The organism is Longimycelium tulufanense (genome assembly GCF_014645795.1).
GTDB classification, from domain to species: Bacteria; Actinomycetota; Actinomycetes; order Mycobacteriales; family Pseudonocardiaceae; genus Longimycelium; species Longimycelium tulufanense.
This window is the reverse complement of record NZ_BMMK01000004.1, coordinates 171350-228842: the sequence shown is the minus strand read 5'-3', so window position 1 is coordinate 228842 and position 57493 is coordinate 171350. Positions and strand designations below refer to the sequence as shown.

55 protein-coding genes and 1 tRNA gene (2 of these 56 cut by a window edge) are annotated in these 57493 nt (G+C 70.7%); 31 read left to right on the top strand and 25 right to left on the bottom strand.

Features of this window, described 5'->3' with window-relative positions; all coding sequences use genetic code 11:
- The 4 genes from folB to IEY55_RS07185 form a co-directional block, all read left to right on the top strand.
- A protein-coding gene (gene folB / locus IEY55_RS07200; RefSeq protein ID WP_189055207.1) for a dihydroneopterin aldolase crosses the window boundary here: on the top strand, positions 1–164 show its 3' portion. It extends 232 nt beyond the left edge of the window; only the last 164 of its 396 coding nucleotides appear in the window; the start codon falls outside the window, past its left edge; it ends in the stop codon at positions 162–164.
- Between the two features lie 53 nt (positions 165–217).
- The gene (gene folK, locus IEY55_RS07195; RefSeq protein ID WP_189055205.1) at positions 218–709 is read left to right on the top strand and encodes a 2-amino-4-hydroxy-6-hydroxymethyldihydropteridine diphosphokinase; all 492 of its coding nucleotides are present in this window, start codon (positions 218–220) and stop codon (positions 707–709) included.
- Between the two features lie 341 nt (positions 710–1050).
- The gene (locus IEY55_RS07190) at positions 1051–1521 is read left to right on the top strand and encodes a DUF3180 domain-containing protein (protein WP_189055203.1); all 471 of its coding nucleotides are present in this window, start codon (positions 1051–1053) and stop codon (positions 1519–1521) included.
- Between the two features lie 36 nt (positions 1522–1557).
- Positions 1558–3030, top strand: a complete 1473-nt coding sequence (locus tag IEY55_RS07185) for a DUF6779 domain-containing protein (RefSeq protein ID WP_189055201.1) — start codon at positions 1558–1560, stop codon at positions 3028–3030.
- A gap of 698 nt (positions 3031–3728) precedes the next feature.
- Here IEY55_RS07185 and IEY55_RS07180 read toward each other — a convergent pair.
- Both IEY55_RS07180 and IEY55_RS07175 read right to left on the bottom strand, forming a co-directional pair.
- A complete protein-coding gene (locus tag IEY55_RS07180) occupies positions 3729–4883 on the bottom strand; it encodes an NADH-quinone oxidoreductase subunit D (RefSeq protein ID WP_229686139.1) in 1155 nt (384 codons plus the stop codon).
- Positions 4884–4935: 52 nt separating this feature from the next.
- Positions 4936–5943, bottom strand: a complete 1008-nt coding sequence (locus IEY55_RS07175; protein WP_189055197.1) for an SAM-dependent methyltransferase — start codon at positions 5941–5943, stop codon at positions 4936–4938.
- Positions 5944–6039: 96 nt separating this feature from the next.
- Here IEY55_RS07175 and IEY55_RS07170 point away from each other — a divergent pair, with 96 nt between their 5' ends.
- From IEY55_RS07170 to IEY55_RS07150, 5 genes are all read left to right on the top strand, one after another.
- Positions 6040–7227, top strand: coding sequence for a PrsW family intramembrane metalloprotease (locus IEY55_RS07170; RefSeq protein ID WP_229686154.1), 1188 nt, complete (start codon positions 6040–6042; stop codon positions 7225–7227).
- A 105-nt stretch (positions 7228–7332) separates the two neighbouring features.
- Complete coding sequence (locus IEY55_RS07165; RefSeq protein ID WP_189055193.1) at positions 7333–8229, top strand: Rossmann-like and DUF2520 domain-containing protein; 897 nt, start codon at positions 7333–7335, stop codon at positions 8227–8229.
- A gap of 9 nt (positions 8230–8238) precedes the next feature.
- Complete coding sequence (gene panC / locus IEY55_RS07160) at positions 8239–9213, top strand: pantoate--beta-alanine ligase (protein ID WP_189055191.1); 975 nt, start codon at positions 8239–8241, stop codon at positions 9211–9213.
- Between the two features lie 12 nt (positions 9214–9225).
- Positions 9226–9723, top strand: coding sequence for an aspartate 1-decarboxylase (panD, locus tag IEY55_RS07155; RefSeq protein ID WP_189055189.1), 498 nt, complete (start codon positions 9226–9228; stop codon positions 9721–9723).
- Positions 9724–9795: 72 nt separating this feature from the next.
- A complete protein-coding gene (locus IEY55_RS07150) occupies positions 9796–10581 on the top strand; it encodes a type III pantothenate kinase (RefSeq protein ID WP_189055187.1) in 786 nt (261 codons plus the stop codon).
- 405 nt (positions 10582–10986) lie between these two features.
- On the opposite strand, the gene IEY55_RS07145 is transcribed toward IEY55_RS07150, so the two are convergent.
- Positions 10987–11793: a class I SAM-dependent methyltransferase gene (locus tag IEY55_RS07145; protein ID WP_189055185.1), complete on the bottom strand. Its 807-nt coding sequence runs from the start codon at positions 11791–11793 to the stop codon at positions 10987–10989.
- Between the two features lie 102 nt (positions 11794–11895).
- Here IEY55_RS07145 and lysS point away from each other — a divergent pair, with 102 nt between their 5' ends.
- The 7 genes from lysS (at position 11896) to IEY55_RS07110 (ending at position 19386) form a co-directional block, all read left to right on the top strand.
- Positions 11896–13350 (top strand): lysine--tRNA ligase, encoded by a 1455-nt coding sequence (gene lysS, locus IEY55_RS07140; protein WP_189055371.1) that lies wholly within the window; start codon positions 11896–11898, stop codon positions 13348–13350.
- 127 nt (positions 13351–13477) lie between these two features.
- Positions 13478–13828, top strand: a complete 351-nt coding sequence (locus IEY55_RS07135) for a histone-like nucleoid-structuring protein Lsr2 (protein WP_189055183.1) — start codon at positions 13478–13480, stop codon at positions 13826–13828.
- Between the two features lie 965 nt (positions 13829–14793).
- Positions 14794–15798 (top strand): FecCD family ABC transporter permease, encoded by a 1005-nt coding sequence (locus tag IEY55_RS07130; RefSeq protein ID WP_189055369.1) that lies wholly within the window; start codon positions 14794–14796, stop codon positions 15796–15798.
- The gene (locus IEY55_RS07125) at positions 15795–16910 is read left to right on the top strand and encodes a FecCD family ABC transporter permease (RefSeq protein ID WP_229686138.1); all 1116 of its coding nucleotides are present in this window, start codon (positions 15795–15797) and stop codon (positions 16908–16910) included. Before IEY55_RS07130 ends, IEY55_RS07125 begins: the two co-directional genes overlap by 4 nt.
- Positions 16907–17752, top strand: coding sequence for an ABC transporter ATP-binding protein (locus IEY55_RS07120; protein ID WP_189055181.1), 846 nt, complete (start codon positions 16907–16909; stop codon positions 17750–17752). The genes IEY55_RS07125 and IEY55_RS07120 overlap by 4 nt, the downstream gene beginning before the upstream one ends.
- A gap of 272 nt (positions 17753–18024) precedes the next feature.
- Complete coding sequence (locus tag IEY55_RS07115) at positions 18025–18219, top strand: hypothetical protein (protein ID WP_189055179.1); 195 nt, start codon at positions 18025–18027, stop codon at positions 18217–18219.
- A 312-nt stretch (positions 18220–18531) separates the two neighbouring features.
- The gene (locus IEY55_RS07110) at positions 18532–19386 is read left to right on the top strand and encodes a class IV adenylate cyclase (protein ID WP_229686137.1); all 855 of its coding nucleotides are present in this window, start codon (positions 18532–18534) and stop codon (positions 19384–19386) included.
- A gap of 54 nt (positions 19387–19440) precedes the next feature.
- Here the strand turns inward: IEY55_RS07110 and IEY55_RS07105 are convergent, their stop codons facing one another.
- Positions 19441–20313 carry a (2Fe-2S)-binding protein gene (locus IEY55_RS07105; RefSeq protein WP_373289973.1) on the bottom strand — a complete coding sequence of 291 codons (873 nt, stop codon included), beginning with the start codon at positions 20311–20313 and terminating at the stop codon, positions 19441–19443.
- Positions 20314–20713: 400 nt separating this feature from the next.
- Between IEY55_RS07105 and IEY55_RS07100 the strand changes: the two genes are divergently transcribed.
- Positions 20714–23248, top strand: a complete 2535-nt coding sequence (locus IEY55_RS07100; RefSeq protein ID WP_189055177.1) for an ATP-dependent Clp protease ATP-binding subunit — start codon at positions 20714–20716, stop codon at positions 23246–23248.
- 140 nt (positions 23249–23388) lie between these two features.
- Positions 23389–24390 (top strand): endonuclease/exonuclease/phosphatase family protein, encoded by a 1002-nt coding sequence (locus IEY55_RS07095; RefSeq protein ID WP_229686136.1) that lies wholly within the window; start codon positions 23389–23391, stop codon positions 24388–24390.
- A 151-nt stretch (positions 24391–24541) separates the two neighbouring features.
- Here IEY55_RS07095 and IEY55_RS07090 read toward each other — a convergent pair whose 3' ends face one another.
- The 3 genes from IEY55_RS07090 to IEY55_RS07080 all read right to left on the bottom strand — a co-directional run bounded on the left by IEY55_RS07090 (position 24542) and on the right by IEY55_RS07080 (position 26466).
- A complete protein-coding gene (locus IEY55_RS07090) occupies positions 24542–25363 on the bottom strand; it encodes an SIR2 family NAD-dependent protein deacylase (RefSeq protein WP_229686135.1) in 822 nt (273 codons plus the stop codon).
- A gap of 197 nt (positions 25364–25560) precedes the next feature.
- Positions 25561–25875, bottom strand: a complete 315-nt coding sequence (locus IEY55_RS07085) for an antibiotic biosynthesis monooxygenase family protein (protein WP_189055175.1) — start codon at positions 25873–25875, stop codon at positions 25561–25563.
- Positions 25876–26073: 198 nt separating this feature from the next.
- Positions 26074–26466, bottom strand: coding sequence for a peptidoglycan-binding domain-containing protein (locus IEY55_RS07080; RefSeq protein WP_189055173.1), 393 nt, complete (start codon positions 26464–26466; stop codon positions 26074–26076).
- A 147-nt stretch (positions 26467–26613) separates the two neighbouring features.
- Between IEY55_RS07080 and IEY55_RS07075 the strand changes: the two genes are divergently transcribed.
- Positions 26614–27378 (top strand): alpha/beta fold hydrolase, encoded by a 765-nt coding sequence (locus IEY55_RS07075; protein ID WP_189055171.1) that lies wholly within the window; start codon positions 26614–26616, stop codon positions 27376–27378.
- On the opposite strand, the gene IEY55_RS07070 is transcribed toward IEY55_RS07075, so the two are convergent.
- The 3 genes from IEY55_RS07070 to IEY55_RS07060 form a co-directional block, all read right to left on the bottom strand.
- Entirely contained in the window at positions 27346–27894 is a 549-nt protein-coding gene (locus IEY55_RS07070; RefSeq protein ID WP_189055169.1) for a 2'-5' RNA ligase family protein, read from the bottom strand. The two genes, IEY55_RS07075 and IEY55_RS07070, sit on opposite strands and share 33 nt — an antisense overlap.
- Positions 27895–28066: 172 nt before the next feature.
- On the bottom strand, positions 28067–28984 hold the full coding sequence (locus tag IEY55_RS07065) for an iron-sulfur binding domain-containing protein (RefSeq protein WP_189055167.1): 918 nt from the start codon (positions 28982–28984) through the stop codon (positions 28067–28069).
- 117 nt (positions 28985–29101) lie between these two features.
- On the bottom strand, positions 29102–29593 hold the full coding sequence (locus tag IEY55_RS07060) for a beta-class carbonic anhydrase (protein WP_189055165.1): 492 nt from the start codon (positions 29591–29593) through the stop codon (positions 29102–29104).
- Between the two features lie 255 nt (positions 29594–29848).
- On the opposite strand from IEY55_RS07060, the gene IEY55_RS07055 reads away from it, so the two are divergent.
- Positions 29849–30577, top strand: coding sequence for a hypothetical protein (locus IEY55_RS07055; protein WP_189055163.1), 729 nt, complete (start codon positions 29849–29851; stop codon positions 30575–30577).
- Positions 30578–30783: 206 nt separating this feature from the next.
- Here IEY55_RS07055 and disA read toward each other — a convergent pair whose 3' ends face one another.
- From disA to IEY55_RS07040, 3 genes are all read right to left on the bottom strand, one after another.
- The gene (disA, locus tag IEY55_RS07050; protein ID WP_229686134.1) at positions 30784–31863 is read right to left on the bottom strand and encodes a DNA integrity scanning diadenylate cyclase DisA; all 1080 of its coding nucleotides are present in this window, start codon (positions 31861–31863) and stop codon (positions 30784–30786) included.
- A gap of 455 nt (positions 31864–32318) precedes the next feature.
- Entirely contained in the window at positions 32319–33710 is a 1392-nt protein-coding gene (radA, locus tag IEY55_RS07045) for a DNA repair protein RadA (RefSeq protein ID WP_189055159.1), read from the bottom strand.
- A gap of 190 nt (positions 33711–33900) precedes the next feature.
- Positions 33901–34563, bottom strand: coding sequence for a copper chaperone PCu(A)C domain-containing protein (locus tag IEY55_RS07040; RefSeq protein ID WP_189055157.1), 663 nt, complete (start codon positions 34561–34563; stop codon positions 33901–33903).
- Between the two features lie 286 nt (positions 34564–34849).
- Between IEY55_RS07040 and IEY55_RS07035 the strand changes: the two genes are divergently transcribed.
- The 8 genes from IEY55_RS07035 to rlmB all read left to right on the top strand — a co-directional run bounded on the left by IEY55_RS07035 (position 34850) and on the right by rlmB (position 40767).
- A complete protein-coding gene (locus tag IEY55_RS07035; protein WP_189055155.1) occupies positions 34850–35338 on the top strand; it encodes a CarD family transcriptional regulator in 489 nt (162 codons plus the stop codon).
- A gap of 122 nt (positions 35339–35460) precedes the next feature.
- On the top strand, positions 35461–36162 hold the full coding sequence (ispD, locus tag IEY55_RS07030) for a 2-C-methyl-D-erythritol 4-phosphate cytidylyltransferase (RefSeq protein ID WP_189055154.1): 702 nt from the start codon (positions 35461–35463) through the stop codon (positions 36160–36162).
- A complete protein-coding gene (ispF, locus tag IEY55_RS07025) occupies positions 36159–36644 on the top strand; it encodes a 2-C-methyl-D-erythritol 2,4-cyclodiphosphate synthase (RefSeq protein WP_189055152.1) in 486 nt (161 codons plus the stop codon). The genes ispD and ispF overlap by 4 nt, the downstream gene beginning before the upstream one ends.
- Positions 36645–36706: 62 nt before the next feature.
- The gene (locus IEY55_RS07020; protein WP_189055150.1) at positions 36707–37096 is read left to right on the top strand and encodes a PPOX class F420-dependent oxidoreductase; all 390 of its coding nucleotides are present in this window, start codon (positions 36707–36709) and stop codon (positions 37094–37096) included.
- Between the two features lie 4 nt (positions 37097–37100).
- Complete coding sequence (locus tag IEY55_RS07015) at positions 37101–37580, top strand: HIT family protein (protein ID WP_189055148.1); 480 nt, start codon at positions 37101–37103, stop codon at positions 37578–37580.
- Positions 37581–37589: 9 nt separating this feature from the next.
- On the top strand, positions 37590–38267 hold the full coding sequence (locus IEY55_RS07010; protein ID WP_189055146.1) for an HAD family hydrolase: 678 nt from the start codon (positions 37590–37592) through the stop codon (positions 38265–38267).
- A gap of 140 nt (positions 38268–38407) precedes the next feature.
- On the top strand, positions 38408–39799 hold the full coding sequence (cysS, locus tag IEY55_RS07005) for a cysteine--tRNA ligase (RefSeq protein WP_189055144.1): 1392 nt from the start codon (positions 38408–38410) through the stop codon (positions 39797–39799).
- A complete protein-coding gene (rlmB, locus tag IEY55_RS07000; protein WP_189055142.1) occupies positions 39799–40767 on the top strand; it encodes a 23S rRNA (guanosine(2251)-2'-O)-methyltransferase RlmB in 969 nt (322 codons plus the stop codon). Before cysS ends, rlmB begins: the two co-directional genes overlap by 1 nt.
- Positions 40768–41365: 598 nt before the next feature.
- Here the strand turns inward: rlmB and IEY55_RS06995 are convergent.
- The 11 genes from IEY55_RS06995 to IEY55_RS06945 all read right to left on the bottom strand — a co-directional run bounded on the left by IEY55_RS06995 (position 41366) and on the right by IEY55_RS06945 (position 51373).
- Positions 41366–41521, bottom strand: a complete 156-nt coding sequence (locus IEY55_RS06995; protein WP_189055140.1) for a hypothetical protein — start codon at positions 41519–41521, stop codon at positions 41366–41368.
- Between the two features lie 459 nt (positions 41522–41980).
- A tRNA-Glu gene (locus IEY55_RS06990) sits at positions 41981–42053 on the bottom strand.
- 85 nt (positions 42054–42138) lie between these two features.
- The gene (locus IEY55_RS06985; protein ID WP_189055138.1) at positions 42139–42807 is read right to left on the bottom strand and encodes a lysophospholipid acyltransferase family protein; all 669 of its coding nucleotides are present in this window, start codon (positions 42805–42807) and stop codon (positions 42139–42141) included.
- Between the two features lie 231 nt (positions 42808–43038).
- Positions 43039–43893: a phosphotransferase enzyme family protein gene (locus IEY55_RS06980; RefSeq protein WP_189055136.1), complete on the bottom strand. Its 855-nt coding sequence runs from the start codon at positions 43891–43893 to the stop codon at positions 43039–43041.
- Between the two features lie 154 nt (positions 43894–44047).
- Positions 44048–44890 (bottom strand): metal ABC transporter permease, encoded by an 843-nt coding sequence (locus IEY55_RS06975; RefSeq protein ID WP_189055134.1) that lies wholly within the window; start codon positions 44888–44890, stop codon positions 44048–44050.
- 67 nt (positions 44891–44957) lie between these two features.
- The gene (locus tag IEY55_RS06970) at positions 44958–45809 is read right to left on the bottom strand and encodes a metal ABC transporter ATP-binding protein (RefSeq protein ID WP_189055132.1); all 852 of its coding nucleotides are present in this window, start codon (positions 45807–45809) and stop codon (positions 44958–44960) included.
- The gene (locus IEY55_RS06965) at positions 45806–46840 is read right to left on the bottom strand and encodes a metal ABC transporter solute-binding protein, Zn/Mn family (protein ID WP_189055130.1); all 1035 of its coding nucleotides are present in this window, start codon (positions 46838–46840) and stop codon (positions 45806–45808) included. The genes IEY55_RS06970 and IEY55_RS06965 overlap by 4 nt, the downstream gene beginning before the upstream one ends.
- A gap of 149 nt (positions 46841–46989) precedes the next feature.
- The gene (locus IEY55_RS06960) at positions 46990–48105 is read right to left on the bottom strand and encodes an ABC transporter ATP-binding protein (protein ID WP_189055356.1); all 1116 of its coding nucleotides are present in this window, start codon (positions 48103–48105) and stop codon (positions 46990–46992) included.
- A gap of 118 nt (positions 48106–48223) precedes the next feature.
- A complete protein-coding gene (locus IEY55_RS06955; protein WP_229686153.1) occupies positions 48224–49084 on the bottom strand; it encodes a sugar ABC transporter permease in 861 nt (286 codons plus the stop codon).
- 47 nt (positions 49085–49131) lie between these two features.
- The gene (locus IEY55_RS06950; protein ID WP_189055129.1) at positions 49132–50049 is read right to left on the bottom strand and encodes a carbohydrate ABC transporter permease; all 918 of its coding nucleotides are present in this window, start codon (positions 50047–50049) and stop codon (positions 49132–49134) included.
- A 64-nt stretch (positions 50050–50113) separates the two neighbouring features.
- Positions 50114–51373, bottom strand: a complete 1260-nt coding sequence (locus IEY55_RS06945) for an extracellular solute-binding protein (protein ID WP_189055127.1) — start codon at positions 51371–51373, stop codon at positions 50114–50116.
- 256 nt (positions 51374–51629) lie between these two features.
- Between IEY55_RS06945 and IEY55_RS06940 the strand changes: the two genes are divergently transcribed.
- The 3 genes from IEY55_RS06940 (at position 51630) to IEY55_RS06930 (ending at position 54824) form a co-directional block, all read left to right on the top strand.
- Complete coding sequence (locus IEY55_RS06940; RefSeq protein WP_189055125.1) at positions 51630–52664, top strand: LacI family DNA-binding transcriptional regulator; 1035 nt, start codon at positions 51630–51632, stop codon at positions 52662–52664.
- 342 nt (positions 52665–53006) lie between these two features.
- On the top strand, positions 53007–54107 hold the full coding sequence (locus tag IEY55_RS06935; protein WP_189055123.1) for a LacI family DNA-binding transcriptional regulator: 1101 nt from the start codon (positions 53007–53009) through the stop codon (positions 54105–54107).
- A 192-nt stretch (positions 54108–54299) separates the two neighbouring features.
- Positions 54300–54824 carry a hypothetical protein gene (locus tag IEY55_RS06930; RefSeq protein WP_189055121.1) on the top strand — a complete coding sequence of 175 codons (525 nt, stop codon included), beginning with the start codon at positions 54300–54302 and terminating at the stop codon, positions 54822–54824.
- A gap of 650 nt (positions 54825–55474) precedes the next feature.
- On the opposite strand, the gene otsB is transcribed toward IEY55_RS06930, so the two are convergent.
- Positions 55475–57493 carry the 3' portion of a trehalose-phosphatase gene (otsB, locus tag IEY55_RS06925; protein WP_189055119.1) on the bottom strand. It continues 522 nt past the right edge of the window, so 2019 of the gene's 2541 nt are visible here — the last part of the coding sequence; its start codon lies beyond the right edge, outside the window; its stop codon occupies positions 55475–55477.

Sequence of the window (57493 nt, the reverse complement as noted above, 5' to 3'; positions counted from 1 at the left end):
GCCGGGTGGCCGAGGAGGTGATGACCGACGGCCGGGTGCACGCCGTCGAGGTCACCATCCACAAGCCGTCGGCCCCGATCCCGCTCGACTTCGCCGACGTCGCGGTCACGATCCGCAAGTCGCGGCGCGGGGGGCGCGGTCGCGGCGCCGCGGCCCGGGACTGACGTCACAGGGCGCCCGGCCGACCCGATCAGCTTGCCGGTGCAACTATTGGGGTATGTCCCGTGCGGTGCTGTCCCTCGGCTCGAACCTCGGTGACCGGCTCGGCTACCTCCAGCTCGCCGTCGACGGGCTGGGCGACACCGTGGTGGCGATCTCCGCGGTCTACGAGACGGCGCCCTGGGGCGTCACGGACCAGGACGACTTCCTCAACGCGGTGGTCATCGTCTTCGACGACGCCGTTGACGCATGGGGATGGCTGGAGCGGGCCCAGGAACTGGAACGGGCCGCGGAGCGTCGGCGCACCATCAGGTGGGGGCCGCGCACGCTCGATGTGGATGTCGTGACGGTTGACGGTGTCACCTCGGATCACCCCGACCTGCTGCTGCCGCATCCGGGCACACCGAACCGCGCGACCGTGCTGGTGCCGTGGCACGACATCGAGCCGGACGCCGTTCTACCCGGCCACGGGCCGATCGCGGAGTTGCTGGAGAAGGTCAGCACCGAGGGCGTGCATCGCCGCGACGACCTCGCGCTTCGCGTGCGCTGAACGCGGCGGGTGCCCGGCGGTACTGATGTGGGCGTCACCGGGTTCCTCCCAGCGGAAATTCTGTTTACGAAAGGACTGGCGAACCAGCCCTGCCGACTCGAGTTGGGCTCCGCCTGGCCCGGCGGTGCAGCCCAGGCGCCCATCCGTACGGGGCGTTGTTCGCCGCCGAGCCGCCGACCCTGGGGTCGCCCGTCCGGCATCACTTCCTGATCTCGACCGGTGACACAACGGCACGGCGGCGCAGCGTGCCCCGCCACGTCGGCGAGGATGAGGAACATGGTTGGGGATCGGCGAGATTTTCCAGGAAGGCGGGCGGGGCAGGTCCGCGGACGGGGGCGCGTGTGAGGTTCACCAGGGTGCGGGACCTCGTGGGGGTCGCGCTGGTGGCGGGCATGGTGGTGCACCTGCTGGTACGCCAGTCCTACGGCTCGCTGCCGGCGTTGCCGGCGCTCGCCGGGTTCACCTTGCTCGTGCTCGCCGTTGTCGAGACCGTCCTCGGTTTTGCGTTGCGCGCCCGGATCCACCGGAAGCCGGGGACGCGGCCGGTGCAACCGCTCACGGCCGCCCGCGCGGTGGCGCTGGCGAAGGCGTCGTCCCTGCTGGGCGCGATCATGACCGGGGTCTGGGTCGGTGTGCTCGGCTACGTGCTCCCACAACGGGACGAGCTCGCGGCCGCGGCGAGCGACACCACCGCCGCGATCATCGGTGGGGTGTCGGCATTGTTGCTGGTCGGCGCGGCTTTGTGGCTGGAGTACTGCTGCCGCACACCGGATGGCGGCGCCGAGTCCGAGTCCCCGAACGGACGCGACTAGGTCTCGAACCGATAACCCCCAGGTACGGTAGGGGCCATGAGCGGCCCCGGCTCGACGACCCCTGAGCACAGCGGCCGTGGCGCCGGTTTGGTGTGGCTGGTCGTGTTGGTACTGGCTGTGGGCGCCACGGCCGTTCTAGTCCTGAGTGACGACGCGCGCCTGCTGCGGCTGGGTCTGGTCGCGGCGTTGTGGTCCGGACTGGTCGCCGCGTTCATCGCCGCACGGTATCGCCGTGAGGTGACCGAGCGGGTGGAGAACGAGGCCGAGCTGCGTGAGGTGTACGAGCTCGAGCTGGAACGCGAGGTCGCCGCTCGCCGCGAGTACGAGCTGGAGATCGAGTCCGAGACCCGACGCAAGGTCGAGGAGGAGGCACGCGAGGACCTCGCCGCGCTGCGGGCCGAGCTGCGCACGTTGCGGGAGAACCTGGAGGCCCTGCTCGGCGGCGAGGTGCTGGTGGAGCGGGTCGCGCTGCGCGCGGAGTCGACCCGGATGCGCTCGCTGTCGGACCAGTCCAGGGTGCTCACGGTCGGCGACGACCGGATCGTGCCGGCCAGCGAGCGACGGGGGCTGACGGCCGGCAAGGGCGTGACCGCGGAGGTGAGCCCGGAGGAGGTCACCCAGCTGCTGGTGCCCAACGGCCGGCACCCGCGCCGGACCGAGCCGGTCAAGCGGCCCGAGCCCAAGCGCCCGGAACAGCGCGGCGCCGAGCCGAAGCGGCCGGAACAGGAGCGGCAGCGACAGCAGGTGCGCCGGGAGCCGGTGCGGGCGGCACAGACCACCGCGATGCGGCGGGAGCCACCCAAGCCCGCGGGACCGCCACGCCCGCCGCATGGTCCGGCACCGCAGGGCCCGGCATCGCCGGTACCCAAGCCGCAGGCCAAGGCAAAGCCCGAACAGCGGACCCAGGTGCTGCGGCCGGAACCGGCGCGCACCGAGGTGATCCGGGCCGAGCGGTCCGGCCCGGCGGAGCAGCCGCGGCAGGATGCGCCGCGTCGCGACGCCCCGCGGCGGGAGCCGGTGAGCGTCCGGCCCGGGGGCCCGAACCGGGGCGAGCCCCCGCGCCCGGGGGAGCGTCCGCAGCCCGGGCCACCGCGCGGATCGGCGCAGCGGCGCGAGCCGGGCGAGGCGAACCCGGAGATGCCCCCGGAGAGCGGGCACGGGCCCGAGCCGGGGCGTGCGGCGGTTCGCCGGCCGATGGCCGAGCCGCGGACCGAGATGGTGCCCCAGCCCGGGGAGCCGGCCCGGCCGGCGGGTAGTGAGCAGCCGCACCGCAACACCGCGAACGAGGCCCGGACCCAGTTGCCCGGTCCCGGTGGCGGACGCCGACACCTGCGGGACGACGAGGACGGGAACTGGTCGTCGGGGCCGGACTGGGAGGACCAGGCGGAGCCGGCCGAGCCGGAGGAGGGCTCGGGAGCGCACGCCTCGGGCCTGTCGGTTGCCGAGCTGCTGGCAGCGCACGGGGGTGGCGGCGACTCACCGCGCCGCCGTCGACGCCGCGACGACTGAGAGCGGATCATTCCTTCGTTCGCCCGAACTCCGCTTAGTACGCCGGGTGCTCCCAGCGCGACAGCGGGGAACGTGGTGCGTCTTCGGCGGAACGGTTGCGGTACCGGGGCGTAGGAAGGATGCGATCCGTCCGCTACCTGAGCGGTCGCCGGGCACCGTGATCTTCGGGTGGAGCTGGGTTCGTCTGTGCGGGGAACAACGCGCCGATCGCCCGCGAGCGCTTCTTCATGTCCGGCGGAGCGCCGCTGTTCGGTTCTGGCAGCCGCCGATCGGGGGCTCAGCCGCGCGGATGGCTTGGGGGACGCTCGGACGACAACATCGGTGTGAGCGAAGGATGCCGATGGCAACGATGGGTTGGCAAATCGCCAACCATCCCGCTGGTTGTGCCGATCAGGAACCTGCCGTGCCCTGGGCGGATGCCAAGGCAGGCAACGTACCCGGGACGCGTGGCAGGACCCCGGAAACCGCGGAGCGACAGTCACCGGAGGCAGGACTCGCGGCCCATTCACCAGGAACGCAACAAGAGCACAATATGTGTAAGCAGATCGTGCTCCTTCTCTGCGCGCTGGGAAATCCACCCATCTCTCGAATGATCAAACTGAGGCGCTGAGCCCAGCGCATCCTGAGGCATCTGGGACCCCACTCCGGGCGCTGCCCACAGGGGCCGGGATCCGACCGTCGTTATGTTGCCCTGCTTCCTACTTGTCGATGTCGCCGACCACGAGGGCGAACGAGCCCAGGACCGCCGGCAGGTCGGCCACCGCCGTGCCCGGAAGCAACCGCGCGAGAGCCTGCACGTTGTTGAACGACGCGGTTCGCAACTTGAGCCGCCATGGCGTCTTCTCCCCACGCGACGACAGGTGCACCCCGGCGATGCCCAGCGGTGCCTCGGTCCAGGTGTAAACCGAGCCCTCCGGGGCCTTGACCGACTTGGGCAGGCGCACGTTGACGGGCCCGGACGGCAGGCGCCGCAGGCACTCCCGACTCAGTCGCACCGACTGCTCGACCTCACCGAGCAGGCACTGCACCCGAGCCAGCGCGTCGCCCTCCGCCCGGAGCACCGGGCGCACGTCCAGCTCGGCATAGGCCGGCGTCGGGTCGTCCCGGCGCAGGTCGAGGTCCACTCCACTGGCCCGGGCGGCGGGCCCGGTCACGCCGAGCGTGATGGCATCGTCCGCACCCAGCACCCCGACGCCCCGGTGCCGGCGCCGGAACCCCTCATCATCCACTGTGGACTTCCGGATCACCGGCAGCAGAGACTCCACAGTGGACAACGCGTGGGTCGCACGTTCCGTCCAGCCGGCGGGGACGTCCTCCCGCAGCCCCCCGATCCGGCTGAACATGAAGTGGATCCGTCCGCCGGATGCCTCCTCCATGACCTCCTGCACCACCTCGCGACCCCGCTGTGCCGCCGTGGTGCCGGCGGTTGGCTCGCCGACCAGGGCGCGCGTGAGCGGCGCGAGGAAGACCAGGTGCGCGAGCATGCGGTTCAGCTCGCACAGCAGGGCACGCAGCCACACCGCGCGCGGCGGCACCTCCATGCCGGTCATCCGCTCGACCGCGGTGGCGACGGCGACCTCGTTGCAGAACGCGGCCAGCCAGTCGTGCCGGTTCGCCAGCGCGAGCACCTGCCGGTAGTCGCGCACCTCGAACAGCTTCTCCGCCCCGCGGTGCAGGTGACCGACGAGGGGTTCGGCCGCGGCGATCACCGGCGCCTCGGCCGGCCCCTCCAACGTGAGGCGCAGCCGGTAGGCACCGTGTGCCGACGGATGCAGCGGGCCGAGGTCGATCACCCGGTCCACGCCGAGGTGCTCCGCCCCCGCGCCGACGCCAACGGTCTCCTGCCTGGTCACGGCAGCCATGCTCGCATGCGTCCCGCCGGGTGCCGGCAACCGTCCGCCCGTTTCAGGGACACCACGGGGGTAGGTCGGGCAGCAGCTCGGTGGCCGGGGTGCCCGCGGTGGTCTGCAGCAGCCAGCCGAACCGGCCGAGCCCACTGGGGTCCCGGAGCTCGGTGACGCGGCCGGCACGCGACGCGGCGGTGAGCCAGGTCGCCGGATCCGTCGTGGCCCACAGCGGCGCCGGCGCATCACCGGCAAGGCCGAGCGCACCCAACGCATCCCGCTGGCTCGCCAGCACCGTGCTGGTTGCACCGGCGTGCTCACCGGCAGCAGCGCAGGCGTCGAGCGCGACATGCGCGGTGATGTCGCAACTCCCATCCGGTACGGGGGAGACCGACCGCCCCTCGCGGAAGGCAGCAAGGGTGCCGGCGCGGTAGCGGCGCCCCGCACGATCCGTGCGAAGGTGCCCGTAGTCGATGGCGAGGGCGGCACCGGCGCGGACGCGGCGCACCGCGTCCGCCCACGCGGTGTCGCGTGGCTCGCCGATCTCCGCCCGGTCCCCTTCACGCCGCACCGGCCACCACTCGTGGAGCCAGCGCGACTCCGTTGGCTCGCCGAGGGTTTCGGTGCCAGTCACGTCCACCAGGACCCGCCTGACCTGGCCACTGTGGACGGACGCGACGGGGCAGGGAACGGCATCGAGCCACTCGTGCCCCACGAGCAGTCCGGCCACCTCGGCCGGCAGCCCCGCCCGCCATTCCACCCCGTCCCGGGGCCGCGGTGCGACCAGCTCGACCGCGGTCACCCGCAGCCGGCGGCGTAGTACCGGGCCCGCCAGCTCGGCAACGGCAGCGGCCAATTCTGCGCCCCCGGCCCCGAGATCGACGAAGTCGAGCCTGGCCGGCCGCCCCAGACCGGCGTCGACGCGGTCGAGCAGCACCAGTAGCGCCTCGGCCAGCTCCGGGCCCACCAACGGCGCGGTGCGGAAGTGCGTGGCCGGCCGCTCGCCGCGCCGGAAGAAGCCGCCCGCGCCGTAGAGCGCCTCGTCCCACGCGTCCCGCCAATCCCGCACGACCTCACGGTATGTCGCCGCTGGTGCCCCGTTCGGCGCACATCGGGCGTGAGGCGTGTTTCACGTTGCGGCTGCCCCCGTATGGTGCGGCCCGTGATCGACGCAGCGCCACCCAAGCAGGCCCCGCGCCGTACCCGCCGCCGGAACGTCGTGGTCCTGCCCGTCACCGGCCTGATCATCCTCGGGCTGTGCGGGCTGATCCTGCTCGGCGTGGCCGCCAATCGCGTCGGCCCGGTGGGCGTTCTGGTCGGGGCCGCGGCCGCGTTGCTTCCGGTGTGTCCGGTGGTCGGGGCCTTTCTGTGGATCGACCGCTGGGAACCCGAGCCGCCCAAGCTCATGCTCACCGCGTTCCTCTGGGGTGCCTGCGTGGCGACGATCACCTCGCTGCTACTCAACGACAGCGCCGAGATCCTGGCGGAGACCCTGCTGGGCACCGGTGGGGGAGACACGGTGAAGGCAGTCATCGCCGCGCCACTCGTGGAGGAGGCCACCAAAGGCGCGTTCCTCATCGCCGTGATGTGGCGATGGCGCAACGAGTTCGACGGCTTGGTCGACGGCGTCGTCTACGCCGGCCTGACCGCGGCCGGCTTCGCCTTCACCGAGAACATCTTCTACTTCGGCCGCGCCTTCGCCGAAGGCGGTTTCGGCGGGGTCAGCGAGGGTGTGGTCGCCGTCTTCATCCTGCGTGGAGTTCTCGCCCCGTTCGCCCACCCGCTGTTCACCGTCATGACCGGGCTCGGAGTGGGACGGGCGGCGTTGAGCAACAACGGCGCCACCAGGTGGCTCGCGCCACTGGGCGGCTACCTGCTCGCCGTCACCCTGCACGCCCTGTGGAACGGATCGGCGACGCTGGGCAGCGGTGCCGTCTTCATCAACTTCTACTTCCTGGTCATGGTCCCGATTTTCGGGAGCACCGTGGCGTTGTTGATGTGGCAGCGCCGACGCGAGCAGCGAATCCTCGCCGACCAGCTGCCCAAGTTCGAGGCCGAGGGCTGGATCCCGGCCAGCGAGGTCGAGCCACTGGGCAGCCTGCAGGGCCGCCGCGGCTGGCGGCAGGCGGTGCGCCGGCGTGGCGGGAAGGCAGCGGGCCAGGCGCTGGGCAGCTATCAGGCAACTGTCACCGAACTGGCGTTCCTCCGGCACCGCATGGAACGTGGTACCGCGGGCATGGATGCCGCCGAGCTGCAGGAGGAGTTGCTGGTCGAGCTGCGGGCCACGCGGGGCAGGACCGTCACGCTCACCCGCGAACCGGATGGCGGTGCAGCGCCATCCACCAGCGGGTGAAGCTCATCACCCGAAGCCACCACGCCCGCAACGCGCCGGTTACCCTCGCGCCGCCGTCCGGTACCCGCGAGCGGAGCGGGACTGGAACGCATGGAGGAGTTGAGGATGACCGGGCAACGGCCGGCCCGCCTGGCGGTGGGCGTCGTTTCCGCGGGGCGAGTCGGTGCTGTGCTCGGCGCCGCCCTGGCCCGCGCCGGCCATGTCGTGGTCGCCTCCTCCGGGGTTTCCCGCGACTCGCTGCGCCGGGCCGAGGAACTGTTGCCCGACGTCCCGCTGCTGCCACCCGACGAGGTCGTCGCCCGCGCCGATCTGGTGCTGCTGGCCATCCCCGATGACGTGCTGCCCGGCACCGTGCGCGGGCTGGTGGCCGCGGGCGCGGTGCGCGCGGGGCAGATCGTGGCGCACACCTCCGGCGCGCACGGCGTCGACGTGCTCGCCCCCGCGGCCGAGGTCGGCGCGCTGCCGCTGGCGTTGCATCCCGTGATGACGTTCACCGGCCGCTCCGAGGACCTGGACCGGCTCGCCGCCTGCTGCTTCGGAGTCACCGCGCGCCCCGGTGACGAGGCGGCGTGGAACGTCGCCGAGGCGCTGGTGGTCGAGATGGGTGCCGAACCCGTGCGGGTGCCCGAGCGCTCCCGCCCGCTCTACCACGCGGCCCTCGCGCACGGTGCCAACCACCTGGTCACGCTGGTGACCGAGGCCGCCGACCTGCTACGCGGCGCCGGCGTGGCCGACGCGGAGCAGCTGCTGGGCCCGCTGCTCTCCGCCGCGCTGGACAACGCCCTGCGGCACGGGGACCGCGCGCTGACCGGCCCCGTCGCCCGCGGCGACGTCGGCACCCTGCGCAAGCACCTGGACGTGCTGGGTTCCACCGCACCCGACGTGGTGCCCGCCTACCGGGCGTTGGCGCGACGCACGGTCGAGCGGGCCGTGGTCGCCGGTGTGCTGCGTGCCGACGCCGCCCACGAGATCCGGGCGGCACTGGAAGACGAGCAGGAGTAGGACGTCGAGATGGCGGAAAGAGGCCGGTCCGGCACCGGGTTCACCCCGGGTGAGCTGACGGTGCACAGCGACCCCGCGGAGCTGGCGAAGATCACCCGGGCGTTGCGCGGCGTCGGCCGCAAGATCGCGTTCGTGCCCACCATGGGCGCGCTGCACGACGGCCACTGTGAGCTGATCCGGCGCGCCCGCCGCATCCCGAACACCGTCGTGGTGGTCTCGATCTTCGTCAACCCGTTGCAGTTCGGGCCGAACGAGGACTTCGACCGCTACCCGCGCATGCTCGAGGCGGACGTGGCGGCGTGCCGCAAGGAGGGCGCCGAGCTGGTGTTCGCGCCGCCGGTGGACGCCCTCTACCCGGAGGGCGCCACCACGACCGTCCACGCCGGCCCACTCGGGGACGAGCTGGAGGGTGCGTTCCGGCCGGGTTTCTTCACCGGCGTGCTCACCGTGGTGGGCAAGCTGTTCCACATCGTCCGCCCGGACTTCGCCTTCTTCGGCGAGAAGGACTACCAGCAGCTCGTCCTGGTCCGCCGAATGGTGCGCGACCTGCACATGGACCTCGAGGTCGTCGGCGTGCCCACCGTCCGCGAGGACGACGGCCTGGCCATGTCCTCGCGCAACGCCTACCTCTCCGCACCGGAGCGTCGCCGGGCCCTGGTGCTCTCGGCGGCGCTCTCGGCCGCCCAACACAAGGCCGCGGCCGGTGCCGACGCCGCGCTCACCGCGGCACGCGAGGTGCTGGCCACCGAGCCCGACGTGCACGTGGACTACCTGGAGCTGCGCGACCGTGACCTCGGGCCGGCCCCGGAGTCCGGGGAGGCCCGCCTGCTCGTCGCCGCCCGCGTGGGCGACACGCGCCTGATCGACAACGCCTCGGTACTGCTCGGTTCGGGCGCGGGCGCCGGGGCGGAGGAGGCAACCGAGGCCGCGGGACCAGCGGGAGACCCCACGGTGCTCCACCAGGTGCCGGACTCCGGACGGTAGAGGGAGGGCCTGATGTTCCGCACCATGCTCAAGTCCAAGATCCACCGGGCCACGGTGACCCAGGCCGAGCTGCACTACGTCGGCTCGCTCACCGTCGACGAGGACCTGATGGACGCCGCCGACCTGCTGCCCGGCGAGCAGGTGGCCATCGTCGACGTCACCAACGGTGCCCGGCTGGAGACCTACGTGATCCCCGGCGAGCGGGGCAGCGGGGTCCTCGGGATCAACGGCGCCGCGGCGCACCTGGTACACCCCGGCGACCTGGTGATCGTCATCAGCTACGGCGTGATGGACGAGCTGGAGGCCCGCTCCTACCGGCCCCGGGTCGTCTTCGTGGACGCCGACAACAGGGTCGTCGAGCGCGGCGCCGACGCCGGACACGCCCCGGAGGGCTCCGGGCTGGTCAGCGGCGGCACCGGCGGCACGCCCACGGCGGCCGACGAGGAGGCGCCACCGGCCGAGACCGTGGACGCCGCCCGGCTGGACGCGCTGCTCCAGCAGGAGAGCTGACCGCGGGAAGAGCCTGAGCCGCACGGCCGACCGGCCGTGCCGGACCATGTTGACGAGTGAGGGGTTTCGCCGGTGCTGCTCGCCATCGACGTCGGCAACACCAACATCGTGCTCGGCCTGTACTCCGGGCGCGGCGACGACGCGGTCCTGGTCCGGGACTGGCGCATGCGCACCGACCCCCGGATGACCGCCGACGAGCTGGCGCTCACCGTGCGCGGCCTGCTCGGCCCGCACGCCGACGAGGTGACGGGTATCGCGGCGCTGTCGACCGTGCCGGCGGTGTTGCGTGAGCTGCGGGTCATGCTCGGCCGCTACTACGCGACCGTGCCGCGGGTCATCGTCGAGCCCGGGGTGCGCACCGGCGTCCCGCTGCTGGTGGACAACCCCAAGGAGGTCGGCGGCGACCGGGTGATCAACACGCTGGCGGCGCACCACCTCTACAGCACGAACTGCGTGGTCGTGGACTTCGGTACCTCCACGAACATCGACGTGATCTCGGCCAGGGGCGAGTTCCTGGGTGGGGTGTTCGCGCCCGGCATCGAGATCTCGGTCGACGCGCTGGCCTCGCGCGCGGCACAGCTGCGCAAGGTCGAACTGGTGCGCCCGAAGTCGGTGATCGGCAAGAACACGGTGGAATGCCTGCAGTCCGGCATCGTCTACGGCTTCGCCGGGCAGGTGGACGGCCTGGTGCGGCGCATCGTGGAGGAACTGCGCGGCAGCCACGAAGGGCCCACCACCGTGATCGCCACCGGTGGCCTGGCACCACTCGTGGTCGCCGAGTCCGCGACCATCCAGCATCACGTGCCCGACCTGACGTTGCTCGGCCTGCGCCTGGTCTTCGAACGCAACATCCGCTGATCACGCGGGCGGGTGAGGGAGCGCTTCCCCCGCAGGCTCCTGCCCTCCCTGTGCAGGCGGTGACGTCGGTGACCGCATTTTGTCGAGCCTCGCGGCGCACCGACCTCCCCGCGGCAGGACGTTGGGCGCTCGTTGTGACGGGAGGCACGCGCCGCAGGAGAGGGCACATGCCGTCACCGGCGGGATCGTGCTTGTCGTCAGTGGGCTCGTATGCGCCTCTGCATGGAAGGAGCTCGAACCTGCCGGCATCGTGCCGTCACGAGCGTGGAGTCAGCGCACGGAATCCGTGCTGTCTCACGCGCCCAACGCGCTTCTGCCACGGCCGACCGGCACACCTCGGTCGTCCCAGCGCCTGCCCACCCGAACGGGATGCCGTCGAGCCCGCATCTCGCGGGGGCGCCGATGTCACCGGCGAACCATGCGCACCGCGTGCGTGACGAGCGGGAAGTCGAACTCCCCGCCGGCCGTCTCCGGCCGTGACCGGAGGTAGCTCCGAATGCGTTCGAAAAGCGTGGCGCGGTCCTCCGGGTCACGGATCAGGGCCAGCGAGTAGGTGCCGACCGTCCGCACGAGACTGTCGATCGTGCGGTGGTGCGAGTGCGGGAAATCCCTGGTCTCCGATGGCGCGAAGCTCTCGTGCACCGGCAGCCCGCGGGTGTGGTGCTTTTCATAGCTGGGGCCTATCTCCTGGATGCGGGACAGCGCGGCGACCCACTCGACCCGGTCGTCCTCGAGGTTCCAGATCGCCGTGAGCACGCCCCCGGGAGCAAGGACGCGGGCGATCTCCCGCAACGCGGGCTGAGCATCGAACCAGTGGAACGCCTGCGCCACCAGCACCGCGTCCACCGAGCCGTCCGGCAACGGGATCCTCTCGGCGGTGCCGTCCAGCGCGACCACACCCGACACCCGCCGGCCCAGTTCCGCACGCATCTGCGGGTGCGGCTCCACCGCCGTCACCTCGTCGGCCCGCCCCACCAGCGACGCCGTCAGCTTGCCCGTGCCCGCGGCGAGGTCGAGCACACGCAGCGGCCGGCGGTCCCGGACCGGCTCCAGGGCCCAGTCCACCGCCGCACCCGGGTAGTCGGGCCGGTGCTCGGCGTACTCGGCCGCCCGGCTGCCGAACGACAGCGAGCGCCGCGCCCGCAGCTCCTCCTCGGAGGTACCCCCGGACCCCTCGGAGGTACCCCCGGACGCGCCCGCCAACGGCTCCATGACCCGACGTTAGCGGACGACCGCCGTTCCGTACCCTTGGAAGCCGTGACTGAGCAGCCCCAGCAGAACCCCGTGACCAGCGGCGACGACCTCCCGGAGCAGATGCGGGTGCGTCGGCAGAAGCGGGAGCGCCTGCTGGCCACCGGCCACGATCCGTATCCGGTCGAGCTGCCGCGCACCCACACCCTGCGCGAGGTCCGCGACGCCCACCCCGACCTGCCATCGGACACCGCCACCGGCGACATCGTCGGCGTGGCCGGTCGCGTCATGTTCGTCCGCAACACCGGAAAGCTCTGCTTCGCCACCCTCCGCGACGGCGACGGCACCGAGCTGCAGGCCATGCTCAGCCTGGACAAGGTGGGCGCCGAGCGACTGGCCGACTGGAAGGCCGACGTCGATCTCGGCGACCACGTGTTCGTGCACGGCGAGGTCATCACCTCGCGCCGCGGCGAGCTCTCGGTCCTGGTCGACGAGTGGCGGATGGCGTCGAAGGCGCTACGCCCGCTGCCGGTCGCGCACAAGGAGCTCGCCGAGGAGACCCGGGTCCGCCAGCGCTACGTCGACCTGATCCTGCGCAAGCAGGCCAGGGACACCGTGCGCATGCGTGCCGGCGTGCTGCGCTCGCTGCGCGACTCCTTCCACCGCCGCGGATACGTCGAGGTCGAGACGCCGATGCTGCAGACGCTGCACGGCGGCGCCGCGGCTCGCCCGTTCACCACGCACTCCAACGCCTTCGACATCGACCTGTACCTGCGCATCGCGCCCGAGCTGTACCTGAAGCGGTGCGTGGTGGGCGGGATCGACCGGGTCTTCGAAATCAACCGCAACTTCCGCAACGAGGGCAGCGACTCCACGCACTCGCCGGAGTTCGCGATGCTGGAGTTCTACGAGGCGTACGGCAACTACGACTCGATGGCGGTGCTGACCCGGCAGCTCGTCCAGGAGGCGGCGGACACCGTCTTCGGCACCCAGGTCGTCACCTGGGCGGACGGCAGTGAGTACGACCTGTCCGGCGAGTGGACGACGCTGACCATGTACGGCTCCCTGTCGGAGGCACTGGGCGAGGAGATCACCCCGGAGACGCCCGCCGAGATCCTGCGCAAGCACGCGGACGGCCGCGGCCTGGAGGTGGATCCCAAGCTGGGCCACGGCAAGCTCGTGGAGGAGCTGTGGGAGCACCTGGTGGGCGCCCACCTGGTCGCGCCCACCTTCGTGCGCGACTTCCCGGTGGAGACCTCCCCGCTCACCCGCCAGCACCGCAGCCAGCCCGGGGTTGCCGAGAAATGGGACCTCTACGTGCGCGGGTTCGAGCTGGCCACCGGCTATTCCGAGCTGGTCGACCCGGTGGTGGAGCGGGAGCGGCTGCAGGCGCAGTCGCTGCTGGCCGCCGCCGGTGACGATGAGGCGATGCAGCTCGACGAGGACTTCCTGCGAGCACTCGAGTACGGAATGCCACCGAGCGGTGGTGTGGGAATGGGTATCGACCGGTTGCTGATGGCGCTGACGGGTCTGGGTATCCGGGAGACCATCCTGTTCCCGCTCGTCCGCCCGGAATGAGTGGTGCCGGGCTGTTGCATTATTCTCCCAGAGGCGCTACAACTTGCGCTGCATTGGCCAAGTCTTTGTAGGGCCACTGGCGGTCGGGTTTTCCGCTCCGCCCTTTCCAATCCAGGGAGGATGACCTATGGCGCAGAAGGTCACCGTTCAGCTCGTCGACGACATCGACGGCACGGAGGCTTCGGAGTCCGTGGAGTTCGCGCTGGACGGCGTGACGTACCAGATCGACCTCTCCGAGAAGAACGCGGCCAAGTTGCGGGACGCGCTCGGGGACTTCATTGACAGTGCCCGGCGTGCCGGTGGCCGTGCCAAGCGCGGGCGTGGTACCGGTCGCCCGGGCCGCCCCGCCCGTCCGGCCGCCGCCGACCGCGAGCAGAACCAGGCCATTCGGGAGTGGGCCCGCAAGCGTGGGATGAAGGTCTCCGACCGTGGCCGCATCCCGGCGGACGTGCTCGACGCCTACCACAACGAGAACTGAACGTCCGCGCACGTTCGGCCGTCGCGCGAGCCGGGCAAGTGGTGCAAATCTTATCGCTAGTTGTTGGCCGGAACGGCCAAATCTCCTGGTAGCGGGCATACCTCGACCAGATGTGCCGCTATCTCCGGCAGCCGATCCCGGTTCATCTCACAAGTGCTTCGGTGAACCGTTCACGTCGCCGAGACGTTCCGGGGTTTCTCGCTTCCCGTCGGCGACGCGGGTTTGATTCGGCCGCATGGGTGGTGCCCGGCGCGGCCATGCGAACGCGTTGGAGTTCCGACTCGACCCCCACTGGTGGGTAAACCTGTCCATCTTCACCGCGTACCGTGCTTTAACGAGCGAACCGGTCCGGGGTTACTCGATAGGGAGCCAAGTCACCCGGAGACGCGACGAGCAGCCACTTCTTCCCCTTGACCGAAGCGAGCGCAACTCGTGGCGGCGGGCTCGGGCTGTCGTTGTTACGGGGCCGCAATCTTTCTCGTCGGCGGACTGTCCTGAAACGATCACGCCATCGTCGCCGCGTGCCCGGGTGGTGACGTTCGCCACGGGGATGTCGGGGAGCGGGCGAGCCGCGGTGCCCGCCGGATCAGAATCTGTCCTGGTCCTGTCATGTCCTGGCAGGTCCGACGACCGACTTCGCCCGCTGCCGACGCAGCGGCCGACCAGCAGGAGTCCTCTCACCACGAGCACGACCGAGGGGCTGGATCGACAACCCGACGCGGTGAACTCTTCGCTTGAAGCGATCAACTGCGTCACCCTCGGCGGGCCTCTCGTCCGCATTGGTGGGCGACTCTGGTCCATTAGGCTTACCCGGCGCTGATTAGGTGCGCCTAACCTAAACCGAGGAGGCTGGTCGTGCGGGAGGGGAGAGTCCGGTGCGCGGGCACGTGATCGACCCGTCCCCCACCCCGCAGGGCGCAGCCGCCCCGGCGACCAATGTCACCCGGGCCGGCGACGTGCGGGCGATGGCGGCCCGCCGGCGACGCCGGCTCCTCGGCCTGGCGGCGGTGCTGGCCCTGCTCGTGGTCGCCTGTCTGCTGAGTGTGGCCGTCGGCGCCAAACAGATCCCGCTCGACAACGTCTGGCACGCCCTGTTCCAGCCCACCGGCACCGAGGACGACGTGGTCGTCCGCTCGCTCCGCCTCCCGCGCACGCTGCTCGGCCTGGTCGCCGGTATCGCACTCGGTGTCGCCGGCGCCCTGATGCAGGGCCACACCCGCAACCCGCTGGCCGATCCCGGCCTGCTCGGCGTCACCTACGGCGCCGCCTTCACCGTGGTGCTCGGCATCTACGCGCTCGGCGTCACCAGCCTCTACGGCTACGTCTGGTTCGGCTTCGTCGGCGCGTTGCTGGCCAGCGTCGGCGTGTTCCTGCTCGGCTCCGTGGGACGCGGCGGGCCCACCCCGGTCACGCTCGCCCTCGCCGGCGCCGCCATGAGCAACCTGCTCTACGCCCTCACCGCGGTCGTGGTGTTGCTGGACTCGCAGGCCCTGGACGTCTACCGGTTCTGGAAGGTCGGTGCGATCGCCGGGCGTGACCCCGACCTCGTGGTGCAGGTGCTGCCGTTCCTGGTCGTCGGCCTCGTCGTGGCCCTGGCGAACGCGCCCGGCATGAACGCCCTGGCGCTGGGCGAGGACGTGGCCCGGTCGCTGGGACACCGGGTGGGGCTCACCCGCGGCCTGGGTATCGCCGCGATCACACTGCTCACCGGGGCCACCGTGGCGGTGTGCGGACCGATCGGCTTCATCGGCCTCGTCGTGCCGCACGTGGCGCGCCTCGTCGTCGGCGCCGACTACCGGTGGATCCTGCCGTACTCCGGGCTGCTCGGCGCCACCCTGCTGCTGCTCGCCGACGTGGCCGGCCGGGTCGTGGCGCGACCCGGCGAACTCCAGGTGGGGATCATGCTCGCCGTTGTCGGTGTGCCGTTCTTCATCGTCATGGTGCGGCGCCGGAAGTTGGTGCGGTTGTGACCACCGAGCCGACCACGCAAACCCCGTCACCGTCCGTCGCGGAGCAGGTTCGCGTTCCCGGGCGGCCAGCCGTGCGGCTCGCGGGCGCCTCCTGGGTGCTCCGGCTGCGCATGCTGGCCGTCGCCGTGGTCGGTCTCGCCCTGCTGGTGCTGGTGATGGCCGTCAACATCGGCCGCGGCGACTTTCCGATCAGCGTCGGCGAGGTACTTCAGGTCCTTGCCGGCGGCGGTACCCGCGCGCAGCAGTTCATCGTGCTGGACCTCCGGCTGCCCCGATCCCTCACCGGCGTGCTCGTTGGTGCCGCGCTGGCGCTGGCGGGAGCGATCACCCAGTCGATCACCCGCAACCCGCTGGCGACTCCCGACATCGTCGGCATCACCGCGGGAGCGAGCGTCGCGGCTGTGAGCGTCATCGTCGTCGGCGGCTCCTACGGCGCGCTGAGCGGTCCGCTGGCCGACATCGGCGTACCGGTCGCCGGCTTGCTCGGGGCGTTCGGTACCGCTGTGGCCGTCACCCTGCTCGCCTGGAAACGGGGAATCGAGAGCTACCGCCTCGTCCTGGTCGGCATCGCCACGCACTGGTTGCTGCTCAGCGTGACCTTCTGGCTGCTCACCCTCGGCGACGTCACCGACGCCGGGCGAGCCATGATCTGGCTGACCGGAAGCCTCAGTGGCCGCGGGTGGGAACACGTCCAGCCGGTGGCCCTCGCGCTGCTGGTGCTGGTTCCCCCCGCGCTGATCGGGTCCCGGGTGCTCGGTGCCCTGCAGTTCGGCGACGACACCGCGCGCGGGATCGGGGTTCGGGTCACGCCGGCCCGGGCGTTGCTGCTCGTCTCCGCGGTCGGGCTGGCCGGGGTGGCCACCGCCGCGGCCGGGCCCGTGGTGTTCGTCGCGCTGGCGATCCCACAGATCGCGATGCGGTTGTGCCGGACCGCACAGCCACCACTGATCGTCTCGGCCGTGCTCGGCGCGTTGCTCACCGTGACGGCCGACCTGCTCGCCCGCACCGCGTTCGGTGGTGCCGAGTTGCCCGTGGGTGTCGTCACCGCCGTCCTCGGCGCCCCCTACCTCATGTACCTGTTGGCCCGGCGCTACCGGGAGGTCCGCGCATGACCGCTGTGTCCGCAGTCAACTCCGGTGGGATCGTGCGGTCCGGCTCGGACGAAGCGCGGCTGCGCGCCGAGGCGCTACGGCTGGCCTACGGCGAGAACGTGGTCGTCGACGGGCTGGACCTGGACGTCCTCGACGGCACCGTCACCGCGGTGATCGGGCCCAACGGCTGTGGCAAGTCCACCTTGCTGCGCGCGTTGGGCCGGCTGCTCGGCCCGCAGGGTGGCCAGGTGTTGCTGGACGGCAAGCGAATCGACCGCATGTCCACCAAGGAGGTGGCGCGGATCCTCGGTGTGCTGCCGCAGGCGCCGCAGGCGCCGGAGGGCCTGACCGTGGCTGACCTGGTGGCGCGAGGCCGGCATCCGCACCAGCGCTGGTACCGGCAGTGGTCGTCCGACGACGAGACCGCGGTGGCCGAGGCGTTGCGCAAGACCGGGATGCTGGAGTTCGCCGAGCGCACGCTCGACCAGCTGTCCGGTGGGCAGCGGCAGCGGGCGTGGATCTCGATGGCCTTGGCGCAGGGCACCGACCTGCTGCTGCTCGACGAGCCGACGACGTACCTGGACCTGGCGCACCAGGTGGATGTGCTGGATCTGGTGCAGCAACTGCACGCCGAGTTGGGGCGGACCGTGGTGATGGTCTTGCACGACCTCAACCTGGCGGCCCGTTACGCCGACCGCCTGGTCGCGATGCGCGACGGCAAGATCGTCGCCGAAGGCGCCCCCGGCGACGTACTGACCGAGCAGCTGCTGCGCGACGTGTTCGACCTGGACGCCCGGGTCGTCCCCGACCCCGTGGCCGGCACCCCGCTCGTCGTCCCCATCGGTTCCCGCCACCGCACCTGATCCGCCTTGGGCGGCGTACATGTCGCCGTGGCCCCGCCCCGGAACCTCCATCCGCCCAGGTGTCCGTGAACTCCCTGTCCCGCCGGGGCTCTGTGAACGCGGCCGAAAACGGCCTCGCGCCTGACGGACACCGTGCCGGTGATCAGCGGGACAACTTCCCCTCCCAGCGATCTCGACCGAGCAGCTCTCAGTCGTTCAGGGCATGGACCGCTCGACCGTTCGGATCAATGATCGTGTGACTGCAGCCCGCAGGAAAGGCAGGGAGGTCGCGTATGCGCATTAGGACATTGGTCACCGCGGCGATCGTCGGCTCGGCTCTGGTGCTCACCGCGCCCATGGCCCACGCCGACCCACTACTCTTCCAGCATTTCTTCAAGGATGTCCCCATGGTGCCCGTCGACCTGGATAGCCTGATTCATAGCCTGGGCATCCTCAATGGCCTGGGCGGCGGGGGCGGCCTGCTCTGACGTACGGGTCGACGGCGTCGGGCGAATTCCCACGGCAGGTCCGGATATCCGCCAGCCGGGTGTCCGGACCTGCCATGCGGGACTCTGGGGCAACGACCGTGCCGGCCACCGCGAAAGTCACCCCTCCAGGGCCGCCGAGATTCGGGCCGCCGCGAAACATGCACGTTCAGTCGAAATTCTTGCGGTGCGGGGGCTTGGTATCCTCGCACTCAATGACTCCCTGCTCCACCCGGCGGTGCTGGGCGGAGGCTGCCAGATGCGAGTTCTCCTGCTGGAACCGGACTCGAGGCTGCGGCCAATCGAGCGACGGAGGTGGGGGAATCGCTGAAGTCGTTCCGCGCCGGCATCGAGCTAGCCATTGCCCGGCTACGTGAGCTGGCCGAACACAACGCGGTCGAGGTCTACCTCTATACGTCGCTGCCAACCTGGAGAGTAATCGGCCTGGATGACACGCTCTTCGTGTCGGCGTTCGGTGCGGAGCACGAAGAACACGAGTCAGGGTGTACCAGATCGCTCCCACGCCATACGGTGCCCTGCATCGAGGGTTCCGGCGGTTCGTCGATGGAGTGTGTGCTGCTGCGAAGCGTGTCGTTTGACGGAGGCGGCATGGCGATCGAGGCGGAGCTGAAGGCACGGGTGCGGGACGCGGCGGCGGTGCGGGACACGTTGGAGAAACGCGCGCCAGGTGAGCCGAGTGTCTATCGCGACACCTACTTCGACTGGCCGGATGGCTCGCTATCGGCCGACGACCGGGAACTTCGGGTTCGGGTGGTGGAGAACCAAGGTGGGACTCATGTGCTCCTCACCTACAAGACCGCGGCGGTGGATCGGGCGAGCGATTCCAAGCCGGAACACGAGACCGAGGTCGGCTCAGCCGAGGTCCTCCGTGAGGTCCTCGTTGGGCTCGGGCTTCGCGAGTTGATCGCCTTCGAGAAGCACTGCGTCAACCACGTGTTCCGGGCCGGCGGCCGCGAACTGCTCGCGACCCTGGTCCGTGTTCCGGAACTCGAGGAAACATTCCTCGAAGTCGAGACTCCGGTGTGCGAGGAGCACGAGCTTGCCGAAGCACTTGATGTCGTGCGCACCGTGTTGGCCGAACTGGGTATCACCGACGCTGACGTCACGACCGAGCGCTACACCGATGCAGTGCGTACCCGACGTGGGTGAGACATCGGGCACGGGTGAGAAACCAAACAGGGAGCCCCCGGCGCAGATGCGGCCTCATCCCTCCAGGGCGCGGCGGGCGCGTTCGGCGTCCCGGGTGCGCGGGCAGGTGACGCATGCCTCGGCCCCGGGCAGTGCGAAATGGAAACAGCAGCTCTGCCGACGCCGCGTCCACACGCTGCGCCCGTCCGGCCCGCTCACCTGGTACAGCCGGGAGCCCGAGGTCAGCGGCGTCGGATCGGGCGGCAGCAGCAGTGCGGCGTCGGCCACCCCGGCGCCCTCGTTGCCGAAGACCCGCCCGGCCTGCCACAACGCCGCGTCCAGCGCGTCGGTGGCCGCGGCCCACAGCATCCGCCGCCCGATCCGGGTGGTCGGGCCGAACACGGCCACGAACCGCGCCGCATGCCCTACGTACCGGGCCCGCAGCAGCTCCGCCAACGCGTGCTCGTCGGCCACCATCGTGCTGTCCGGGCTGTCCGCGGCCGGGTCGTCGGGTAGGCAGCTGAACCGCCCATCGAGCAGCGCGATCCCGTCGGGATGCGGCCGGTCCCCGGCCAGCCGGAACGCCAGGTCCTCCGGCCGCAACGAGGGCACCCGCCGCGCGGTGTGGAACAAGGTCGCCCCGAGCAGGGCGGGAACGCCCAGGTACCACGCCATGACGTAGCCGTCCGTGGTGCGCTCCGGCGCCCCCGCCAGCCCGTACGCGGTACGGAGCCAGTCGGCCAGCCGGGCCCGCCAGGTGTCCAACCGGGCCGGGTCGGCCAGCAGGTCGACGCATCGCTCCCAACCGCCCCGGCCCGCTGTGCCCTCCCCCGGAGCGCCCAGCCGCAGCTCCATGAACTGCGACAGCGGTTCCAGCCTGGAGAAGGTTGTCGCCAGCGGGTGCTCGGCGACGGAGGGGAGCGTCAGGGGACCCGGCGCAAGCGTCACCGTGCAACCCCCTGGGGTGCGGTCGCGATGCGTGCCACGACGTCCTCGCTTCCCGACTCGGGTGCCCCGGGTTTGGTCAGGCTTGCCTAACCTTACCGGAGTCGGTGTCCGTTCCGCCCGGTGAAGCCGGTCACCCGGCCGGTGCAACCTGGAACGCCTGGACCGGGCTGTTCGCGCTCAGCGGACAGCCCCCGCGACATGGAATCCCGCAGGCCGTCGCGGCGTTGGGCACGTCGTCAGGCAAGAAGCGCATGGACTGAGCAGCGAGCGGGAACTGAGCGCGACGGTCCCGGCGACTACAGTGGTCGTACGGTGCCGACACCCGGCCGGTGGCGTTGGAGAGCTGCTCTGAGGCGATTGGCGGGTCAAGGACCGCCGGCGCAGCAGTCAGGGAGTGCGAATGTTCGAGAGGTTCACCGACCGCGCGAGGCGGGTGGTTGTCCTGGCCCAGGAGGAGGCCAGGATGCTCAACCACAACTACATTGGCACCGAGCACATCCTCCTGGGCTTGATCCACGAGGGTGAGGGTGTCGCCGCGAAGGCGCTCGAGTCGCTGGGGATCGCGCTGGAGGGGGTGCGCCAGCAGGTCGAGGAGATCATCGGCCAGGGGCAGCAGGCCCCGAGCGGGCACATCCCGTTCACGCCGCGCGCGAAGAAGGTGCTGGAGCTGTCCCTGCGGGAGGCGCTGCAGCTCGGCCACAACTACATCGGCACCGAGCACATCCTGCTCGGCCTCATCCGCGAGGGCGAGGGCGTGGCGGCGCAGGTGCTGGTCAAGCTCGGCGCCGACCTCAACCGGGTGCGGCAGCAGGTGCTGCAGCTGCTGTCCGGTTACCAGGGCAAGGAGCCGGCCGAGACCGGTGGCCGGGGTGAGGGCACCCCGTCCTCGTCGCTGGTGCTGGACCAGTTCGGCCGCAACCTCACCGCCTCGGCCCGCGAGGGCAAGCTCGACCCGGTCATCGGCCGGGAGAAGGAAATCGAGCGGGTCATGCAGGTGCTGTCCCGCCGGACCAAGAACAACCCGGTTCTCATCGGCGAGCCCGGCGTGGGCAAGACCGCCGTGGTCGAGGGCCTGGGGCAGAAGATCGTCCGTGGCGAGGTCCCGGAGACGCTGAAGGACAAGCAGCTCTACACCCTGGACCTCGGCTCGCTGGTGGCCGGCTCCCGGTACCGCGGTGACTTCGAGGAGCGCCTGAAGAAGGTGCTCAAGGAGATCCGCACCCGGGGCGACATCATCCTGTTCATCGACGAGATCCACACCCTGGTCGGTGCGGGTGCGGCCGAGGGCGCGATCGACGCCGCCAGCATCCTCAAGCCGATGCTGGCCCGCGGCGAGCTGCAGACCATCGGTGCGACCACGCTGGACGAGTACCGCAAGCACGTGGAGAAGGACCCGGCCCTGGAGCGCCGGTTCCAGCCGATCCAGGTCGGTGAGCCCTCGCTGGAGCACACCATCGAGATCCTCAAGGGGCTGCGCGACCGCTACGAGGCGCACCACCGGGTCTCGATCACCGACTCCGCGCTGGTGGCCGCGGCCACCCTGGCCGACCGCTACATCAACGACCGGTTCCTGCCGGACAAGGCGATCGACCTCATCGACGAGGCCGGCGCGCGGATGCGCATCCGTCGCATGACCGCCCCGCCGGACCTGCGCGAGTTCGACGAGAAGATCGCCGATGTGCGCCGGGACAAGGAATCGGCGATCGACGCCCAGGACTTCGAGCGCGCCGCCAAGCTGCGCGACGCCGAGAAGCAGCTGCTGGGGCAGAAGGCCGAGCGCGAGAAGCAGTGGAAGTCCGGTGACCTGGACGTGGTGGCCGAGGTCGACGACGAGCAGATCGCCGAGGTGCTGGCCAACTGGACCGGCATCCCGGTCTTCAAGCTCACCGAGGAGGAGACCACCCGGCTGCTGCGCATGGAGGACGAGCTGCACAAGCGGATCATCGGCCAGGAGCCGGCGGTCAAGGCCGTCTCCCAGGCGATCCGCCGCACCCGTGCGGGCCTGAAGGACCCCAAGCGGCCGTCCGGCTCGTTCATCTTCGCCGGCCCCTCCGGCGTCGGGAAGACCGAGCTCTCCAAGGCGTTGGCGGAGTTCCTGTTCGGCGACGACGACGCGCTCATCCAGATCGACATGGGTGAGTTCCACGACCGCTACACCGCCTCGCGGCTGTTCGGCGCGCCTCCGGGCTACGTCGGCTACGAGGAGGGCGGCCAGCTGACCGAGAAGGTGCGGCGCAAGCCGTTCTCGGTGGTGCTCTTCGACGAGATCGAGAAGGCGCACCAGGAGGTGTACAACACGCTGCTGCAGGTGCTGGAGGACGGCCGGCTGACCGACGGCCAGGGCCGTACGGTGGACTTCAAGAACACCGTGATCATCTTCACCTCCAACCTGGGCACGCAGGACATCTCCAAGGCCGTCGGGTTCGGCTTCTCCGGTGGTGGCGCCGCGGGCGACAACTACGAGCGGATGAAGCAGAAGGTCAACGACGAGCTGAAGAAGCACTTCCGCCCGGAGTTCCTCAACCGGATCGACGACGTGATCGTCTTCCACCAGCTCACCGAGGAACAGATCATCGAGATGGTGGATCTGATGATCTCCCGGGTCGAGACCCAGCTCCGCAACAAGGACATGTCGCTGGAGCTGACCCCGATGGCCAAGAAGCTGCTGGCCCGGCGTGGGTTCGACCCGGTGCTGGGTGCCCGGCCGCTGCGTCGGACGATCCAGCGCGAGGTCGAGGACCAGCTGTCGGAGAAGATCCTGTTCGGCGAGCTGACCTCCGGCCAGATCATCGTCGCCGACGTGGAGGGCTGGACCGGCGAGGGCCCGGACGACCAGGCCCGGTTCACCTTCCGCGGCGAGCCGAAGCCGGCCGTGCGGGTGCCGGACGCCCCGCCGGTGAACCTCACCGCCGGTGGCGAGACCGAGCAGAAGTAATCGCCTAGCCGTCGAAGGGCGCCCACCCGAGGGTGGGCGCCCTTCGACCTGTCCGGGCCTCCCCGCGCGGGGTTGGTCTCGCCACCCGCAGCTCGTCGTAGGCCCGCTGCCGGTCGTGGACGGGGCTACCCTCGGTGAGCGTGACCGGGGAGGCCGACGCCGAGGAGCGGGACGAGGACCTGGCGCCGCCGCGCCGGCGACCGGGGGGTCGCCTTGTCGGCGGGCTCCTGTTCGTGTTGGTCGCCCTGTTCCTGGTGGCGGCCGCGGTGCGCCTGTTGGGGCTCGACGCAAATCGCTACACCGTGGCGCTCATCGCGCTGACGCCGTACGTCCTCGCGGTCGGCTTCGTGTTGGCCGTGTTCTCGCTCCTGGCCCGGCGATGGATCATCGGACTGCTGGCGCTGGTCCTGGTCGTGATCCTGGGTGCCGACGTCGCCGGCCGCGTGTTGCCGGACAGCCGGCCGTTCCAGCGCGGCCCGCAGGTCCGGGTGCTCAGCGCCAACCTGTCCGGCCACGGCAACGCCCGGGCCGTCGTCGACTGGGTGCGGCGCGGCCGGGTGGACGTGCTGAGCCTGCAGGGGCTGACCCCGGAGGCGGTGGCGGCGCTCGACGCGGCCGGGCTGCGCACCGAGCTGCCCTACCGGGAGTTCGAGCCCACCGCCGAAGGGACCGGCTCGGGCCTGGCCGCCAGGTTCCCGCTGCGCCGCCGGGCCCTGGCCGGACCGTCCCGGCACGAGCAGCCCTCGGCATGGGTGGACGTCCCCGGCAGCCGGGGCCTGGAGGTGGTGGTCGTGCACGCGGCGCGGCCGCTCAGCCCGGCCGGTCCCGACCAGTGGCGGCGCGAGCTGGCGGGGCTGCCCGCGGCGCCGGGGGAGGGCCCGCCCCGCATCCTGGCCGGCACCTTCAACGCCACCCTGGACCACGCCCCGCTGCGGGCGCTGGTCAACCAGGGCTACCGGGACGCCGCCGCCGAGGTGGGGCGCGGCCTGGTGCCCACCTGGCCGGCCGACCGGTTGGTGCCCCTGGTCGCCCTCGACCACGTCCTGGTGGACCGGCGGTGTGCGGTGGACGACCTCGTGGTCCTCGACGTGTCCGGCAGCGCCCACCGCGCCGTCCTGACCACGATCACGATGCCCGGCTGAGCCATTTCACCGGGCTGTCAAACCCCTTCCCACCACCTGTGGACAACCCATTTCCCCTGTGGACACCCATTTTGACCTGGTAAAACGCCCCGCTAGGCTGGCCGTGGGCTGCGCAGACCCGGGTGGGCGGGGGCGTAACCAGCGGCAGGCGCTAGCGAAGCAGCTCGTCGATCACGCTCAACGCGGTCAGCGCCGGCATCGGCAGTGAGACACCCCGGCCGTGCCGGACCTCCGGCTCGCGCGGGTTGATCCGGACCAGCGCCCCGTTGACGGCACTGGCCAGCTCGGCATAGCGCCGCACCGTCGGCAGCGCGGTCCCCGCGCCCAGCTCGACCACCACCAGCCCGGCGCTCCACCTGCGGCGCCAGGCGTTCACCTCGTCCAGCTGCTCCTGGCTGCGCGTGCCGACCCAGTCGCCGTCGCCGAACATCAGGATGTTCGGGCGCGCCAGCCCGCGGCACGCCGGGCAGGTCGGCAGCGGCGGCCGCGCCCGCATGGTGTCGGGATCGATCACCACCTCCACCTCCACCGGCCAGATCTCCGCCTGGCACGGCGAAACGCACTGCAGGTGATGGATCGACCCGTGACACTCGGCGACCAGCTCGGTGAACCCGGCGCGCTGGAACTGCCCGTCGACGTTGGAGGTGAACACCGCGACCCCGCCGGGCAGCCGCGCGCCCCAGCTCCGCAGTAGGTCGAACCCACGGTGCGGGACGGTCGACCGGTACAGCCCCAACCGGTGACCGTAGAAGCCCCACGCCAGTTCCGGGTCGGCCCGGAAGTGCACCGGGTCGGCCAGCTCCACGAACCGCAGCCCGAGCCGCTGGTAGGGCGGGTAGGCACGCCAGAAACCCTCGTCGCCGCGGAAGTCGGGCAGCCCGGAGTCCACGCCGATGCCCGCACCGGCACACACCAGCAACGCCTCGGCGCCGCCGATGAGTTCGGCGGCCCGGGCCAACTCCCGTTTCCTCAACGCACTCGAACTCCAAGCCGGGCCGGCCGCCCGCTCGGCAGCCGGCACACCAGCGGGCCCGTCCCGTGTGGGGCACGCCAGCATCCTCGCGGCCCGCATCAGCACCAACCCCGCCCTCGGCCAGACAAAGGCGCGGTGACCTGCCACGGGGAGTACCGGCCCGCTTCCGCGACCGCCTGTTGCGCAGGCGCCGATACTCAGCCCTTGTTCTCCGGGGTGACGCTTTGCACGATCTCGAACTCCAGCAGGCTGGCGCCGGTACCCACCGGCTTGGCGCGGTCCCCGCTGTGGGCCTCCTTCATCGTGGAGCTCATCCAGGACTCGAACGCCTCCTGGTTCTCCCACCGTGTGTAGACGAAGTACCGGTTCTCCCCGGCCACCGGGCGCAGCAACTCGAAGCCGAGGAAACCCGGGGCCTTCTCCACCATGCCCAGGCGGGCCGCGAACCGCTTCTCCAGCTCCGGGCCGGCACCCTCGGGCACCTCGATCGCGTTGATCTTGACAATCGCCATGTCCCGACGCTAGCGGCTTCCGGCGCACCACGACGAGGCCCGTGTGGCGTGTTACCGAACCGGGCGGTCTGCCGAACCCGCACACTTCCGACGGGACGAGAGAAACGCGGCAGCGACCGAGCCCGACGCGCCCGGATGCCGTGACGCGGGCTGCCCGGACATCCGCGCAGCCCGCGTCACGAGCTCATGGGCGGGCCGTCAGTCCCAGCTGCCCGAGTGGATGAACTTCCACGTCTTCGGCCCGACGATGCCGTCCACCTTGAGCTTCACGCCGGCCTGTCGGCTCCCGATCCGCTGGATCTGGCGGACGGCACGCTCGGTGGCGGGGCCGAAGACACCGTCCACCGTCACCGGGGCGTCCTTGACCACCCGCCACCGCTTGTTGATCAGACACTGCAGGTGACGGACGGCGGCACCACGGGAGCCCCGTCGGATGGTCTGATGCTGCTGGCCCCGCTCCGAACACCCGGCGACGAGCATCTTCGCGCTGGTGGCGGACGTCGCGGGTGCTGCGGCCACCGCCGGAGCAGCGGCGGTGAACAACGCGGCGGCAACCGCGGCCGAAACGGTGGCAACACGGAGAAGCTTCATATCCCCCTCGCAAATCGGTTCTCTCTCACGAACGGGGCAAAGCTAACGACCATCTGGGCCCGGCAACATCAGTTGAGCCGGATCATGATCAAGCTCACCCCCTGCCGGCATCGGTGCCCGGGGGCGCGGCCGCGTAGCCTGCCGCCCATGCGCGTCGAATTCGGCGGTGAGGGGCAGGGGATCCTGCTCTTGCACGGGCTGATGGGCCGGGCGACCACCTGGTGGCCCGTGACACGGTGGCTCACCGCCTACGGCCGTGTCGTGGGCCTCGACGCCCGCGGGCACGGTCGCAACCCCGCTCCCGCCGGCTCCTGCCGCACCGAGGACTTCGCCGCCGACGCCGCCAAGGCCGTCGAGGAGCTCGACCTCGCCCCCGCGGTCGTCATCGGCCACTCCATGGGCGGCCTGCACGGCCTCGCGCTGGCCGCCAGCCGGCCCGAGCTGGTGCGGGCGCTGGTCGTGGAGGACATGGCCGTCGACCAACGCGGACGGACGGTCGCCGACTGGCAACCCTGGTTCCGTTCCTGGCCCGTGCCGTTCCGCTCGCTGGCCCACGTGCGGTCCTTCTTCGGCGAGCAGAACCCGGTCGTGGGCAACTACTTCGTCGAATGCGTCGAGGAACGCACCGACGGCTACCACTTCCTGTGCGACCTCGACGAGGCAGCCGGGATCGCCGCGGAGTGGGGAGAACGCCCCTTCTGGTCCTTTGTGGACGATCTGCGCTGCCCACTTCTCCTGATTGAGGGGCAAAACGGCATCGTCCCCTCCGGTCAGATGGCCGAGATGGCACGACGCGCACCCGATGCCCGCCACATCGTCGTCCCCGGTGCAGGGCATCTCGTCCACGACGAGGAACCTGACATCTACCGCGGCGCGGTGTCAGCATTTCTTTCCGAAGTCCTGGCGCGATAGCAGGACATCCACCTCGCCGGTACGGGTGTCGGTCACGCCGATCTCGACCACCTCGGCACGGATCGGCTCGACCGGGTGTAACGCGGCGAAGCCAGTAACCAGCTGCTCGGCGGGAATGTCCTGTGCCAACGAGCAGTGCGGCACCCAGGCTCCCGGAAGGTAGTAGGCGGAGGGGTGCTTTACCTTGCTCGCCAAGGTATCGTGCACCGCGGAGTGCACCGCGATCAGCTCGGTGTCGACAACCGCCCCGAGGAAGAGCCCATTCTGCTCGGTGGGGAAGGTGCCCAGCGTGTAGAGCCAGAGTGCCGGGATGGACAGTAATGCCAGATCCCCGCGTAGGGCTGCCCTCGTTCGCGAGGGGATGGTCCCGGCCACGGCCAACGAGACGTGCGGGCGATGCCGCCGGTGCGTTCGTGTCGGCAGGCTGGAAACGCCGGACTCCTCGAGCCGCCGCCACAGCGCCCGCACCGCTTCGTCCGCCCGGTCGTCGAAGAACATCTCCAGCGCGTCGGCCACCGCCGCATTCTGTCGGTTCCCACCCCAACACGGGAGAGTGAAGCTGACCCGCACGGCCCCGAACCCCCGAACCGCGAACGCGAACCAGCCGTGCCAGCTCAGAAGTGGGACGGGAAGCTGAGGCATGAGGCCCGAAATCCGCCGCCACACCGCGTTATTGGTGCCGGGTTGGTCAACCTTCGCCCGGCAGCGCGAACCGGCCGTCGTCGGTCTGCTCGATCAACCCGTCCACGAGAAGCGAGTCAAGGCAGCGGTCGCGTTGTCCCGCGTCCGCCCACACCGCGTCGAGCGCAGGACGCTCGACCGGTCCTGACGAGCCGCGCAACACGTCCAACAACAATCCCCGCACCTGCCGGTCGGTGCCGGCGAACTTCTGCGTCGGACGGGTGGGTCCCTGGTAGGCCGGGCGACCCGCCCGGTGCCACGCGCAGCGATCCACCACCGGGCAGTCCGCACAGCGCGGGGAACGTGCCGTGCAGACCACCTGGCCCAGCTCCATCAACGCCGCCGAATAGCGGGCCGCACGGTTCTCCTCCGCCGGAAGAAGGGCCTGGACATCGGCCAGATCCCGGTTCGTGGCGGGCGGCCCGGCATCACCGGCGCCCTGCACGGCCCGGGCCACCACCCGTCGCACATTGGTGTCCACCACCGGGCATCGCCGCCCGTAGGCGAAGGCGGCCACGGCACGCGCGGTGTAGGCGCCGATCCCAGGGAGGGCAAGCAGGGTATCCACATCCGCGGGCACGACGTCGCCGTGCTTCTCGGCGATCGCCGTGGCGGCGGCGTGCAACCGCAGCGCGCGACGCGGGTAGCCGAGCTTGCCCCAGGCCCGCACCACCTCGGCCTGGCTGGCGGCGGCGAGCGCGGACGGGCGCGGCCACCGCGCCATCCACTCCCGCCACACCGGCTCCACCCGGGCCACCGGCGTCTGCTGCAGCATCACCTCGCTGGCCAGCACGCCCCACGGCGTGCACTCCGGCCGGCGCCAGGGCAGGTCACGGACATTGGCGTCGAACCAGGCCAGCAGCAGTTCGGGATCGAGGGCGAGCACCTCGGGCGCTCGACCCTGCGCGCAGGTCTCGGTCGTCATGGCGAGATCGATCCTGCCACTCGCGGCCAAACACCGGTTGCCGTGGCCGGACACCAGGGCCACCGGGCCCTGCAACACCAGGGACCCGGCCGGTGCCCTCAGCCCATGGGCAGCCGGTTACGCGACCTCGCTCAGCGCACCGGTCTCGACGTCGTAGACGTACCCGCGGATCTGGTCGGTGTGCAGCAGGTACGGGCTGCGCCGCGCCCGCTCCACCGACTGCCGCACGCTGTCGGTGACCTCGCGGAACGCCTCCACGGCCCAGGTCGGCCGCAGCCCGGTCTCCCGCTCCAACTCGTCCCTGAACTCGTCCTCGGTGAGCGTGGCCATGCCGCACCGGGTGTGCTGGATGACCATGACCTCGCGGGTCTGCAGCCGGCGTTGGCTGATCGACAGCGACCGGATCACGTCATCGGTCACGATGCCGCCCGCGTTGCGCAGCACGTGTACCTCGCCAAGCTTCAGGCCGAGCACCTCCATCGGGTCGATCCGGGTGTCCATGCAGGTCACCACGGTGACGTGCAGGCCGGGAACCGCGCCCTGCACGCTCGGGGCAGAACGCTCGGCAACCTGCTGGTGCCGCTGGAGCAGATCGTCGACGGCGGGCACCGCCACCTCCTTACACACACGGGGGATGGATGGCCGCAACGCGGCGCGGCAGCGGATGACAGCGATCACCACTCGTGGCGACGTCTCTCACCCGGTCGACGTCATGGAACCTGGCCGCCGGTCATCGTGCAAGGTCAACCGGACAAACACCACGTTACGTAGATCATGTCTGCGTCCGTGCGTGGGCAGGAACTGACCTGACAGGGTGATCGTGAGGTCCACCACTCCGCCGTGCCACCGGGCTACCGTCGGCCCATGTTGGATCCGATCGGCCCACACCCGCCGTCGGTCTACTGGCGCCGGCGCGCCGCAGCGCTCGGCGGCGTGGTGGTGGTCCTCGTGCTCGCCGTGTGGGCGGTGGGCGCCGCGCTCGGTGGCGACGACCCGGTCGAGGACGACACCGGGGAGCGCGTGCTCGGCTCGGCCTCCCTGCTCTCCCGGCTGGAGCAGCCAGTGCCGTCCAGCTCGCCCTCGGCGAGCGCCTCCGCGGCCAGCTCGGGCGAGACGACCAGCCCGGCCAACTCCGGCAGCGCGTCCGCGGCGGACTCGCCCACGCCGGAGAAACCGTCCCCCACGCCCGGACCACCCGGGCCGTGCCCGGACGAGGCCATCAAGCTCACCTCGTGGGCGGACCGGCCGCAGTACCGGATCGGGGAGAAGCCGGCGCTCACCTTCCGGGTGGAAAACGTCGGGCCGGTGCCCTGCTACCGCGACGTCAGCGAACTCACCCAGGAACTGGTGGTGTTCAGCGCTGACGACGCCACCCGGTACTTCTCCTCCAACGACTGCTACCCCGGCCTGGCCGAGGAGCCGAAGCTGTTGAAACCCGGCGAGAACCGCACCAGCACGATCCGGTGGGTCGGCAACACCTCCAAGCCCGGCTGCCCGGTCAAGCGCGAACAGGTCCCGGCCGGGGAGTACGTGGTGCACGCCAAGCTCGGCCACCTGACCGGCCCGCCGGCCGGCTTCCGGTTCGTCCGCTAGCTGCCCAGCATCCCGTCGGGGTGCGACGCGCCGGAGGAACCGCCGAAGCCGGTGTGGTGGCCGGTGATGGCCGCATGGATGTCGGATGTGCCCGGCCCGACAGGCTGGCACGGCGTTCGCTCACGCTGGCCGTAGCCAGGCGCGGCGTCCCGGCAGTGGAAAAAAAGTTCGGCCTCGTCATTGGTTTGGGACGGGCCGGGCCCGGCTCAGCCGTAGCGGTCGACGATCGAGGTTTCCGCCATCCGGGACAGTCCCTCCCGGACCACCCGTGCCCGCGCGTCCCCGACACCGTCCACCAGCTGAAGGTCGTCCGCGGTCGCCGCCAGCAACGCCTGCAGCGAGCCGAAGTGCTCCACCAGGCGGTTCTGCACCTGGCCGGGCAGCCGCGGCACCCTGGCCAGCAGGCGGTAACCCCGCGGGCTCACTTGGTCATCCAACGACTCCGGCGTGCCGGGGTATCCGAACGCCTTCGCCACCGACGCCACGTCCAGCAGCTCCGTGCCGTCCAGCGCGTCCAGCGCCGCCACCACCGCGGCGACCGCATCCGGGCCGGGCGGCACCGGAAGATAGTCCTGCACCAGCAGCTCGCGGTCCTCCTCCAGACCGCCCACCAGCTCGTCCAGCTGCAGCTCGATCAACCGGCCGTCCGCGCCCAGCTCTATCACGTGCGCGTCGATCTCCGCCGAGATCCGACGCACCATCTCCAGCCGCTGCGCGACCGTCATCGCGTCCTTCACCGTGACGAAGTCCTCGATCTCCAGCGCGGACAGCGCCTGCGTCACCTCGTCCAGCCGCGCCTTGTACCGCTCCAGCGTCGCCAGTGCCTGGTTCGCCCGGGACAGGATCGTCGCCGAGTCGGTCAACACGTGCCGCCGCCCGTCCACGTAGACGCTGACGATGCTCATCGACTGGCTCACCGAGATCACCGGGTGCCCGGTCTGGATCGCCGACCGCTCCGCGGTCCGGTGCCGGGTGCCCGACTCCTCGGTCGGGATCGTCGGATCCGGCACCAGCTGTACGTTGGCCCGCAGGATCCGACTCGCGTCCGTGGACAACACCACCGCGCCGTCCATCTTCGACAGCTCGCGTAACCGGGTCGCGCTGAACTCGACATCGAGCCGGAAACCCCCGTCACAGATGGATTCCACCGCGCTGTCGTGCCCGAGCACGATCAGCCCACCCGTGCGGCCACGCAGGATCCGTTCCAACCCGTCGCGGAGCGCGGTGCCCGGTGCCAGCCTGCCCAGCGTTGTCCGCAGCAGCTCCGACTGCCCCGGCTCGTTCACCGATCGACCCTCCTCCTCGCTCCCACGCATGCGGAAGTCTACGAAGTCCATTCCGCCGAACAGGGGTTCGCCGCAGGTAGGCGTCTGCCACCCCGACGAGTGAGCAACAGCCGTCACGCCGCCGAAGTTCCGCCACCCGGGACCACTCGGCGGAGCAGGAAACCGCCGAACACGCAGGCCGAAACCGGACAGGGTCGGGGACGGAAGCCCCCGGATTTCCGAGCCCCGGCCGGACGATCTTGTCGATGCGGCGCCGGGGAAGCGTTGTGACCAGAAGAAAGAACCACAGCCCGAGCTGGCAAATGGTGCAGAGCGGACAAACGCACCGCCCGGGCAATACTTGGCTGCCGCGGACGCCCGAGCGTTTCACCACGCGCACAACCATCCCGACCAGCGAGCGCTGTACGCCCCCGGCGAATCCGCTGTCCCGCCGCGGTCTGGGCACCAGAGTCCCGTCAGCCCTGCCGTTCGGCGTTGTCCCGCAGGAAACGCAGCGCCGCTCCGATGTCCGGCACGACCACCGCACGCAGCTCCGGCGGCAACGGACCGGAGTCCGGCGGCACCAGCGCCCGGGTGTAGCCCAGGCGCAACGCCTCGGCCAACCGCCGGCCCGCACCCGTCACCCGCCGCACCTCACCGGCCAGCCCCACCTCACCCAGAGCCACCACATCCGGTGGCAGCGGCACGTCCCGTGCGGCGGAGGCCACCGCCAACGCCAATGCCAGGTCCGCAGCCGGCTCCGCCACCCGCATCCCGCCGACCGTCGCGGCGAACACGTCCGCGTCACCGAGCCGCATCCGACCCCGCCGCTCCAGCACCGCCAGCACCATCGCCACCCGCGAGGAGTCCAGCCCACTGACGGCGCGCCGCGGCGTCGCCAGCCCCGAGCCGGCCACCAGCGACTGCACCTCGGCCAGCAACGGCCGCTTGCCCTCCACGACCACGGTCACCGCGGTGCCCGCCACCCCGGTCTCGCGGCGGGTGAGGAACAGCCCGGACGGGTCCGGCACCCCCTCGATCCCGTCGTCCCGCAGCTCGAAGCAGCCGACCTCGTCCGCCGGACCGAACCGGTTCTTCACCCCACGCACCATCCGCAACGTGGAGTGCCGGTCGCCCTCGAACTGCAGCACCACGTCCACCAGGTGCTCCAGCACCCGCGGGCCGGCCACGGCACCGTCCTTGGTCACGTGCCCCACCAGCACCACCGGCAGGCCACGCTCCTTGGCCAGCGCCACGAGCGCGGTCGTCACCGCCCGCACCTGGGTCACGCCACCCGGCGTGCCCTCCGCCTCGGGCGACTGCATCGTCTGCACCGAGTCCACGACGAGCAGGCCCGGCCGCACCGCGTCGACGTGCCCGAGTACATTGCCGAGATCGCTTTCCGCGGCCAGGTACAGCGAGTCGTGCACCGCACCGGTCCGCTCGGCGCGCAACCGCACCTGCCCGGCCGACTCCTCACCGGTGACGTACAGGACGGGGGAGTGCCCGCCGGCCGCCCAGCAGTGCGCGACCTCCAACAACAGCGTGGACTTGCCGACCCCGGGCTCACCGGCCAGCAGCACTACCACGCCCGGAACCAGCCCGCCGCCGAGCACCCGGTCCAGTTCGGCCACGCCGGTACCGCGCGCCCGGGCCGTCTCCACGTCCACCTGCGCGATCGGGCGTGCCGGGGTGGCCGGGGCACCCGCGGCGACCTTCGCCAGCGCGGGTCGGGCGGGCGCCTGCCGCTCCTGGACGCTGCCCCAGGACTGGCACTCCGGGCACCGGCCGACCCACTTGGTCACCTCGTGACCGCACTCGGTGCAGCGGTAGCCTGGGCGGGCGGCGCGAACGTTCTTCGGGGGCACGAGCCAGACCGTAGGCGCCGGCGGTGACAGGACGGCGCAGGCCGGCCGGCCACGCTGCGACGTCACCCGCGCGGCGAGGCGCCCCGGCGGCGAGCAAGGGACCCCTGATCTGGGCAGAGACGGTGAACGCGGCCCTCAGGAAAACCGAGGGCCGCGTTGACGATGATGCTGGAGCGGGTGTCCGTTGTGGTCAGTGACCGCCGCCACCCGAGGACTCGCCACCGTGACCTGCGTCACGGGTCCGCGGTGCGGTAGGGGCGGCGATCGGCACGTCCATCGTGATCTCGCCGGCGTTCTGGAACAGGAACGTCAGCCTGAGCGTCTGGCCCGAGCGCAGGCCGTACTTCAGGCCGGTGATGGTGATCTCGACCCTGCCGGGCTCGCTCACCCTGTTGCCGGCGGCCGGGCTCGGCGACGGCGCGCCCGGGGACGGCGAGGGGGAGCCGGCCGGCTGGCCGGGACGCGCGGCGTCGTCCGGGTCGGTCAGCGGGGTGCGCAGCGCGAAGTGGCCGGGCAGCTCGGTGCTGCCCTCGATTCGCACGCCGGAGGCGTCCGGGCTGCTCACCGAGACCAGCTTGTCCGGATTGTCGCCGGTGTTGACGATCGTGACGATCAGCGGCGCGTCCGCGCCCTGCGGGTAGAAGTCCCCGTCCTTGGGGTAGGCGAGCTGGGCGTCACGGACCGCGATGTCGCCCTGCGTCATGGCGGCACCGTTCACGGCCGCCACCTGGGTGTCGGTCTGCGTGATCTGGCCGGCACTGCAGCCGGCGAGGAGGAGCGCGGCACCCACACCCAGTGCGACGGCGCCCTGACGCATGCGCGCGGCCCTCGGCTGCACAAGCTCGCGGCTCACCTTCGGGTCCCTCCTGGCGAAAAGGCTGACGTCGGCCGTTGGCGCACGGCCAATCGGGAAGCCTAGCCGGGGGTGGCGCAGCCGGCGCATCGGGTGCGCCGCCGGTGCCGAATGAATGTCCACAAAGGACGGTCAACACGGTCCCGAAGCGGCGGCCATGGCACGCGAACGGGTCGTTTGTCAACCCCCCTTTCCCCTGCTGACCTGCGGTTACGCATCGTTAGCCAGTCGAACGGGGATTGCTCGTCATGCTAGGATGTAAGGCAGCGAAAGGGGCAGAGGACACATGGTTTTCAAGGTCGGAGAGACCGTCGTCTACCCGCACCACGGTGCCGCTCTCATCGAAGCAATCGAGACCCGCGTGATCAAGGGCGAGGAGAAGAAGTACCTCGTCCTCAAGGTCGCCCAGGGTGACCTCACGGTCCGAGTTCCCGCCGACAACGCCGAGGTCGTCGGTGTGCGGGACGTGGTGGGCCAGGAGGGTTTGAACCGGGTCTTCGAGGTCCTGCGTGCTCCACACACGGAGGAGCCGACCAACTGGTCCCGGCGGTACAAGGCCAACCTGGAGAAGCTCGCCTCCGGCGACGTCAACAAGGTGGCCGAGGTGGTGCGTGACCTGTGGCGGCGGGAGAAGGACCGCGGCCTGTCCGCCGGTGAGAAGCGCATGCTGGCCAAGGCCCGGCAGATCCTGGTGAGCGAGCTCGCGCTGGCCGAGGGCACCGACGAGGAGAAGGCCGAGACCCTCCTCGACGAGGTGCTCGCCACCGCGTCCTGACTTCTCGAGCGTCCCCACGGGGGCGCTCGAGTCGGTTGGAGCTGCTGTTGCGGGCGTGGGCGGGTGGGACCACCACCCGGGCACGCCCGTGCGCGTCACGAATGCCGGAACGGGTCCCCACTGTGAGCGTCGTCGCACTCGTCCCCGCCGCCGGCCGTGGTGAACGGCTCGGTGCCGCGGCACCCAAGGCCCTGGTCCCGGTGCACGGGGAGCCCCTGCTCGTGCACGCGGTCCGCGGCCTGCTCGCCGCCGGGAGCGTGCGACACGTGGTGGTCGCCGCCCCGCCCGACCACCTCGACGCGGTGGCCGCCCTGCTGACCCCGCTGGGCGCGGCCGTGCACGTGGTCGCGGGCGGCCCGGATCGCACCGAGTCGGTACGCCGTGCCCTCGAGGCGGCCCTCTCCTTCGCCCCCGACGCCCACGTCGCCCTGGTGCACGACGCCGCCCGCGCGTTCACCCCCGCCTCGGTCGTGCGCTCCGTCGTGGACGCCGTGCTGGCCGGCGCGCCCGCGGTAATCCCGGTGCTCCCGGTGACGGACACGATCAAGCGGGTCGATGCGGCCGGCCACGTGGTCGGCACCCCGGACCGCTCGCGGCTGCGCGCGGTGCAGACCCCGCAGGGCTTCACCGTCGACCTCCTGCGGCGGGCGCACGCGGCCGCCGAGGGGGCGGCCACCGATGATGCCGGCCTGGTCGAGCGGCTCGGCCAGACCGTGGCCACGGTGCCCGGCCACCCCCTGGCCATGAAGATCACCACCCCGTTCGACCTCGCGGTGGCCGAGGCGGTGCTCGCCGCGGCCGGGACCGGCCAGGAGGAGACATGACCGAGGCGCTCGTTCCCCGCGTCGGGGTGGGCACCGACGTGCACCCGGTCCAGGCCGGTCGGGACTGCTGGATGGCAGGCCTGCGCTGGCCGGACGCCGACGGCTGCGCCGGCCACTCCGACGGCGACGTCGCGGCGCACGCGCTGTGCGACGCGGTGCTCTCCGCCGCCGGGCTCGGCGATCTCGGCGCGGTGTTCGGCACCGGTGACCCGCGGTGGTCCGGTGCGCACGGCGTGGACCTGCTCGCCGAGGTGCGCCGGCGGGTCGAGGCGGCCGGTTTCCGGCTGGGCAACGCCGCGGTGCAGGTGATCGGGAACGCCCCGAAGATCGGCACGCGACGGGCCGAGGCCCAGCAGGCGCTCTCGGCCGCTCTCGGCGGCCCGGTCTCGGTCTCCGGCACCACCACCGACGGCCTCGGCCTGACCGGCCGCGGGGAGGGCGTGGCCGCGGTGGCCACCGCCCTGCTCCTCCCGGTCGGCTGAATCCGTGGGATCCGCCCGCCTGGCGCCCTGCCGGTGTCGGGACCCGTCCGTAGGCTGCCGGCATGTCGACCGTTCTCCCCGACGCCGCGCGAGACCTGGCCGACGGCCCCAACTACGCGGTGCTGACGATGTTGAACGCCGACGGCTCACCGCAGAGCAGCCAGGTCTGGGTCGGACGGGACGGCGACGAGCTGCTGATCGGCACCATCGCGGGGCGGCACAAGGGACGCAACGTGCGTCGCGATCCCCGGACCACGGTCTGCATCGTCGACTCCCAGCTGCGCTACCGGTACGCCGAGGTGCGGGGCAGGGCCGAGGTGACCGCGGACGGTGCCGCGGAACTGGTGCGGAAGCTGGCGGTGAAGTACCCCGAGGACGCCTACGAGATCGACGACTCGGTGCCCTGGCTGGTCATCCGGATCACGCCCGACAAGGTCAACGTGGTGGAGTGAGGCGGTGGCCGGCTGCGTGTTCTGCGGGATCGTGTCCGGCGCGGAGCCGGCCTGGGTGGTGTGGCGGGACGAGCGACACGTCGCCTTCCTCGACCGCAGCCCCCTCGACGAGGGCCACGTCCTCGTCGTGCCCCGCAGGCACGCGGTCACGCTGCTCGACCTCGACCCGGCCGAGGCCGGCGCCCTGGGCGAGGCAAGCCACCGCACCGCGTACCTGCTGCGCGACCGGCTCCACCCGCACGGCCTGAAGATCCAGCAGTGCAACGGCCGTGCGGCCGGCCAGGTGGTCATGCACCTCCACGTGCATCTCATCCCGAGATGGGCGGCGCGCCGCTCACCCATGGGGCGGCGCTGGACCGGGCGCCGGGTGTCGGACCAGGTGCTGGCCGAGGTGCACGCCCGCATCATCGGGGCGCGGGCACCGGACCCCGGGATCTGTGGTCTGGACCACTTGGTGGAGGGGCGGCGGCCCGGCGCCGGTTAGCGTGACCGGGTGACGATCCGCGCCGTGCTGTTCGACTTCTCCGGCACGCTCTACCGCCTCGAGAAGGACGGCCCGTGGCTCGCCGACCTGGTCGACGGCGAGGACCTCGTCGGCGAGCACGAGGTGGAGCTGGTCCGCCGGCTCACCGCACCGGTCGGCCCGCTGGACGGCCTGCCCGACCACCTGCAGGACGCGTGGGCGCGCCGCGATCTCGACCCCGCCGTGCACCGCGAGGTCCACCTGGCGATGTTCGACCGGGTCGGACTGCCGGCCCACACCGCCGAAGCGTTCTACGCGCGGCTGGTCGACCCGGGCAACTGGCGGCCCTACCCGGATGCGGTCCAGGCGCTGCGCACGGTGCGCGACGCGGGCATCCGCAGCGGCATTATCAGCAACATTCCTTGGGACATCCGGACGGCGCTGAAGCGGGACGACGCACTGGAACTGGTCGACGACCTCGCCCTGTCCTATGTGGAGGGACGGATCAAGCCCGACCCCGAGCTGTTCCGCCTTGCCTGCCGTCGCCTGGGCGTCGCGCCGGAGGAGGCGTTGATGATCGGCGACAGCGTCACGGCTGACGGCGGCGCCGCCGAGGTCGGTTCTCGGGTCGCGTTCGTGGAGCCGCTGCCCACCGCCCAGCGGCCGACCGCGCTACTCGACGCCCTCGCCGCGCACGGCGTGCGCTGACCACCCCTGGTTGGAGTGCCCGGCTCCGGGCTTCGCTGCGCGCCTTGTCGCTGCGTGGCGATGCTCGCTTCGCCCGTCGCCTCGCGGTGTTGACACGGGGGACGTTCGCGGAGTAAGCGCCGCCCCGTACCATCAAGAGAGTGAGCCTGCGCCTATACGACACCGCGACCAGGAGCCTGCGGGACTTCGTTCCCCTGCGTAGCGGAACGGTGTCGATCTACCTGTGTGGCGCCACCGTCCAAGGTGTGCCCCACATCGGTCACGTGCGCAGTGCCCTGAACTTCGACGTGTTGCGCCGTTGGCTGGCTCACCAAGGCAACGAGGTCATCTTCGTCCGTAACGTCACCGACATCGACGACAAGATCCTGACCAAGGCGGCCGCCGCGGGCCGCCCCTGGTGGGAGTGGGCCGCCGAGCACGAGCGCGCGTTCCTCAACGCTTACGAGGCGCTGGGCTGCCTTCCGTCCTCGATCGAACCGCGTGCCACCGGGCACGTCACGCAGATGATCGACCTGATGCGGCGGCTGGTCGACCGCGGCCACGCCTACGCCGCCGACGGCAACGTCTACTTCTCGGTCGGAAGCTTCCCCGAGTACGGGGTGCTGTCCCGGCAACGGATGGACGAGGTCCAGCAGGGCGAGACGGCCGCCACCGGCAAGCGGGACCCGCGCGACTTCACGCTGTGGAAGGCCGCCAAGCCCGGTGAGCCGTCCTGGCCGACCCCGTGGGGACCCGGCCGGCCGGGCTGGCACCTGGAGTGCTCGGCCATGGCCACCACCTATCTGGGTGCCGAGTTCGACATCCATGGCGGCGGGCTCGACCTCGTCTTTCCACACCACGAGAACGAGCAGGCGCAGTCGCGCGCCGCCGGCGACCCCTTCGCCCGGTACTGGGTGCACAACGCCTGGGTGACCATGAGCGGCGAGAAGATGTCCAAGTCGCTGGGCAACGTGGTGTCGATCCCGGCGATGCTGCGGCGGGTGCGCGCACCCGAGCTACGCTACTACCTTGTATCGGCGCACTACCGCTCGACGATCGAGTACTCCGAACCCGCGCTGCAGGAGGCGGTGGCCGCCTACCGCAGGGTCGAGTCGTTCCTGCGCCGGGTGGTGGAGCGGGTCGGTGTTCCCGAGCCGGGTCCGCTGTGCGCGGACTTCGCCACCGCGATGGACGACGACCTGGGGACCCCGGGCGCACTGGCCGCCGTGCACAACACCGTGCGCGAGGGCAACACCGCGCTCGACTCCGGCAACCGCTCGGCCGCATTGTCCGCGGCCGGCTCGGTGCGGTCCATGATGGACGTGCTCGGGCTGGACCCGCTGTCCGACCGGTGGGCCGAGAAGTCCACTGTGGACGAGGGACCGAGGCGGGCGCTCACCGCGCTCGTGGAGGAGCTGCTGGCGGAGCGCCAGCGCGCCCGCAAGGCGCGTGACTTCGCCGCCGCGGACGCGATCCGCGACCGCCTGCTCACCGTGGGCGTTGCCGTCGAGGACACCCCCGACGGCCCGATGTGGACACTCAAGGACTCCTGATGGCCGGTAACTCCAAGCGCAAGGGCGCGATCCGCAAGGCCGGGACCAAGAAGGGCGCGGTTGTCGGGTCCGGCGGGCAGCGCCGCCGCGGCCTGCGCGGCAAGGGCCCGACGCCGCCGGCCGAGATGCGGCCCGGCCACCCCGCGTACCGACGGGCCGCCGCCGCGGCCCGGCAGGCCGAGCAGCGGGACAAGAAGCGCCGCGCCGAGGAGAGTGCGCCCGAGCACGTGGCCGGCCGCAACCCGGTCGTGGAATGCCTGCGGGCGCAGGTGCCCTCGACCGCGCTGTACGTGGCGCTGGGCATCGACGTGGACGACCGGGTGACCGAGGCGATCCGGATGGCTGCCGACCGGGGCGTGTCGGTGCTGGAGGTGTCGCGCCAGGAACTGGACCGGATCACCGACGGCGCCATCCACCAGGGCTTGGCCCTGCAGGTGCCGCCGTTCTCCTACGCCCACCCGGACGACCTGCTGATGGCCGCCGACGGCTCCGGCGAGCCGCCGCTGCTCGTGGCGCTCGACGGGGTGACCGACCCGCGCAACCTGGGCGCCGTCATCCGCTCCGCGGCCGCCTTTGGCGCGCACGGCGTCGTGGTGCCGCAGCGGCGCAGTGCGGGCATGACCGCGGTGGCCTGGCGGACCAGCGCGGGCACCGCGGCCAAGCTGCCGATCGCGCGCGCCACCAACCTCACCCGCACACTGAAGGACTGGGCGTCGAAGGGCCTGATGCTCGTCGGCCTGGACGCCGACGGCACGGCAACCGTCGACGAGCTGGACCTGGCGACCGGCCCGCTGGTGGTCGTCGTCGGCTCGGAGGGACGCGGCCTGTCCCGGCTGGTGCGCGAGACCTGCGACCAGACCGTCTCCATCCCGATGGCGGCCGGCATCGAGTCCCTCAACGCCTCTGTCGCGGCCGGCGTCGTCCTCGCCGAAGTGGCCCGCCGTCGCCGCCGGGCCAGCCGAGTCTGATCCGCTTCGCGGGGCGGGCGGTGTGACAGAACCTGCCACACCGCCCGCCATCCCGCCCCGAAGACGCACCGGGCCCCGCCCCGCTCCGGGCAGTTTCGATCAAGCTTTCGGATCTTCGATGCGGCGCCTGCGCAGTCAGCTCGCATGGGGCCGATCTTGAGATGCTGTGGTTCCCGACCGTCCGTTACGGCGCGACGGGGAAACGTCCCACCAGGGATCCGCGGCGCGCTCTCCGGCCTCGCGTTCCAGCACTTCCTCTTCCAGGCGCCCGTCTGGTGCAGGGCCGGGACATGGAAGAACCAGTTCTGTCGCAACAACGCCAGCTGCCTACTGATGGAACTGCCACATTCATGAGCACAAGTGGCAGAAGTTCAGGCTGACGGTCAAACGACAGCTCTGGGGCGCCTGATAACCCGACTCGTCAACGGTTGCGGCGCGCAGGCAGCGAGCTTCTCCGCCCTGGCCGGGCTCTCTCCGCCGCGGCCGCGGTCATCACCCTGATAATCAAGAAGTAGCCACGCCACGTCCCGAGTGCGTGCCGGCGTCGCCGGCCTGGCCGCCTGTGCACTCGCCTGCGGCCCCACCGCCGGCCTGCTCCTCAGCGACGAAAGGAACTCCTCGGCAACAGCGTGTAGACGACCCGGAACGTCTCGGCCGGCAGCCCGCTGACCTGCGCCGCCCGCCAAGCCTCACCCAGCTGCTGCGACAGCACGCCCCGACCGGTGTCCTTCTCGAGAGCGCAACACTCCTTCACCGCGACCTCCCTGAAGTCCGCGACACCAGAAACCTAGCTCCGAATCACCGCCCCAGGGAGCGAACAGAAAGATGTGGGCTGTGAATCCGGTTACAGCCCCAAAAGGACCTGCCTCCCCAGCGCCCGGCACCGCCAACCCGAGTCCCAGCAAGCAAAGCCAAATTCCCACCCACCACCAAAGTGACCAGGCTGCTTCCCAGTTACCGTGCACGTAGCGCCACGGCGCACCCACCGGTGACCACCATGTTCCGGACCCTGCTGCCCAAGTGCGACGGGAAGCTCTCCGGGGCTGTGCGCGAAGCGCCACAGCCCACCCACAACCCCCGCCGCGGGCGAAGCCCGCGCCCGGAGGCCGGCGTCGCCGGCGAAGCCGCGGCGCCGGATCGGGGGTCCGGGGGCGTGCCCCNNAATGCGAAAGAGGCCCGTCTTGCACCGCAAGACGAGCCTCTCCCACCTCTGTAGCCCCGACGGGATTTGAACCCGCGCTACCGCCTTGAGAGGGCGGCGTCCTAGGCCGCTAGACGACGGGGCCGCAACGAGGGAAACCCTAGCACGGGGTGACGCGCTACTCCCAGTCGGATGAGTGTGAGCTACGTGGCCGGGCGAGTGGCCCCCGGTTACGCGGCTTCGGGGCGCTTCGCGTAGCTGTCGACGTACTCCTGGTCGGACAGTTCGAGGATCGCGTACATCACCTGGTCGGTGATCGACCGGAGCATGGGGAGGTTGCTGCCGAGCCCGTCGTAGCGGCTGAAGTCCAGCGGCTTGCCAAAGCGGATGGTGACGGGGCGGATGCGGGGAAGCTTCTTGCCGACGGGCTGGAGCTCGTCGGTGCCGATCAGGCCGACCGGCACCACGGGCGCGCCGGAGCTGAGGGCGAGTCGGGCGACGCCGACGTGGCCGCGGTGCAGGTGTCCGTCGCGGGAGCGGGTGCCTTCGGGGTGGATGCCGAAGGCGCATCCCTCGCGCAGGAGTTCCAGGGCGGTGTCCAGCGAGTCACGGGCGGCGCGGCCGTTGCCCCGCTCGACGGGGACCGCGCCGATGGTGGTGAACCACCACCGCTTGATCCGGCCCTTGAGCCCACGCTCGGTGAAGTACTCGGCCTTGGCCAGGAAGGTGACACGTCGCGGCATCACGAGGGGGATGACGAAGCTGTCGATGACCGCCAGGTGGTTCGCGGCGAGGATGACCGGACCTTTGGCCGGCACGTTCTCCAGGCCCTCGACCCGGGGCCGGTACAGCCCGCGGACGATCGCGCCGAGCACGAACTTCAGCAACCGGTAGAACACCCAGCCTCCCTCTCGTCGTCCCCACTGGAGCCTAACCGCCGCCTGTTACCCACGCGGGTGTGCTTTGTTACAGCCAGCTGGTGGTTCCGCAAGACGACGCGGGGCCGCGACCCACGACGCAGGTCCGTTCCCGGTTTGATTGCCCCGCAGCGGAGAACACCAAACCACCGAAATCAAACCCCCGGTACCCCCTCAAGCCGCTTCATCCTGCTACAGCAACGCTGGCACCGCTCACCGTACGATCCAGTCAATCCAAGGGCGGGCTCGCCGGTGCGCATCCGGGTCCGTGATAGCACGTCGCAGGAGCCACGCGACGCCGACGAGGGCACGCGCGCGAACCATCAGATCAAGCAGCGGACCCCTCCCGTCGAGTCCGTAGCCGCGGAGTACGGCGCCGACGTCGTTGAGCCCCCGCTCGCCCCATCCGGTCACCAACGTCTTGGTAATCAGACACGCCACGTCCCATTCGACGGGCCCGCGGAAGGAGTCCTCGAAGTCGGTCCACCGTGGCCCGTCCGCCGTCGGCAAGACGTTCCCTGCGTGCGCATCACCATGCAGAGCCTGGAACGGGGGTGCGATCTTTCGCAGTCGCTCCACGATCTCCGCGTGCTCCTCCCGCAGGGCGCTGAGCTCGTGCCGGTGCGGGTCGACCTGACCAAGCCAGGTGCCCGCCTCGGTGATGAGGCCGAGTTCCGGCAGGTCTCCGCGGTAGTCCGCCAGCGCCACATGGAGCTCCCGGAGCGAGCGGCCCAGAGCACGTGGATCGGGCTCGCTCACCCGATGATCAACAAATCCGGCGAAGACCATCCGGAACCCGTGGCGCGTGTGCGGGCCCGGAGGCAGCAGGTCGACGGGCGGAACCGCGTGCCGGCCACGCAGGTGCGCGAGGAGCGCGACCTCTCGACGCAGCCAGTCCTCGGCGCCGTTCGGGCGTGCTGCCGCGGTCCTCGTCGCCACCCGCGCGACCACCGGATACGGGCGCAGGTGGATAACCAGGTTCGACCTCTCGGCCAGCACCACCGGCTCGGTGACAGCCAGACCGTGGTCGGCCGCCACCGCCAGGGCGGCAGTGATCTCCGGACGCACGTCCCCATTCTCCGCTGGGCCAGGTACCGGACCGGGCGAGTTCTCAGAGCGCTCGTGGACAGCGCCAGGCCCGCCCACTTGGTCACTTGATCTCGGCGGTCTACCGCCCACCTCGCGCAGCACGGTCCAGGCCAGGGGCCACCCGCGTACTTCCTCAGACGCGGAGGCGGCGGAGCCGGGACCGGCCGGCCAACCGGCAGGCCAGGTAGATCGAGAACGAGATCGCGGTGACGAACGTGCTGACGGGCGCACCCGGCGCCAGCGAGAGCACGATCCCACCGACGGCGGCGACCTCGGCGAAGATCACCGCGAGCAGGATGGTCAGCGCCGGGTTCGAGGTGACCCGCACCGCGGCCGCCCCCGGGGTGACCATCAGTGCCATGACCAGCAACGCGCCGACGGTCTGCACCCCGAGCGCGGTCGCGACACCCAGCAACACGGCGAACAGCGGCGACAGCACCCGCACCGGCACACCCCGTGCGACCGCCACATCCTGATCGACGCTCGCGAACAGCAGCGGCCGGTAGATCATCGCCATCACCACCAGCACGGCGACGGCAGAGCCGGCCAGTAACGTCAGGTCGGTCGAGTCGATCGCGACCACCTGCCCGACCAGCAGGCTCAACCCGTTGCGTGCCCGCCCCGGGTACAGCCACAGGAAGAACACGCCGAGGCCCAGACCGAACGCCAGCACCGCGCCGATCACCGAGTCACGGTCCCCGTCGCGCAGGCCGAGCAGCCCGAGCAGCAACGCGGCGACGATCGCACCCGCCAGCGCCCCGGCTCCCACACTCGCGCCGAGCAGCAACGCGGCAGCCGCGCCGGTGAACGCCAGCTCGGCGGTGCCGTGCACCGCGAACGACATCCGGCGCGCGACCACCAGCGGCGCGAGCACACCGGAGACCACCCCGAGCACTGCCGCGGCCAGCAGCGCGTGCTGGACGAAGTCGTGCCCCAGCAGGTAGCCGGTCTTGGTGAAGTCGAACAGCCCGGTCATGCGCGCTCCCAGGACTCGCCGGGCCCACGCGCGCCCGCGTCAGCGGTGAATCGCGGAGAAGGAGTGGTCACGGCTGTCCCTCCACGTGGTGGTGCACGCCGTTGTTGACCGCCTCCGCGCCGGCCACCACGATCCGGTCACCGACCCGCACCACCTCCACCGGCGTGCCGTAGAGCTCCGTCAACGTCGCCGAGGTCATGACCTCCTCCGGCCGTCCGACCCGAAACTTGCCGTTGACCAGGTAGAGCACCCGATCCACGAGGGGCAGCACGGGGTTGATCTCGTGCGTCACGAAGAGCACCGCCGCTTCCCGCCCGCGGGCGTGCCGGGCGATCAGTTCGCTGACCATCCGCTGGTGGGCGAGGTCGAGCGACAGCAACGGCTCGTCACACAGCAGCACGTCCGGGTCACTCACCAGGGCTTGGGCCACCCGCAGCCGCTGCTGTTCACCGCCCGACAGCAGGCCGACAGGACGGTCGGAGTACCCGGCGGCGCCCACCGCCGCCAACGCGGCGTCCACCCGCTGTCGGCGCTCCCGCCGCCCGCGTAGCCCGAGACCCCAGTGGTGGCCGTCCCAGCCCAGCCCCACCAAATCCCGGCCCCGGACGGCGACCGTCACGTCGACGGCCCGCTGCTGGGGCACGTAACCGATCCGCCGGCTTCCGCGCTGTACCGGCTCCCCACCGATCTCCGCGGAACCGGCGCTGAGCGGCTGCAGCCCGAGCAGCACCCGCATCAGGCTGGTCTTGCCGGAGCCGTTGGGCCCGAGCACGGCGAGGAACTCGCCGGGGGCAACGTCGAGATCCAAGCCGTCCCACAACACCCGCTCGCCATAGGCCAGTCGCGCGGAACGAAGCCGGACCCTCGGTTCGGCCGATTGCGCCGCGACGTGGCGTTCCTGTTGGAGTGCCTGACTCATCGCTGCCTCAACGCCGCAGCAAGGTCGTCCACCTGTCCCGACATCCACGACAGGTAATCCTTGCCCGCGGGCAGGGTCTCGGTCATCCGCACGACGGGGATCTTCGCCGCCTCCGCCTTCGCCCTGACCTGCTGGGTCACCACCGACTCGGTCTGCGGGTTGTAGATCAGCACACGGGGCTCGCCGCTGGCGACAAGCCGCTCCACCTCGGCGATGGCGGCCGCTGGCGGGTCGTTCTCCTCCTCCACCGCCCGGACGAACACCTGCGGCGTAACGTCATCGAGCTTGGCCTGCCGCACCAAATAGAAGGCGATCGGCTCGGTGACCAGTATCTTGGTGCCGCCATAGCTTCCGGCGAGGTCCTCGATCTTGGCGTCGAGCTTGCGCAGCTCACCGACAAGCCGCTCGGCATTGCGCCGGAACTCGTCCTTCCTGTCGGCCTTGATCTCGCCGAGCCGGCCGGCGACCTGCTCCGCCACGTGCCCCACGGCGTGCACGTCGTACCACACGTGCTCGTTCACACCGTGATCATGGTCGTGCTCGGCCTCGTGCGCCGCGGCCTCCTGCCGTTCCTTGTGCTCGTCGCCGTGTTCGTCCCGGTGCCCGTGCCCATCGGGTGTGTCGCTGGGGGCGGCGCTCGGCGCGGCAGCAACGGTCTGCGTGATGTCGGCGGCCTTGACGGCTTCCACCGTGCGCCGGTCACCTCCGGCGGAGGAGGACAGGATCTTGTCGACGAACGGGTCGTAGCCGCCGCCGTTGTAGACCACGAGCTGGGCGTCGCTGACCTCGGCGGCGTCGGACGGGGTGCTCTCGTAGGAGTGCGGGTCGACCTCGGGGCTGTCGAGGATGGACCTCACCTCGACCGCGTCACCGCCCACCGCCCGAACCACGCTGCCCCAGACGTTGGTGGAGGCGACGACGCGCACCCTGTCGCCGTCGGTGGTGGGGCCGGAGCCGCAGGCACCGAGCACGAGGGCGGTGGCGGCCGCGCCGGCGAGCAGGCCGCCGGACCGTGCGAAGCGGACGGACATCGAGGCAACTCCTCGTGGAGACGGGCGTCAGCCAGTAATGGAAACGGTTGTCGACTTCAGCTTAGCAACCCCGATCGGGTGATCGCCTGTCCCCAGAAAAAGGCACGGCCCCCGCCGGTCGGGCGAGGGCCGTGCCGCGTCGTCGTCCGTCAGCCGGACAACCGCTCCCCGGTCTCGGGATGGAAGACGTGCACCTCGTCCAGGTCCCGGACCGCGACCCGGACCCGCTGCCCGAAGGCCGGCGGGGTGCGGCCGTCGACCCGGACGATGAACCGCTCCGGCCGGTCACCGACCCGGGCACTGCCGTAGACGTAGGCGTCCGCGCCCAGCTCCTCGACCAACTCGACGGTCAGTTCGAACGCCCTGCCCACGGCGTCCCCCTCGTCCGCGCCGACCAGCCGCAGCGACTCCGGGCGAACACCAAAGGTGATCTCGGTGAGCCGTTCGGCCGCGACCGCGTCCAGGACCTCCCGCGGCAGCGGCACGACGACGCCGTCGAGCTGGGCGCCCTCCCCGGTGAGCGGCACGGTCTTGAGGTTCATGGCGGGGGAGCCGATGAAGCCCGCGACGAAGGCGTTGGCCGGCCGCTCGTAGAGCTCGCGCGGCGAGGCGCACTGCTGCAGCACACCGTCCTTGAGCACGGCGACCCGGTGCCCCATGGTCATCGCCTCGACCTGGTCGTGGGTCACGTAGATGGTGGTCGTGCCGAGCCGCTGCTGCAGGGCGGCGATGTTCGCGCGGGTCTCCACCCGCAGCTTCGCGTCGAGGTTGGACAACGGCTCGTCCATCAGGAACACGCTGGGCTCGCGCACGATCGCCCGGCCCATCGCCACCCGCTGCCGCTGCCCGCCGGAGAGCGCCTTCGGCTTGCGGTCCAGGAACTTCTCCAGGTCGAGCATCCGGGCGGCCTCGCCCACCTTCTCCTTGATCCTGGTCCTGGGCACGCCGCGCAGCTTCAACGCGAAGCCCATGTTCTCCGCCACCGTCATGTGCGGGTAGAGGGCGTAGGACTGGAACACCATGGCGATGTCCCGGCCCTTCGGCGGGACGTTGGTGACGTCGCGGCCGCCGATCGAGATCGTGCCCTCGTCGACGTCCTCCAGCCCGGCCAGCATGCGCAGCGCGGTCGACTTGCCCGAGCCGGAGGGGCCCACCAGCACCAGGAACTCCCCGTCGGCGACCGCCAGCTCCAGGTTGTCCACGGCCCGGACCGGCGGGTTACCGGGGAACACCCGGGAAGCGTTGACGTAGGCGACCTCGGCCATGTCACGTCCCTTCGCGATGTGGTGCAGCTCCAACGGCGGCTGTAGGGGCACGGTAGCCGGGAAAGGGGGTCCCGTCAGCCCTTCGAGGGACACAAATTGGTGTAGACCAAACGGTGGGTCAGCCCTTCACCGCGCCCGCCGACAGGCCACCGACCAGGAACCGCTGCACCAGGTAGAAGACGGCCACCGCGGGCAGCGCGACCAGGATCGACGCTGCCGACAGGTGGCCCCACTCGGTGCGGTTCTGCTGGATGAACACCTGCAGCCCGACGGCGAGTGTCTTGGACTCGTCCGCTGCCGACAGGAACGCCGACGCGAACGCCACCTCACCCCAGGCCGTGACGAAGGCGTAGAAGGCGGTCACCGCCAGGCCCGGCTTGGCAAGCGGGAGCACCAGGCGCCAGAAGACGCCGAACGGTGACAGGCCGTCCATCCGGCCCGCCTCGTCGATGTCCGTCGGCACCGTGTCGAAGTACCCCTTGAGCATGTAGGTGCAGAAGGGGACGGTCGTGGAGCAGTACACGAGCACCAGACCGAGCGCCCTGCCCTGCAGGCCCAGGCCCAGTAGGAGGTTGTACAACGGCACGATCAACACCGCGAACGGGAACATCTGTATCGCCAGGAAACCGAGCAGCAGGCTCCGGCGTCCCGGGAAGCGGAAGCGGCTCAACGCATAGCCTGTGCTGGCCGCGACGAAGACCGCGAGAGCCGTGGTGAGCCCGGCGATGAGCACCGAGTTGCCGAACCAGCCGAGGAAGTCGCCCTTCGCTCCGGAAAGCACGTTGAGATAATTGTCTATATTGGACTCATCGAGCAGCTTCGGTTGCGGGCTGATGGCTTTGGTGTCCGGCTTGAACGATGTGACGAGTACCCAGAAGATCGGGAACACCGAGACGAACGACGCCGAGATCAATGCTCCGTGTAGTCCGATGCTGGCCAGTAACGAGCGTTCTCCCCGACGTAGCGCCAGTTTTGCCAGAGCCGCGCCGCCTCTCGTGGCGGACACTGCCGCCGCGTTGGCAGTTATCACCACACCTCCCCCTGCCGGCGCATTGCCCGGCGGTAGAACATCACGAACACCAGCAGCAGTGAGAGGATCAACACCCCGTAGGTGGAGGCCACGGCGTAGTCCCTTGTGGCACCGGAGAAGAAGCGCTCGAACGCGTAGGTCACGAGAATCCGGGTGTGCGGGTTCTGGCCGGCCGTCAGGTAGATGACGTGGAACAGGTTGAAGGTCCAGATGACGCCCAGCAGGATCACCGTGCTCGACACCGAGCGCAGTCCGGGCAACGTCACGTTCCGGAACCGTTGCCACGGGCTGGCGCCGTCCATCTCCGCGGCCTCGTAGAGCTCGTGCGGGATCGACTGCAGGCCACCGAGCAGTGTCACCATCATGAACGGCACACCCAGCCAGATGTTGATGACCATCACCGAGAACAAGGCGAGGTCCGACTGCCCGAGCCAGACCGGAGTGGGCAGGCCGAGTGTGGCCAGTCCCTGGTTCAAGATCCCATACTGGGAGTTGAACAGGTATCGCCACGCGAACACGCTGATGAACGGCGGAACCGCCCACGGCAGGATCAGCAGCACCCGGTACAGCCCCCGCATCCGCACGGGTCGGTTGATCAGTAGCGCGAGCCCCAGCCCGACCACGTAGTGGAAGAAGACACAGCCGAAGGTCCAGATCAGGGTGCGAACGAGAGTGGACCAGAACGCTCCGTAGGACTCGCTACCCGACAGCACGTGCAGGTAATTCTGCAACCCTACGAACTCGTAGCTCGCTGGCCGGTCGAGCACCGGGTTCGCGATGTTCGCCTCGTTGATGTTGGTGAGCGTGAAGTAAATACCCTGTGCCAGCGGAAACAACACCAGCACGCCGACCACGATCACGACCGGCAGCACCATCGCGTAGGCATACCAGTGCCTGACCAGGAACGCTCGCATCCGGATCCCTCCCGTCCGCGGGCCTGGGCCGGGATACGGGTTGCCCGGCCCAGCCCTGGCGGCGTCAGCCCTGCGCGTACCCGGTGATGATCTGTTCCTTGTAGATCCTCGCGACCTCGTCCAACGCGGTCCTGGCATCCTTCTTGCCCGACAGGACGTCCGAGTAGGCGATGTTGAGCGGGTCGAAGAGCTGGCCACCCTCGGGGATCCAGGGCCGCGCGTGTGCCCGCTCGAGGACCGGGGCGAAAGCGGCGACCACCGGCTGTGCCTTGACCTCGGGATGCTCCAGCGCCGACTTCCGGGTCGGCAGCAGGCCAAGCTCCTTGGCGACGGTCACCTGAGACTCACTGCTGCTCATGCACCGGATGAACTGCTGCGCGGCGTCCTTGGCCCCGGTGCCCTGCCGGATCACGTAGTTGTGGCCCCCCACGGGGGAACTGCTCTTCCCCTCGGCGGGGCCGGGAACCAGGGCGATGCCAAGGTTGTCCGGGTCGTCCTTGAAAGCGTCTCCCCTGAGGTAGTCCGCGACGGCCCACGGCCCGTTGATCACCATCGCGGTCTCACCCGAGGTGAAGGCCGCCTGCATGTTTGCGTAGGAGTTGGTGCGGTCCAGAGCGGTGTTCGCCGCCCCGGCGTCCAACAACTCCTTGGCCGTCCGCACACCTTGTACAGCCTGCTCGGCGTTGACCGTGATCTTCTTGTTCTGGGTGTCGAGCAGATCGCCACCCTCGCCGTAGAGGAACGGCAGCGCGTAGTAGCCGTCATTGTTGAGGAACAACGCCTTGGTACCGCCCAGCTTCGGCGCGATGTCCTTGACCTCGTCCCAGGTCTTCGGCGGCTCCACCCCGGAATCCGCGAGCGTCTTCTTGTTGTAGAACAGCGCGAGCGCGTCGGTCACCTGAGGGATGCCGTAGGTCTTGCCCTCGTACCTCGTCGAGCTGAGCGGAACTTCCAGATAATCCGCGGTGTCGTGGGCCAGGTTCGTCTGCGAGAGGTCCATGATCAGGCCGTTCTTCGCCAACTCGGCCACCCAGGCGACCTCCGCGCGGAACACGTCCGGCCCCTGACCGCCCTGGGCCGCGTTCTTGTAGTTGTTGCGTGCCTGGTCGAACGCGACCTGCTCCACCTGCACCCGGTAGCCGCCCTCGGTGGCGCACTGCTCGGCGAGCCGCTTGAACACCGGGTGCTCGTTGGGGCCGCTGGTGTCCCAGAAGACGACTGTGCCGGGGTCGGCATTGCCGCCCGAGGAACCACCGCAGGCGGTGAGGAACATCGCGCCGGCCAGGCCGGCGGCCAGAACTGTGGCGAGGGCTGTCCGTCGCACCGTCGTTCCCTCCTGCGCTCGCCGCTGAGCACACACCCCGCGGTCTGCAATCTTTTGCAACCCGCTTGGCGGGGATTTCATACCCAGGAGTGTGAGTTGGTCAAGACCCAAAGCGATAACCGGCACGTAACGCACGGTGCCGTGGGAGCCATTCCGACACGAGCCGCCATATCGTTGCAAATCCTTGCGGGCGCCTGGCAGGCTTCCGAGGGACGAAGGTGGGACGAACCGTCCCGCGTCGGGGAGGAGGAGCCGCGTGGCCGGACTGGCCGAGATCGCGAGGGCCGCCGGGGTGAGCGTCTCGACGGTGAGCCGTGTGCTCAACAGAAGGGCGGGCGTCAACGAGGAAACCCGGCAAAGGGTGCTCGCCGTGCTCGCCGAGATGCCGTACACCCCGAGGGGATTGGGCGCCCTGCGACGCACCGGGGTGATCGGGCTGCTCGTACCCGAGCTGTCCAACCCCGTGTTTCCCGCCTTCGCCGAGGCGCTGGAGACCAGGGCCTCCCGCCTGGGATACGCGTCGCTGCTGTGCAACACGCGCTCGGCGAGCATGCGCGAGGAGGAGTACGTGCGCATGCTGCTCGCCCGCGGCGTCGAAGGCATGGTCTTCGTGTCCCCGGAGATCGCGAACACCGGCGGCGAGGACCCCGGCTACTACCGCAAGCTGCTCGCCGAGGGCGTGCGGATGGTGTTCCTCAACGGGGGAGCGCCCGCACTCGACGTGCCCGACGTGGCCGTGGACGAGCAACTCGCCGGCTACCTGGCGACCCGCCACCTCGTCGAGCTCGGCCACACCCGGATCGGGTTCGTCTCCGGGCCCGGCCGGTCCCTACCCTCCCGGCTCAAGCGCGCCGGCTGGGCCGCCGGGCTGGAGGAGGCCGGCATCGTGCCCGACCCGACCCTGGTCGCGCACGCCCCGTTCGGCGCGGAGGGCGGCGCCGAAGCCGCAGCCCGGCTGCTCGAGGGCCCCGGGACACGTCCGACCGCCGTCATCTGCTCGTCGGACCACATGGCGCTCGGCGTGCTGCGCGAAGCGCACCGACGGGGGACCAAGGTGCCGGGGGAGCTGTCCGTGGTCGGGTTCGACGGCATCCCGATGGCTTCCTACTGCGCACCCGCGTTGACCACACTCGCCCAGCCCATCGACGAGATGGCCCGGGCGGCGCTGGACGAACTGCTCCAGCGCCTGGACCCGGACGGGCACGAGGGGCCGGGCGGCAGCTACAGCCGGGTCTTCCGCCCCCGGCTCGTGGTGCGCGAGTCGTCCGGACCAGCACCATCACGTGTGTGAGGGGGTGCGGGGAAGGTCCTGGCCAGGCTCGGGACGACCGGTCGATCGTGACCCTCGGCCGCGCCACCGCGCGCCGCTCCATCCGCCCGCAGCTGATGCTGCGCCATCCGGACGCTATCCCAACACGTTCTGCAGGGCGTTCTACCCATCCGGCTACCTGTCCCAGCTCCCTATCACGCGCGTGAGCGCGCGTACGCGCGTCCTCCGCGCAAACGGTATGCGCAAATTGGTCTGTACCATAGCGACGAATTGCTCACCCCGGTGACCAGCCGAAATGACCGGGAAGCGGGAGGAAAATCACCTGGTCTTCACCAACTGGTTCTGAAACGTTACGGTCCCTACATGGCGCGGTCTACGAACGCGAGGCGCCCCGCCACCCTGGCATCGCTGGCCGCGGAGCTGGGCGTCTCCAGGACAACGGTGTCCAACGCGTACAACCGCCCCGACCAGCTCTCTCCGGAGCTGCGACGTCGGGTGCTGGAAACCGCACGCCGGCTTGGCTACCCCGGGCCGGACCCGGTGGCGCGGTCGCTGCGGACGCGCAAGGCGGGTGCGGTGGGCCTCCTGCTCACCGAGAACCTGTCCTACGCCTTCCGCGACCCGGCGGCAGTCGGCTTCCTGGAGGGGCTCGCACTGGCCTGCGAGGATGCCGGGCAGGGGCTTCTCCTCGTACCGGCAAGCCCGGAACGGGAGGACGTCGCCGCGGTGCACCGGGCCGGCGTCGACGGGTTCGTCGTGTACTCCGTGCCCGACGATGACCCGCACCTCGCTGCCGTGCTGGAGCGTCCGGTACCCACGGTGGTGTGCGACCAGCCCGAGCTGGAGACCGTGGACCGGGTGGGCATCGACGACCGGTCCGCCATCACCGGCCTCGCCCGGCACCTCATCGAGCTGGGCCACCACCGGATCGGCGTGGTGTGCATGCGCCTCGGACGCGACCGCAACGACGACTTCGTGACCCTCGAACGCCAACGCTCCGCACACTTCCACGTGCAACGCACCCGGCTGGCGGCGCTGGCCGACGCCTTCGCCGGCGTCGGCGTCGACTGGGCGACGGTCCCGGTCGTCGAGCGCTTCGACCACACCACCGCCTCCGGCGAGTCCGCCGCCGCCCAGGTGCTGGACCGGGATCCGGAGATCACCGCGTTGATCTGCACCTCCGACATCCTCGCGCTGGGCGCCCTGACCGAGGCGGGCCGCCGCGGCCTTCGGGTCCCCCAGGACCTCACCGTCACCGGCTTCGACGGAATCCCGGAGGCGGACCGCGCCGGCCTGACCACGGTCCGCCAGCCGGTCCTGGAGAAGGGCCGCGCCGCCGGCCGACTCCTGCTGGACAACGCCGAGCACGGCCGGCCACGCAAGGTCACCCTCGACACCGAGCTGATCGCCGGCCGAACCTCCGGTGCACCCCGGGCGGCGGCCCAGATCTGGTACGGCCCCTGACCCACGCTCGAACATGAGCGGTCCGCCCCCGTGTGGGGCGGGCCGCTCATCGTCACGACCGAGGCGCCAGGTGTCCCCAAAGGACACATCTACTGTCACCTGACGTCACACACGACCGAAGATTTGTGCGCCCACCACCAGAACCGGTCACTCTCCTCGATCTTTGCGCTCTTTGCCCGTAGATTCGCAGCCATGACCAAGCAAATCGAATTCACCGACCACATCCACTACAACGGTGGCCTCTGCACGGTCCAAGTGCGAGGCCGCGGCGAGTCGGCCGACAACCGGCTCGATGTCGAGATCTTCTCGGCCGACACCGAAGGCCAGCTGACCGGAGAAGGACACCTTTCACTACCGGTCGGAGCCCTGGTTCCGGCCGCACAACTCCTGCCCCAGGCCCTCACCGGAATAGCACAACTCCACGGCATCAATGTGGGCAAGCTCCCCCGAACCGCACGCGGCAGGCCGGGAAACTCCTTTCAGCCCTGGACCTCAGAGTTGGACGAACGACTCCGCACGGCCTGGATGTCCGGCGATGAACTCCTCTCCGCCTACGAGCTCACCGGCCGCCTAGCAACCGAATTCGACCGCTCCCGCAACGCAATTCGCTCCCGCCTCGCCCGCCTCGGCTGCGACCCCGACATCCCCGGCCGCGAGCTCACCGTCGCAACTGCCCCCACCACGAACGCAATCAACCTCGACAACCACCCCGGATAAGGCACACCAAAGCGCGGAGCCGAAAACGGGTCCGTCAATCAACGGACACTCCCCGGCGTGGAAGCCGAGCTGGTCGCGGCGGTGGGAGACAGCGGCGTGAAACCCTGCGCCGAGGCGTCAGTTGGCGGTGAAGAGGCTCTTCAGCAGTACCCGTGGGCTCGCCAGATGGGTCGGGGCCGGACCAAGCGGAAACACGGTCGAAGGCGCGGTACACGCTGCGCAGATTCTGGTCGAGCGTGACCGGTCGAGGACGGTAGCCGCCGCCCATACAGTGGACCGCGTCGGCGATCTGACCGCCGTGGCCGCTCGGGTTCTGGCGGCGTCGGGTCAGCCTTGCGGAGTCGATCCTCGCTTTCTCCCGCATCCCAGGACAAGCGCCGAGCTGTTGCCTGCCACATGAGGCAACAAGCCCTGCCTGAGCCAAAAATCGTTGTGCTGGGCGCGAATCTTGGATAGGGACAGAAGCGCGTACCCGACGTCCCATGGACAAACGCGGTCGCAGGCCCGGTGACGTGTGTTGAGTTCTGCCTCTGAGGTCCACATCGAGTACTGCGCTGGCTGGCTCGCACCAGGACAACGGGCGGGCCCGACCCGCGACGACGAAGATCGCGATCCGAGCCCGCCCAGGAAAACCAGGGACCGTGCACCGGTCAGGAGACGGAGCTGGCCTCCAAGAGCTGCGCACAGCGGATGAGGCCCAGGTGGGAGTACGCCTGCGGGTGGTTGCCCAACGACCGCTCGGCGATCGGGTCGTACTCCTCGGGCAGCAGGCCGGTCGGCCCGGCCGCGTCGACGAGCTGCTCGAACAGCTCCTCGGCCTCGGTGCGCCGGCCACTGAGCAGGTACGCCTCGATCATCCACGCCGCGCACAGGTGGAACCCACCCTCGTCGCCCGGCAGGCCATCGTCGCGTCGGTACCGGTAAACGGTGGACCCACTCCGCAACTCCGACTCGATCGCCGTCACTGTGGTCTGGAACCGGTCATCGGTCGGGTCGATCAGCCCCGTCAGCCCGACGTGCAGCGACGCCGCGTCCAGGTCGGTGCCGTCGTAGGCCGTGGTGAACGCCTGGACCCCGTCGTTCCAGCCGTTCTTGAGCACGTCCGCGGCGATGGTATCGCGCAGCGCCGGCCAGCTCGGGTCGATCTCCCGGCCGTAGGTCTCGGCCAGCCGCACCGCCCGATCCAGGGTCACCCAGCACATGACCTTGGAGTAGACGTGGTGTCGCGGCGCGTGCCGCTCCTCCCAGATGCCATGGTCCGGCTCGTGCCAGCGCCTGGCCACCGCCTCCGCCATGGCCAGCACCAGGCCCCAGTCGTCGTCGGTGAGCTTGCCGCGCGTGTCGGTCACCCGGACCACCAGCTCGACCACCGGGCCGAACACGTCCAGCTGCACCTGCTGGTTCGCCAGGTTGCCCACCCGCACCGGCCGCGAGCCCGCATACCCGGGCAGCGTGTCGATGACCGCCTCCGGGCCCAGGTTGTTGCCGTGGATCGTGTACAGCGGGTGCAGCCGCTCCGGCCCCGGCAGCGTTGCCAGCACCCGGTGCACCCAGTCCAGAAACGCCTCGGCCTCGGCCGTCGAACCCAGCGACACCAACGTTTGCGCCGTCAACGCTGCGTCCCGCAGCCAGCAGTACCGGTAGTCCCAGTTACGGACGCCACCGATCTCCTCCGGCAGCGACGTGGTCGCCGCCGCCAGGATCGCGCCGGTGTCGCCGTGGCACAGCCCGCGCAGCGTCAACGCCGACCGCGCCACCAGGTCCCGCTCGATCGACGGCAGCCTGAGCTGACGCAGCCACTCCGACCAGTAGGCGCCCGAGCGCCGCCGGCGCTCCTCCTCCGGCACCCGCGCCGGCGACAGTTCATCGGTGCCGCACCGCAACTCGAGCACGATCGGCTTGTCCTGCGCCGGATGAACGACCGCCCGCGCGCTCTCGTGCATGCCGTCCGAGCTGACCTGCCACTCCACGCCCGGCGAGTGCAGCACCATCGGCTCGGAGGTACCCACCACGCGCAGCCCGTCCGGCTCGCTGATCAACCGCACCGGCACCTGGCCGAACTCCGGCCGCGGCGCGAACTCCACCACCGCCGGCGCGCTCCCGGAGATCACCCGGATCAGATCGGTGCGGTGCGGCGCCGCGTAATGGTCCAGGTAGTCCGTCACCAACAGCCGCGACCAACGGGTCTCCACGGTCATGGTGCCCGGTACGTAGCGCTGCCCCAGCGGCAGCCCGTTCCGATCCGGCTTCACCCAGAAGTAGCCGGCGCCCACGCCACCGAGCAGATCGGCGAACACCGCCGCCGAGTCCGGCTCCGGGTGGCACATCCAGGTGATCTTCGCGTCCGGGGTGACCAGCGCGACCGAGCGCTCGTTGGCCAGCAGGCTCATCCGCTCGATCGGCACCGCCTGCTCGCCGTACAGCCAGGTGCGCCGTTCCTCCAGCAGGAACGCCAGCACGCACGCCACCTCGGTGGTGCTGTCGATGCGGAAGGCGGCCAGCGTGTCCCCGGGCCCGACCTTGATTCCCATGTCCGGGCCGTGTAGCCGGGCGAACGCCTTCTCGTCGGTGACGTCGTCACCGAGGAACAACGCCGCGGTCGCGCCCACCTGGTGCCGCAGCACATCCAGGGCCTGGCCCTTGTCGGTCTGCACCACGGCCAGCTCGAT

Bases quoted from the DNA above. Each gene is read 5' to 3' on its own strand.
- IEY55_RS07120 (WP_189055181.1), top strand. From the start codon at position 16,907: ATGACCGCTGTGTCCGCAGTCAACTCCGGTGGGATCGTGCGGTCCGGC.
- IEY55_RS07085 (WP_189055175.1), bottom strand. From the start codon at position 25,875: ATGGCGATTGTCAAGATCAACGCGATCGAGGTGCCCGAGGGTGCCGGC.
- IEY55_RS07020 (WP_189055150.1), top strand. From the start codon at position 36,707: ATGTCGACCGTTCTCCCCGACGCCGCGCGAGACCTGGCCGACGGCCCC.
- panC (WP_189055191.1), top strand. From the start codon at position 8,239: ATGGCGGAAAGAGGCCGGTCCGGCACCGGGTTCACCCCGGGTGAGCTG.
- panD (WP_189055189.1), top strand. From the start codon at position 9,226: ATGTTCCGCACCATGCTCAAGTCCAAGATCCACCGGGCCACGGTGACC.
- IEY55_RS06960 (WP_189055356.1), bottom strand. From the start codon at position 48,105: ATGGCCGAGGTCGCCTACGTCAACGCTTCCCGGGTGTTCCCCGGTAAC.
- IEY55_RS07035 (WP_189055155.1), top strand. From the start codon at position 34,850: ATGGTTTTCAAGGTCGGAGAGACCGTCGTCTACCCGCACCACGGTGCC.
- IEY55_RS07130 (WP_189055369.1), top strand. From the start codon at position 14,794: ATGGCGGCCCGCCGGCGACGCCGGCTCCTCGGCCTGGCGGCGGTGCTG.
- IEY55_RS07165 (WP_189055193.1), top strand. From the start codon at position 7,333: ATGACCGGGCAACGGCCGGCCCGCCTGGCGGTGGGCGTCGTTTCCGCG.
- rlmB (WP_189055142.1), top strand. From the start codon at position 39,799: ATGGCCGGTAACTCCAAGCGCAAGGGCGCGATCCGCAAGGCCGGGACC.
- IEY55_RS06930 (WP_189055121.1), top strand. From the start codon at position 54,300: ATGACCAAGCAAATCGAATTCACCGACCACATCCACTACAACGGTGGC.
- IEY55_RS07055 (WP_189055163.1), top strand. From the start codon at position 29,849: ATGTTGGATCCGATCGGCCCACACCCGCCGTCGGTCTACTGGCGCCGG.
- IEY55_RS06970 (WP_189055132.1), bottom strand. From the start codon at position 45,809: ATGAGTCAGGCACTCCAACAGGAACGCCACGTCGCGGCGCAATCGGCC.
- IEY55_RS07135 (WP_189055183.1), top strand. From the start codon at position 13,478: ATGGCGCAGAAGGTCACCGTTCAGCTCGTCGACGACATCGACGGCACG.
- IEY55_RS06950 (WP_189055129.1), bottom strand. From the start codon at position 50,049: ATGCGAGCGTTCCTGGTCAGGCACTGGTATGCCTACGCGATGGTGCTG.
- lysS (WP_189055371.1), top strand. From the start codon at position 11,896: ATGCGGGTGCGTCGGCAGAAGCGGGAGCGCCTGCTGGCCACCGGCCAC.
- IEY55_RS06935 (WP_189055123.1), top strand. From the start codon at position 53,007: ATGGCGCGGTCTACGAACGCGAGGCGCCCCGCCACCCTGGCATCGCTG.
- IEY55_RS07080 (WP_189055173.1), bottom strand. From the start codon at position 26,466: ATGAAGCTTCTCCGTGTTGCCACCGTTTCGGCCGCGGTTGCCGCCGCG.
- IEY55_RS07075 (WP_189055171.1), top strand. From the start codon at position 26,614: ATGCGCGTCGAATTCGGCGGTGAGGGGCAGGGGATCCTGCTCTTGCAC.
- IEY55_RS07065 (WP_189055167.1), bottom strand. From the start codon at position 28,984: ATGACGACCGAGACCTGCGCGCAGGGTCGAGCGCCCGAGGTGCTCGCC.
- IEY55_RS07185 (WP_189055201.1), top strand. From the start codon at position 1,558: ATGAGCGGCCCCGGCTCGACGACCCCTGAGCACAGCGGCCGTGGCGCC.
- IEY55_RS07115 (WP_189055179.1), top strand. From the start codon at position 18,025: ATGCGCATTAGGACATTGGTCACCGCGGCGATCGTCGGCTCGGCTCTG.
- folK (WP_189055205.1), top strand. From the start codon at position 218: ATGTCCCGTGCGGTGCTGTCCCTCGGCTCGAACCTCGGTGACCGGCTC.
- IEY55_RS06975 (WP_189055134.1), bottom strand. From the start codon at position 44,890: ATGACCGGGCTGTTCGACTTCACCAAGACCGGCTACCTGCTGGGGCAC.
- ispF (WP_189055152.1), top strand. From the start codon at position 36,159: ATGACCGAGGCGCTCGTTCCCCGCGTCGGGGTGGGCACCGACGTGCAC.
- IEY55_RS07100 (WP_189055177.1), top strand. From the start codon at position 20,714: ATGTTCGAGAGGTTCACCGACCGCGCGAGGCGGGTGGTTGTCCTGGCC.
- IEY55_RS07145 (WP_189055185.1), bottom strand. From the start codon at position 11,793: ATGGAGCCGTTGGCGGGCGCGTCCGGGGGTACCTCCGAGGGGTCCGGG.
- IEY55_RS06965 (WP_189055130.1), bottom strand. From the start codon at position 46,840: ATGTCCGTCCGCTTCGCACGGTCCGGCGGCCTGCTCGCCGGCGCGGCC.